This is a genomic window from Streptomyces sp. NPDC091682 (genome assembly GCF_044756625.1).
GTDB lineage: Bacteria > Actinomycetota > Actinomycetes > Streptomycetales > Streptomycetaceae > Streptomyces.
This window is the reverse complement of the sequence record NZ_JBIVTH010000010.1, coordinates 246636-300800: the sequence shown is the minus strand read 5'-3', so window position 1 is coordinate 300800 and position 54165 is coordinate 246636. Positions and strand designations below refer to the sequence as shown.

At 70.5% G+C, this 54165-nt stretch carries 61 protein-coding genes (2 of these 61 running past the window's edge); 37 read left to right on the top strand and 24 right to left on the bottom strand.

From position 1 onward, the window contains the following. Positions 1-370, top strand: partial view of a LysR family transcriptional regulator gene (locus ACIQK6_RS24460; protein ID WP_329099352.1) — the 3' portion only. It extends 572 nt beyond the left edge of the window; the window shows 370 of its 942 coding nt (coding positions 573-942); the start codon falls outside the window, past its left edge; the stop codon is at positions 368-370. Between the two features lie 187 nt (positions 371-557). On the opposite strand, the gene ACIQK6_RS24455 is transcribed toward ACIQK6_RS24460, so the two are convergent. Further along, entirely contained in the window at positions 558-743 is a 186-nt protein-coding gene (locus ACIQK6_RS24455; protein ID WP_033218332.1) for a hypothetical protein, read from the bottom strand. Between the two features lie 189 nt (positions 744-932). Between ACIQK6_RS24455 and ACIQK6_RS24450 the strand changes: the two genes are divergently transcribed. After that, positions 933-2282 (top strand): carbohydrate-binding protein, encoded by a 1350-nt coding sequence (locus ACIQK6_RS24450; RefSeq protein ID WP_329099351.1) that lies wholly within the window; start codon positions 933-935, stop codon positions 2280-2282. 81 nt (positions 2283-2363) lie between these two features. On the opposite strand, the gene ACIQK6_RS24445 is transcribed toward ACIQK6_RS24450, so the two are convergent. From ACIQK6_RS24445 to ACIQK6_RS24435, 3 genes are read right to left on the bottom strand one after another with little or no spacing between them, the layout of a single operon-like run. After that, positions 2364-3380 carry a YdcF family protein gene (locus ACIQK6_RS24445; protein ID WP_402695449.1) on the bottom strand — a complete coding sequence of 339 codons (1017 nt, stop codon included), beginning with the start codon at positions 3378-3380 and terminating at the stop codon, positions 2364-2366. 23 nt (positions 3381-3403) lie between these two features. Further along, the gene (locus tag ACIQK6_RS24440) at positions 3404-4987 is read right to left on the bottom strand and encodes an amidohydrolase family protein (protein WP_402695448.1); all 1584 of its coding nucleotides are present in this window, start codon (positions 4985-4987) and stop codon (positions 3404-3406) included. A 10-nt stretch (positions 4988-4997) separates the two neighbouring features. Continuing rightward, positions 4998-6290, bottom strand: coding sequence for an amino acid deaminase (locus ACIQK6_RS24435; protein ID WP_329099348.1), 1293 nt, complete (start codon positions 6288-6290; stop codon positions 4998-5000). 150 nt (positions 6291-6440) lie between these two features. Here ACIQK6_RS24435 and ACIQK6_RS24430 point away from each other — a divergent pair, with 150 nt between their 5' ends. Then, positions 6441-7193 carry an IclR family transcriptional regulator gene (locus ACIQK6_RS24430; protein ID WP_329099347.1) on the top strand — a complete coding sequence of 251 codons (753 nt, stop codon included), beginning with the start codon at positions 6441-6443 and terminating at the stop codon, positions 7191-7193. 11 nt (positions 7194-7204) lie between these two features. Continuing rightward, positions 7205-7615 (top strand): RidA family protein, encoded by a 411-nt coding sequence (locus tag ACIQK6_RS24425; protein ID WP_329107687.1) that lies wholly within the window; start codon positions 7205-7207, stop codon positions 7613-7615. Positions 7616-7690: 75 nt separating this feature from the next. On the opposite strand, the gene ACIQK6_RS24420 is transcribed toward ACIQK6_RS24425, so the two are convergent. Together ACIQK6_RS24420 and ACIQK6_RS24415 are read right to left on the bottom strand one after the other, a co-directional pair. Then, the gene (locus tag ACIQK6_RS24420) at positions 7691-9028 is read right to left on the bottom strand and encodes a M14 family metallopeptidase (RefSeq protein ID WP_329099346.1); all 1338 of its coding nucleotides are present in this window, start codon (positions 9026-9028) and stop codon (positions 7691-7693) included. A 125-nt stretch (positions 9029-9153) separates the two neighbouring features. Further along, the gene (locus ACIQK6_RS24415) at positions 9154-10857 is read right to left on the bottom strand and encodes a chitinase (RefSeq protein ID WP_402695447.1); all 1704 of its coding nucleotides are present in this window, start codon (positions 10855-10857) and stop codon (positions 9154-9156) included. A gap of 440 nt (positions 10858-11297) precedes the next feature. On the opposite strand from ACIQK6_RS24415, the gene ACIQK6_RS24410 reads away from it, so the two are divergent. The 13 genes from ACIQK6_RS24410 (at position 11298) to ACIQK6_RS24350 (ending at position 21109) form a co-directional block, all read left to right on the top strand. After that, positions 11298-12203, top strand: coding sequence for a hypothetical protein (locus tag ACIQK6_RS24410; RefSeq protein WP_402695446.1), 906 nt, complete (start codon positions 11298-11300; stop codon positions 12201-12203). A gap of 48 nt (positions 12204-12251) precedes the next feature. After that, on the top strand, positions 12252-12953 hold the full coding sequence (cpaB, locus tag ACIQK6_RS24405) for a Flp pilus assembly protein CpaB (RefSeq protein WP_402695445.1): 702 nt from the start codon (positions 12252-12254) through the stop codon (positions 12951-12953). A 7-nt stretch (positions 12954-12960) separates the two neighbouring features. After that, complete coding sequence (locus tag ACIQK6_RS24400; protein WP_402695444.1) at positions 12961-14241, top strand: CpaE family protein; 1281 nt, start codon at positions 12961-12963, stop codon at positions 14239-14241. Between the two features lie 3 nt (positions 14242-14244). Then, positions 14245-14613 (top strand): TadE/TadG family type IV pilus assembly protein, encoded by a 369-nt coding sequence (locus ACIQK6_RS24395; protein WP_402695443.1) that lies wholly within the window; start codon positions 14245-14247, stop codon positions 14611-14613. A gap of 1 nt (position 14614) precedes the next feature. Further along, a complete protein-coding gene (locus tag ACIQK6_RS24390; RefSeq protein ID WP_402695442.1) occupies positions 14615-14983 on the top strand; it encodes a TadE/TadG family type IV pilus assembly protein in 369 nt (122 codons plus the stop codon). Beyond that, positions 14980-16323: a CpaF family protein gene (locus ACIQK6_RS24385; protein WP_402695441.1), complete on the top strand. Its 1344-nt coding sequence runs from the start codon at positions 14980-14982 to the stop codon at positions 16321-16323. Before ACIQK6_RS24390 ends, ACIQK6_RS24385 begins: the two co-directional genes overlap by 4 nt. Further along, a complete protein-coding gene (locus tag ACIQK6_RS24380) occupies positions 16320-17258 on the top strand; it encodes a type II secretion system F family protein (RefSeq protein ID WP_402695440.1) in 939 nt (312 codons plus the stop codon). Before ACIQK6_RS24385 ends, ACIQK6_RS24380 begins: the two co-directional genes overlap by 4 nt. A gap of 19 nt (positions 17259-17277) precedes the next feature. Then, complete coding sequence (locus tag ACIQK6_RS24375; RefSeq protein ID WP_402695475.1) at positions 17278-18168, top strand: DUF5936 domain-containing protein; 891 nt, start codon at positions 17278-17280, stop codon at positions 18166-18168. Positions 18169-18171: 3 nt separating this feature from the next. Beyond that, positions 18172-18858 (top strand): response regulator, encoded by a 687-nt coding sequence (locus ACIQK6_RS24370; protein WP_402695439.1) that lies wholly within the window; start codon positions 18172-18174, stop codon positions 18856-18858. A gap of 110 nt (positions 18859-18968) precedes the next feature. Next, the gene (locus tag ACIQK6_RS24365) at positions 18969-19217 is read left to right on the top strand and encodes a hypothetical protein (protein ID WP_402695438.1); all 249 of its coding nucleotides are present in this window, start codon (positions 18969-18971) and stop codon (positions 19215-19217) included. Further along, a complete protein-coding gene (locus tag ACIQK6_RS24360) occupies positions 19214-19846 on the top strand; it encodes a pilus assembly protein TadG-related protein (protein WP_402695437.1) in 633 nt (210 codons plus the stop codon). The genes ACIQK6_RS24365 and ACIQK6_RS24360 overlap by 4 nt, the downstream gene beginning before the upstream one ends. 29 nt (positions 19847-19875) lie before the next feature. Next, on the top strand, positions 19876-20466 hold the full coding sequence (locus ACIQK6_RS24355) for a hypothetical protein (RefSeq protein WP_402695436.1): 591 nt from the start codon (positions 19876-19878) through the stop codon (positions 20464-20466). 4 nt (positions 20467-20470) lie between these two features. Then, positions 20471-21109, top strand: a complete 639-nt coding sequence (locus tag ACIQK6_RS24350; protein WP_402695435.1) for an OmpA family protein — start codon at positions 20471-20473, stop codon at positions 21107-21109. Positions 21110-21142: 33 nt separating this feature from the next. Here ACIQK6_RS24350 and ACIQK6_RS24345 read toward each other — a convergent pair whose 3' ends face one another. Both ACIQK6_RS24345 and ACIQK6_RS24340 read right to left on the bottom strand, forming a co-directional pair. Beyond that, on the bottom strand, positions 21143-21340 hold the full coding sequence (locus ACIQK6_RS24345; protein WP_402695434.1) for a hypothetical protein: 198 nt from the start codon (positions 21338-21340) through the stop codon (positions 21143-21145). Between the two features lie 10 nt (positions 21341-21350). Continuing rightward, positions 21351-22202, bottom strand: a complete 852-nt coding sequence (locus tag ACIQK6_RS24340; protein ID WP_402695433.1) for a helix-turn-helix domain-containing protein — start codon at positions 22200-22202, stop codon at positions 21351-21353. A 261-nt stretch (positions 22203-22463) separates the two neighbouring features. Between ACIQK6_RS24340 and ACIQK6_RS24335 the strand changes: the two genes are divergently transcribed. The 6 genes from ACIQK6_RS24335 (at position 22464) to ACIQK6_RS24310 (ending at position 27679) form a co-directional block, all read left to right on the top strand. Further along, positions 22464-22961: an ATP-binding protein gene (locus ACIQK6_RS24335; protein ID WP_402695432.1), complete on the top strand. Its 498-nt coding sequence runs from the start codon at positions 22464-22466 to the stop codon at positions 22959-22961. A 117-nt stretch (positions 22962-23078) separates the two neighbouring features. Next, complete coding sequence (locus ACIQK6_RS24330) at positions 23079-23486, top strand: hypothetical protein (RefSeq protein ID WP_402695431.1); 408 nt, start codon at positions 23079-23081, stop codon at positions 23484-23486. An 11-nt stretch (positions 23487-23497) separates the two neighbouring features. Continuing rightward, the gene (locus ACIQK6_RS24325) at positions 23498-25975 is read left to right on the top strand and encodes a hypothetical protein (RefSeq protein ID WP_402695430.1); all 2478 of its coding nucleotides are present in this window, start codon (positions 23498-23500) and stop codon (positions 25973-25975) included. Then, entirely contained in the window at positions 25975-26592 is a 618-nt protein-coding gene (locus ACIQK6_RS24320) for a hypothetical protein (RefSeq protein WP_402695429.1), read from the top strand. Before ACIQK6_RS24325 ends, ACIQK6_RS24320 begins: the two co-directional genes overlap by 1 nt. A gap of 29 nt (positions 26593-26621) precedes the next feature. Next, positions 26622-27041 (top strand): hypothetical protein, encoded by a 420-nt coding sequence (locus tag ACIQK6_RS24315; RefSeq protein ID WP_402695428.1) that lies wholly within the window; start codon positions 26622-26624, stop codon positions 27039-27041. Beyond that, positions 27038-27679: a hypothetical protein gene (locus tag ACIQK6_RS24310; protein WP_402695427.1), complete on the top strand. Its 642-nt coding sequence runs from the start codon at positions 27038-27040 to the stop codon at positions 27677-27679. Before ACIQK6_RS24315 ends, ACIQK6_RS24310 begins: the two co-directional genes overlap by 4 nt. On the opposite strand, the gene ACIQK6_RS24305 is transcribed toward ACIQK6_RS24310, so the two are convergent. From ACIQK6_RS24305 to ACIQK6_RS24295, 3 genes are all read right to left on the bottom strand, one after another. Continuing rightward, on the bottom strand, positions 27676-28014 hold the full coding sequence (locus tag ACIQK6_RS24305; protein WP_402695426.1) for an SCO4225 family membrane protein: 339 nt from the start codon (positions 28012-28014) through the stop codon (positions 27676-27678). The two genes, ACIQK6_RS24310 and ACIQK6_RS24305, sit on opposite strands and share 4 nt — an antisense overlap. Positions 28015-28144: 130 nt before the next feature. After that, positions 28145-28618, bottom strand: coding sequence for a carboxymuconolactone decarboxylase family protein (locus tag ACIQK6_RS24300; RefSeq protein ID WP_382511208.1), 474 nt, complete (start codon positions 28616-28618; stop codon positions 28145-28147). 94 nt (positions 28619-28712) lie between these two features. Next, on the bottom strand, positions 28713-29240 hold the full coding sequence (locus ACIQK6_RS24295; RefSeq protein ID WP_402695425.1) for a TetR/AcrR family transcriptional regulator: 528 nt from the start codon (positions 29238-29240) through the stop codon (positions 28713-28715). Between the two features lie 91 nt (positions 29241-29331). Here ACIQK6_RS24295 and ACIQK6_RS24290 point away from each other — a divergent pair, with 91 nt between their 5' ends. Beyond that, entirely contained in the window at positions 29332-29757 is a 426-nt protein-coding gene (locus ACIQK6_RS24290) for a nuclear transport factor 2 family protein (protein ID WP_402695424.1), read from the top strand. A 70-nt stretch (positions 29758-29827) separates the two neighbouring features. On the opposite strand, the gene ACIQK6_RS24285 is transcribed toward ACIQK6_RS24290, so the two are convergent. After that, positions 29828-30409, bottom strand: a complete 582-nt coding sequence (locus ACIQK6_RS24285) for a TetR/AcrR family transcriptional regulator (protein ID WP_402695423.1) — start codon at positions 30407-30409, stop codon at positions 29828-29830. 131 nt (positions 30410-30540) lie between these two features. Between ACIQK6_RS24285 and ACIQK6_RS24280 the strand changes: the two genes are divergently transcribed. Further along, positions 30541-32127 (top strand): MDR family MFS transporter, encoded by a 1587-nt coding sequence (locus tag ACIQK6_RS24280; protein WP_402695422.1) that lies wholly within the window; start codon positions 30541-30543, stop codon positions 32125-32127. 76 nt (positions 32128-32203) lie between these two features. Here the strand turns inward: ACIQK6_RS24280 and ACIQK6_RS24275 are convergent, their stop codons facing one another. After that, entirely contained in the window at positions 32204-32590 is a 387-nt protein-coding gene (locus tag ACIQK6_RS24275) for a hypothetical protein (protein ID WP_402695421.1), read from the bottom strand. Positions 32591-32853: 263 nt separating this feature from the next. Between ACIQK6_RS24275 and ACIQK6_RS24270 the strand changes: the two genes are divergently transcribed. From ACIQK6_RS24270 to ACIQK6_RS24260, 3 genes are all read left to right on the top strand, one after another. Then, positions 32854-33714, top strand: coding sequence for a polysaccharide deacetylase family protein (locus ACIQK6_RS24270; protein WP_402695420.1), 861 nt, complete (start codon positions 32854-32856; stop codon positions 33712-33714). 103 nt (positions 33715-33817) lie between these two features. Continuing rightward, positions 33818-34147 (top strand): nuclear transport factor 2 family protein, encoded by a 330-nt coding sequence (locus tag ACIQK6_RS24265; RefSeq protein ID WP_402695419.1) that lies wholly within the window; start codon positions 33818-33820, stop codon positions 34145-34147. 120 nt (positions 34148-34267) lie between these two features. Further along, complete coding sequence (locus ACIQK6_RS24260) at positions 34268-34894, top strand: hypothetical protein (RefSeq protein ID WP_402695418.1); 627 nt, start codon at positions 34268-34270, stop codon at positions 34892-34894. A gap of 148 nt (positions 34895-35042) precedes the next feature. On the opposite strand, the gene ACIQK6_RS24255 is transcribed toward ACIQK6_RS24260, so the two are convergent. From ACIQK6_RS24255 to ACIQK6_RS24245, 3 genes are all read right to left on the bottom strand, one after another. Next, a complete protein-coding gene (locus ACIQK6_RS24255; RefSeq protein WP_402695417.1) occupies positions 35043-36329 on the bottom strand; it encodes an extracellular solute-binding protein in 1287 nt (428 codons plus the stop codon). 288 nt (positions 36330-36617) lie between these two features. Then, a complete protein-coding gene (locus ACIQK6_RS24250) occupies positions 36618-37235 on the bottom strand; it encodes an SMI1/KNR4 family protein (RefSeq protein WP_402695416.1) in 618 nt (205 codons plus the stop codon). 59 nt (positions 37236-37294) lie between these two features. Then, a complete protein-coding gene (locus ACIQK6_RS24245) occupies positions 37295-37669 on the bottom strand; it encodes a DUF192 domain-containing protein (RefSeq protein ID WP_402695415.1) in 375 nt (124 codons plus the stop codon). Positions 37670-37764: 95 nt separating this feature from the next. Between ACIQK6_RS24245 and ACIQK6_RS24240 the strand changes: the two genes are divergently transcribed. Next, on the top strand, positions 37765-38538 hold the full coding sequence (locus ACIQK6_RS24240; RefSeq protein WP_402695414.1) for a prepilin peptidase: 774 nt from the start codon (positions 37765-37767) through the stop codon (positions 38536-38538). Between the two features lie 142 nt (positions 38539-38680). Here the strand turns inward: ACIQK6_RS24240 and mgrA are convergent, their stop codons facing one another. Continuing rightward, complete coding sequence (gene mgrA, locus ACIQK6_RS24235; RefSeq protein ID WP_402695413.1) at positions 38681-39718, bottom strand: L-glyceraldehyde 3-phosphate reductase; 1038 nt, start codon at positions 39716-39718, stop codon at positions 38681-38683. 129 nt (positions 39719-39847) lie between these two features. Here mgrA and ACIQK6_RS24230 point away from each other — a divergent pair, with 129 nt between their 5' ends. From ACIQK6_RS24230 to ACIQK6_RS24205, 6 genes are all read left to right on the top strand, one after another. Beyond that, a complete protein-coding gene (locus ACIQK6_RS24230; protein WP_030011184.1) occupies positions 39848-40609 on the top strand; it encodes an isoprenyl transferase in 762 nt (253 codons plus the stop codon). Between the two features lie 322 nt (positions 40610-40931). Then, positions 40932-42248, top strand: coding sequence for a PhoH family protein (locus tag ACIQK6_RS24225; protein ID WP_030011185.1), 1317 nt, complete (start codon positions 40932-40934; stop codon positions 42246-42248). 414 nt (positions 42249-42662) lie between these two features. Continuing rightward, positions 42663-43379, top strand: a complete 717-nt coding sequence (locus ACIQK6_RS24220) for a transglycosylase SLT domain-containing protein (RefSeq protein ID WP_329099315.1) — start codon at positions 42663-42665, stop codon at positions 43377-43379. Between the two features lie 134 nt (positions 43380-43513). Then, positions 43514-44899: an AI-2E family transporter gene (locus ACIQK6_RS24215; RefSeq protein WP_329099314.1), complete on the top strand. Its 1386-nt coding sequence runs from the start codon at positions 43514-43516 to the stop codon at positions 44897-44899. A 103-nt stretch (positions 44900-45002) separates the two neighbouring features. After that, positions 45003-45707, top strand: coding sequence for a hypothetical protein (locus ACIQK6_RS24210; protein ID WP_329099313.1), 705 nt, complete (start codon positions 45003-45005; stop codon positions 45705-45707). Positions 45708-45716: 9 nt separating this feature from the next. Then, complete coding sequence (locus tag ACIQK6_RS24205; RefSeq protein WP_402695412.1) at positions 45717-46418, top strand: hypothetical protein; 702 nt, start codon at positions 45717-45719, stop codon at positions 46416-46418. A 61-nt stretch (positions 46419-46479) separates the two neighbouring features. Here ACIQK6_RS24205 and ACIQK6_RS24200 read toward each other — a convergent pair whose 3' ends face one another. Next, complete coding sequence (locus tag ACIQK6_RS24200) at positions 46480-47016, bottom strand: alkyl hydroperoxide reductase (protein WP_329099310.1); 537 nt, start codon at positions 47014-47016, stop codon at positions 46480-46482. Positions 47017-47019: 3 nt separating this feature from the next. Continuing rightward, the gene (locus ACIQK6_RS24195) at positions 47020-47574 is read right to left on the bottom strand and encodes a peroxiredoxin (RefSeq protein WP_329099309.1); all 555 of its coding nucleotides are present in this window, start codon (positions 47572-47574) and stop codon (positions 47020-47022) included. Between the two features lie 136 nt (positions 47575-47710). Here ACIQK6_RS24195 and ACIQK6_RS24190 point away from each other — a divergent pair, with 136 nt between their 5' ends. Further along, the gene (locus tag ACIQK6_RS24190) at positions 47711-48658 is read left to right on the top strand and encodes a hydrogen peroxide-inducible genes activator (protein ID WP_030010672.1); all 948 of its coding nucleotides are present in this window, start codon (positions 47711-47713) and stop codon (positions 48656-48658) included. Positions 48659-48881: 223 nt separating this feature from the next. Here ACIQK6_RS24190 and ACIQK6_RS24185 read toward each other — a convergent pair whose 3' ends face one another. From ACIQK6_RS24185 to ACIQK6_RS24165, 5 genes are all read right to left on the bottom strand, one after another. Continuing rightward, a complete protein-coding gene (locus ACIQK6_RS24185) occupies positions 48882-51263 on the bottom strand; it encodes an FtsX-like permease family protein (RefSeq protein ID WP_329099307.1) in 2382 nt (793 codons plus the stop codon). Then, positions 51260-51946, bottom strand: a complete 687-nt coding sequence (locus ACIQK6_RS24180; RefSeq protein ID WP_329099306.1) for an ABC transporter ATP-binding protein — start codon at positions 51944-51946, stop codon at positions 51260-51262. Before ACIQK6_RS24180 ends, ACIQK6_RS24185 begins: the two co-directional genes overlap by 4 nt. After that, positions 51943-52467, bottom strand: a complete 525-nt coding sequence (locus ACIQK6_RS24175; RefSeq protein ID WP_030010968.1) for a PadR family transcriptional regulator — start codon at positions 52465-52467, stop codon at positions 51943-51945. Before ACIQK6_RS24175 ends, ACIQK6_RS24180 begins: the two co-directional genes overlap by 4 nt. Positions 52468-52600: 133 nt before the next feature. Next, complete coding sequence (locus ACIQK6_RS24170) at positions 52601-52834, bottom strand: hypothetical protein (RefSeq protein ID WP_329099305.1); 234 nt, start codon at positions 52832-52834, stop codon at positions 52601-52603. Then, positions 52831-53739 (bottom strand): SPFH domain-containing protein, encoded by a 909-nt coding sequence (locus ACIQK6_RS24165; protein WP_329099304.1) that lies wholly within the window; start codon positions 53737-53739, stop codon positions 52831-52833. Before ACIQK6_RS24165 ends, ACIQK6_RS24170 begins: the two co-directional genes overlap by 4 nt. Positions 53740-53971: 232 nt before the next feature. On the opposite strand from ACIQK6_RS24165, the gene ACIQK6_RS24160 reads away from it, so the two are divergent. Further along, positions 53972-54165, top strand: partial view of a transglycosylase domain-containing protein gene (locus tag ACIQK6_RS24160; protein ID WP_402695411.1) — the 5' end (the start) only. It continues 2080 nt past the right edge of the window; the window shows 194 of its 2274 coding nt (coding positions 1-194); its start codon is at positions 53972-53974; its stop codon lies off the right edge, out of view.

Genomic DNA, 54165 nt, shown 5'->3' with positions numbered 1-54165 from the left:
GCTGGCCGAGCTGGCCGCCGAGGCGTGGACGGACGTCCCCGGCGACGGGTGTTTCGGCGACTGCTTCGCCGCGGCCTGCGTGCGGGCCGGCTTTGCGCCCGCCTGCGTCTACGAGACCGACACCGCCTCCTGCGTGCACCTGGTGCAGGTGGGACGGGCGGTCGGACTGTGCCGGGCCACGTTCCCGGTGACCCCGGGGGTGGTCACGCGGCCCCTCGCCGGGACCCCGCTGATCTGGCGGCACCTGCTGGGCTGGCATCCTGCCGCGCGGGTCGCTGCGCGGGCCGCCGATGTGCTGGGGCACGTGCGGGCCGCGCATGCGGAGGCGTTGGCCAGGTCGGCCGGAGCCGGCGCCTTGCCGGCGGCTTAGCCGGGCACCGGGCGGGCGCGGCGCCGTTGCGGGGGCGCTGTCCCCGGGCCCCCGCGCCTCAATCGCCGGCGGGGCTCAAGATCAGGGCTCCGCCCCGGGCCCCCGCGCCTCAATCGCCGGCGGGGCTGGAGGACGCCCCCGGCGGGGCCGGGGGCGGTTGCGGCAGCGCTCGGGCGCCGTGCCGTGGCTACGGCAGGTAGCGCTCGATGACCTGCGGGCCCTCCTTCTCCATGAGCTTCCGGGCCTTCTCGACCCGCTCCGGAGTCGGGTCGTGGCCGGTCACCATCACGAGGTCCTCGGGGTCGTACGGCCGTTCCCCGCCCGTGAAGAGCCGGTCCGACCGCGTGGGCTGCTCGTCGGGTTCACTGACCATCGCGTACCTCCTACGGTTTACCCCTGGCCCCATCCTCCGACCGCCGCCCCATGAACGCACCTCGACCGCGCGCGGGCCGTCGTACGGCCCGGGCATAACACCGGGGCAGGGGCCAACTGGCAGCTCCCACGCAATGGTTCGGATTTCTACGGTTTCCGCAGACCCCACCGGAAACCGAGGAGATCCCCCATGCTCAAGCGACACGCCCGCGCGGCGTGTACCGCCCTGGCCGCCGCCGGGTTGCTGCTGGCCGGGACCGGCGGCGCCATCGCCGATCCCACCCCCGCGGCGCCCTCCGCGGCGGCCGCCCTGCGCACCGCCGACGCCCCGCCCGAACTGCTCGCCGCGATGCAGCGCGACCTCGGCCTGACCCCCACGCAGGCCAAGGCCCGACTCGTCCACGAGGCCGAGGCGGGGGCCACCGCCGCCCGGCTGCGCGACCGGCTCGGCGCCGCCTTCGCCGGGGCCTGGGTGGACGGGGCCGACGCGGGCACCCTCACCGTGGCCACCACCCGGGCCTCCGACACCGCCGCGATACGAGCCACGGGCGCGCGGGCGAAGCTGGTCGCCCGGACCCTGGCCGACCTGGACGCCGACCGGGCCGCCCTGGACCTGGCTGCCGGCCCCGCGACCCCGGTCCGCTACGTCGACCCGCGCTCCAACACCCTCGTCGTCGAGGAGACCGAGGCGGGGGCGGCGGCCGCGCTGCTGGCCGCCACCGGAACCGACGCGGCCGCCGTCACGGTGGTCCGTACGGCCGTGGCCCCGCGCCCGCTGCACGACCTGCGCGGCGGGGACGCGTACTACATGAACGGCAGCGGCCGCTGTTCCGTCGGCTTCCCCGTCACCAAGGGGTCCGTGAACGGTTTCGCCACCGCCGGGCACTGCGGGCGCGCCGGAACCACCACCAGCGGCTTCAACCAGGTGGCCCAGGGCTCCTTCCAGGCCTCGGTCTTCCCCGGCAACGACATGGCCTGGGTGGCCGCGAACGCCCAGTGGACCGCGACCCCCTACGTGAAGGGCAGTGGCGGCGCGAACGTCCAGGTCACCGGCTCGGTGCTACAGCCGGTCGGGGCCTCGGTGTGCCGTTCCGGATCGACCACCGGATGGCACTGCGGCACGATCCAGCAGCACGGCACCAGCGTCACCTACCCCGAGGGCACCATCTCCGGGGTGACCCGTACGACGGTCTGCGCCGAGCCGGGCGACTCGGGCGGCTCCTACATTTCCGGGAGCCAGGCCCAGGGCGTCACCTCGGGCGGCTCCGGCAACTGCTCCAGCGGCGGGACCACCTTCTTCCAGCCGCTGAACCCGATCCTGTCCGCGTACGGGCTGACCCTCAAGGTCAGCGGCAGCGACCCCGGCCCGGGCCCCGGCCCCGGCGACCCCGAACCGGGCGGCAGCTGGAAGGCGGGCACCGTCTACGCGGCCGGCGCCACCGTCACCCACGGCGGCTCGACCTACCGCTGCCTCCAGGGGCACCAGGCCCAGCCGGGCTGGGAGCCGCCGAACGTCCCGGCGCTCTGGCAGCGGGTCTGACCGACGCCCGCGAGGCCCGGAACCGGTGCCGTGACTGCCAAGGGGGGAGTCACGGCACCACCGCGTGCGCGCGGGGGCGGGTCAGACGAGGACCGCCGCCAGCGTGCCGAGCGCGCCGAGGACAGTGAGCAGGGCGCAGATCGACAGGTTCACGACCCGGTGCTCCCAGAAGACCGCGACGAACTCGCGGATGGTGGCGCTCGGCCAGTAGTACTTCGCGGTGGGCGAGCCCAGCACCTGCCCGTTGACACCGGTCTTGCGGGCCAGCATCGCCGCCCGGAACGCGTGGAAGTTGTTGGTGACCACCACGCACCGGTAGGCCGAGTCGTGCGCCGTCATGACGTCCCGGCTGAAGAGCATGTTCTCCTCGGTCGTGGTGGAGCGGTCCTCCAGTACGACGTGCTGCTCGGGCACGCCCTGCGCGATCAGCCAGTCCGCCATCGCCCGGGCCTCGGAGACCTTCTCGTCCGATCCCTTGCCGCCCGAGACCAGGAGGAACGGCGGCCGGCCGCTCCGGGCCAGCTGGGCCTCGTAGATCTGCTGCCCCTTGCGCAGGCGGGAGGCCAGTAGCGGTGGCACGCGGTCGCCGCCGACCAGGCCCGATCCCAGCATGACCACGTGGTCGACGTTGCCGCGCACCTTGATCCGGCCGTAGAGGAAGGCGTAGCCGAGGAAGCAGAAGAAGACGAAGGAGACGTAGCCGGCGACCACGGTGACCGTTCCGGCGATGCCCCCGAGGAGGGGCGAGCCGACCACGCCGACGAGGACCAGTAGCGCGATCAGCCCGAAGATCGTCAGGCCCGCGAGCATCGACAGCAGGTTGGCCGGCCGGAAGCCCTCCTTGCGGATCATGACCATGCCGTTGCGGACGAGGAAGACGCCCAAGCCCAGCGCGGCGAACACGGGTGAGGCGAAGACGAGCACGAGGACCGCGACGGCCGCCCAGGTGGGCAGCTTGACGACCTGGACGAACAGTGCGGAGAACGCGCTGAGGAAAGTCAGCCCCAGGAGCACGGCGTTGCTGAAACGGCGCCGGTCCCGCCGGACGCTGATGCAGAAGGCGAGGAAGAGCACGGCGGCAAGCGCGAAGGCGACCATGCCGCCCATCGTAGATGTCTGATTTACCGAAGATCGCGGCCGGTTCGGCGCACCGCCCGCCCGGCCAGCACGTCCGTCCGGCGCCCGTCGCGCATCACGAAACGCCCGTCGATCAGGACGTGCGGGATCCCGGTCGGCAGCACGCGCGGCCGCTCGTACGTGGACCCGGCCGCGACCGTGTCCGGGTCGAAGAGGACGAGGTCGGCGCGGTACCCCACGCGGACCAGGCCCCGGTCGGGCAGCCGCAGGCGCGCCGCGGGCCGGCCGGACAGGTGCGCGACGCACTCCTCCAGGGAGAGCAGGCCGAGTTCGCGGACGTAGCGGCCGAGGTAGTGCGGGAAGGTGCCGTACGCCCGCGGGTGCGGTTTCGCGCCCTGGAGGATGCCGTCGGAGCCGCCGGTGTGGACCCGGTGACGCATGATCGCCCGGACGTTCTCCTCGTGGCCGACGTGCTGGAGGACCGTCGGCGCGAGCCGGTCGCCGAGCAGGAGGGCACGGGCGGTCTCCCAACCGTCCAGGCGCCTGCCCACGTACGGGCCGTATGCGGGGTCGGCGGTGCCGGAGACCTCGACCGTCGACCAGTCGACGGGGACCCCGTGGCAGCCGTCGGAGCCCTCGACCTCCAGCGCACGTCGGATCCGCTCGGCCTGGGTGTCGTCGCGCAGCCGGGCCAGGACCGCCTCCGGGCCGCCCTCGTTCGCCCAACTGGGCAGGAGCGCGACCAGGGTGGTGCAGCCCGGGGTGTACGGGTAGCTGTCGAGGGTGATGTCGGCGCCCCCGTCCAGGGCCGCGTCGAGCAGGGCGAGCAGCTCGCCGGCCCGGCCCCGGTTCTCCCCGAAGTTCATGGTGGCGTGCGCGAGGTGCAGGGCGCAGCCGGCGTCCCGGGCGAGCGAGACCATCTCGGCGTAGGCGGCCAGCGCATCGCGGCCGTAACTGCGGTGGTGCGGGCAGTAGTAGCCGCCGTAGCGGGCCACGACCCGGCACAGCGCCGTCAGTTCGGCCCCGGTGGCGTACATGCCGGGGGTGTAGGTGAGGCCGGAGGACAGGCCGACGGCGCCCTGGGCGAGGCCTTCGGCGACGAGCTGGCGCATCCGGTCCAGCTCGGCCGCGGTCGCCGACCGGTCGTCCCAGCCGAGGGCGTACGCACGGACCGTGCCCTGGGGGACCAGGTAGGCGGCGTTGACGGCCACGCCACGGCCGCCGTGGGCCCGGTCCAGCCGGTCGAGGTACCCCCCGACCGTGCGCCAGTCGAAGTCGACGTCGTCGCCGGATCCGTTCCAGCCGGCGACGGCGGCCCGCACCTCGCCGAGGGTGCGGTCGTCGACGGGCGCGTACGACAGGCCGTCCTGGCCGAGGACTTCGAGCGTCACGCCCTGGGCGGCCTTCGCGCTGTGGTCCGGGTCGCGCAGCAGCGCCAGGTCGCTGTGGGCGTGCATGTCGACGAAGCCCGGGGCGAGGGCGAGACCGCGGGCGTCGAGGGTCCGGCGCCCGCCGCCCGGAAGCCTGCCGATCTCGGCGATCCGGCCCTCGTGGACGCCGACGTCGGCGGTGTACGAGGGCCCGCCCGTGCCGTCGACGACGCGGGCCCCCCGGATGACCAGGTCCACCGGCCGGAGCCTAGAAGAAGGTGCGGACGTAGTCGGTGACGGCGCCGTCGGCCTGCACGACCGGGATCAGCGGCCACTTCTCGAAGATGGTGCAGGGGTGGGCCATGCCGAGGGAGACCCAGTCGCCGACCTCCAGCGGGGTGGCGTCGGCGTCCGTCTCGACCCAGGCGTGCTGGTCGGACAGCTTGGTCACCCGGATTCCGGTCGCGGCGCGCTCGACGCCGTCGCGGGCGCTGCGCACGGCGAGCACTTCGGGCAGGCCGAGGTCGTAGGCGATGTCCCGCTTGCCGGCGTTGACGAAGGCCTGGCCGGGCGTGGGGCGGGAGACCACCTGGGTCCACAGCCGGAAGGCGGGGAGCAGGCCGCCCTCCTCGGGAACGCGGTTGAAGGGGGTCAAGCCCGAGTACCAGCCGTGGTCGTGGGAGACGTACGCACCGGAGCGCAGCAGCGGAAGGACGGGCAGCGACAGCTCCGGGACCTCGGCGAAGACCTCGGCGACGGCGTCGAACCATTCGCTGCCGCCGGCGCTGACGATGACCTCGTCCAGGCCGGTGCCGGTGAACAGGCCCTGCTTGTCGAGATCGGCGGCGAGCGCGGTGAGACGGCGCAGCCAGGCGCGGACGCTGTCGGCGTCGGCGCCGGGCATGGTGGCCTCGTAGCCGGCCACACCTGCCAGGCGCAGGGCGGGGGACGCGGCGACGGCCTCGGCGACGGCCTGGCATTCGGCGTCGGTACGGAGCCCCGTGCGCCCCTCGGCGCCGGCGCCGAGTTCGAGGACGACGTCGAGGGTGGCGCCGTGGCCGTGGAGGGCGGCGTCCATCAGCTCGACCCCGCGGACGGAGTCGACGTAGCAGACGAACCGGAAGTCGGGGTCGGCGGCGAGCTCGTCGGCGACCCATCGGAGGGCGGGAGCATCGACCAGCTCGTTGGCCAGGAAGATCGTCCGGATGCCGAAGGCGCGGCAGACGCGGGCCTGGTGGGGCATGGCGACGGTGATGCCCCACGCGCCGTGCTCCAGCTGGCGGCGGAAGAGCTGCGGGGCCATGGGGGTCTTGCCGTGCGGGGCGAAGGCCAGGTCGTGACGGGCGGCGTAGGTGCCGAGCGCGGCGAGGTTGTGCTCCAGCGCGTCCGCGTCGAGGGTCAGGACGGGGGTGGTGAAGCCGCCGGTGTACAGGTCGCGGCGCTCGGCGGCGAGCCGGCCGACGGTGAGGCCGTGCGCCTCGGCGTCCGGGGGGAGGCCCTTGAACCGGTGGTCGACCGGTTCGTCGGCGAGGTCCTTGACGGGGTCGCTGTCGCTGGCCATGCGGGGTGCCTCCCGGGGGTTGCGTGTGATGCAACGGTCGTTGCGTATACCGCTGCACGCTGTCTAACATCCCGGGTGACGACGGGTCAACGTGCGGAGCCCCGGGGCCGGCGGAGCCGGTGTTGCAGTGACCGTTTGAGAGGACGAGGGATGAGCCAGTCCGTGGAACGGGCGCTCGCGGTGCTGCCGCTGCTCGCGAAGGGCCCCGCGGGCCTCGGAGAGGTCGCGGACGAGCTCGGCGTGCACAAGAGCACCGCGCTGCGCCTGCTGCGCACCCTGAACGAACGCGGCTTCGTCTACCGCCGGCCCGACGGTCGCTACCGGCTCGGCGCGCAGCTCTTCGCGCTCGCCGCCGAGGCCATCGAGAACCTGGACGTCCGGGAGATCGCGCACCCCCACCTGGTCGAGCTGAACCGGACCACCGGGCACACCGTTCACCTCGCCCTCCACCAGGACGACGAGGTCGTGTACGTCGACAAGGTCGACAGCCGTTACCCGGTCCGCATGTACTCCCGCATCGGCAGGCCCGTGCCCCTCACGGTCGCCGCCGTGGCCAAGCTGCTCCTCGCCGACCTGCCCGAGGCCGAGCTCCGGGCCCTCGTCGGCCGGATCGAGTACCCCCGCTACACCGCCCGCTCCACCCCGGACGCGGCGGCCTTCCTGCGCGAACTGGACCTCGTGCGCCAGCAGGGCTGGGCCACCGATTTCGGTGGGCACGAGGAGTCGATCAACTGCCTCGGGGCACCCGTGCACGGGCCGGACGGACGGGTCGTCGCGGCGCTGTCGGTCTCCGCGCCCGGTGTGGTCATCCCCGCCGAGGGGCTGCTCGAACTGCTGCCGCAGGTGCTGTGCACCGCCGAAGCCATCAGTCAGGACTACTCAGGAGCACAGGAGAGCACGTGAGCGAGAAGAACGTGGACGAGAAGGTCGCCATCACGCCCGGTACCCACACCACCCCGCCCGCGAGGTTCTCGCACGGCGTGCGGAAGGGGAACATCCTCCAGGTCGCCGGTCAGGTCGGCTTCCTCCCGCACGTGGAGGGGCAGCCGCCCACGCCCGCCGGTCCGGCCCTGCGCGAGCAGACCCTCCAGACCCTGGAGAACGTTCGCTCCGTCCTGGAGGCCGGTGGTGCGGGCTGGGACGACGTGATGATGATCCGCGTCTACCTCACCGACACCGGCCACTTCGCCGAGATGAACGCCCTCTACGACGCCTACTTCGAAGAGCAGGGCCTGAAGGAGGCCCCCGCCGCCCGTACCACCGTGTACGTGGGCCTGCCGGCCGGGCTGCTCATCGAGATCGACGCCCTCGCCGTGCTGGGCTGAGTCCGGTCCGCCGCCGGACACGTGTGCGGGGCGCCCCCCTGGCGGTGGGGCGCCCCCTTTCACACGGTCAGCCGGTCACGGCGCCGCGCAGTACTGGGCTTCCTTGCCGATCGAGCGGTACATGCAGTCCGCGTTCTCCAGCAGCTGGAGCACCGCGTCCTTGTTGCGCGCGGTCTCGCGGTCGATGACCTCGTCCGGCGGGTAGAAGCCGCCGCCACCGCTCTCCGGGTACATCTCGAAGGTGTAGGAGAAGATCTTCTGGTTGCCCCACAGCCAGTCGTCGATCGTCCCGTCCGTGATGTACAGGTCGCTCGACTGCTCCGGCGTGTAGCCGTTGCTCGCCGCCATGCTCGTGCCGATCTTCTTGTAGACGGCGAGGTCGTCGGCGGTCAGGCCCGGGGCGGTGTCGTTGTAGGTGTAGCCGAAGGGCCACAGGACGAGCTCGCTGTAGGTGTGGAAGTCGATGGCGGCCTTGATCTGCTGCTTGCCGCCGATCACCCGGCTGCGGACGAAGTCCGCGACGACCTTCACCTCGGGCGCCGACTCGGCGGCGGCTCCCCGGTAGGTCTCGGAGCTCTTGCTGCTGCTGGAACCGCCGCAGCAGCCCCACTTGTAGTTCCAGTTGCGGTTCTCGTCCGTGCCGACGTAGGAGGAGCCGGAGTTCGGCTGCCGGTTCTTGCGCCAGGAGCGGTAGGAGCCGGTGGCGATGTCGTACTCGCCGCCGTCCGGGTTGAGGTCCGGGACGATCCAGATCTCGCGGCCGTTGACGGCGCCCGTGACCCGGGAGTCGCTCCCGTACTTTGAGGTGAACTCCTTGAGCAGGTACAGGGCCATCTCGACGGTCAGGTGCTCGCGCGCGTGCTGGTGGGCGGTGAAGAGCACCTCGGGCTCGGACTCGTCCGTCGCGACGTTGTCGCTGATCTTGATGGCGAACATGTCCCGGCCCTGGTACGACTTCCCGATCACCTGCTTGCTCGCGATCGCCGGGTACTGCGCGACGAGCTGGTTGATCTCCGCCGTCGCCTCGGCGTAGTTGTGGTACTTCGAGTCCGCCGAGGGGAAGTCCATCGGGCTCGCCGCGATGCCGGGCAGCGAGCGGTCCGGGGGTCCGGGCAGGGCCGTCAGCCGGTAGCCGAGCTCCTTGAGCTTCTTGGCCTGCATGGTGTCGGCGCTGACCACGACGGTGTGGTCGTCCACCTCGTCGATCGAGACGCCCGTACGGAGCAGGGCGGTTCGGTCGGCTGCGGTGGAGGGGCCGTGGATCCGGTACTGGACGATCGCCTCGTCCTGAGTGGCGGTCGAAGGGGTGGGCGGAGGTGAGGCCGTCGCGCTCATGCCGTAGGCGGGTGCGCCCAGCGCGAGCGCCAGCAGGGCCGCCGTGACGGCGGCCCTCCGGCGGGTATGGAGCCGCATGCGTTCTCCTGGGTCGGGAGTGTGGGGATAGCCGTGCGGACGCGCACAGCGTGCTCTCGTGGCATGTCCCGGTCAAGAACACCCTGCGCAGGCCGTACCGATCCGGCCACCCCCACCAGTACCGCCTACGGGAGCCCGTGGACCTTCGGACCCACCGAGTTCGACCAAGCACTACCCGCCTTGGCGTCCCAGTTGGTCGACCAGGTCATCGCGCCGCGCAGACCCGGGTAGGTCTTCGACGGCTTGAAGGAGCCGCAGTTCGTTCCCCGGGTCAAGCAGTCCAGGGCGTTGTTGACGATCGTCGGGGACACGTAGCCGCTGCCCGCGCCGCTGGGCGAGGCCGGGACGCCGATGCCCACCTGCGAGGGGTCGAGGCCGCCCTCCAGCTGGATGCAGGCGAGCGCGGTGAGGAAGTCCACCGAGCCCTGGGAGTAGACCTTGCCGTCGCAGCCGTTCATCGAGCCGCTGTTGTAGTACTGCATGTTGACGACGGTGAGGATGTCCTTGATGTTCAGCGCCGTCTTGAAGTAGCCGCCCTGCGTGGACTGCATGTCGATCGTCTGCGGGGCCATGGTGATGACGAGCGAGGAGCCGGCCTTGGACGACAACGAACGCAGGGCCTGCGTCATGTAGGTGGGGTTCAGGCCGTTCTCGAGGTCGATGTCGATGCCGGTGAACCCGTACTCCTGCATCAGGGCGTACGCGGAGTTCGCGAGGTTGTTCGCGGAGGTCGAGTCGTTGACGGTGATGGTCCCCTTCTCGCCCCCGATGGAGAGGACGACCGACTTGCCGGCCGCCTTCTTCGCGGCGATGTCGGCCTTGAACTGGGCGACGGTGTAGCCGCCGAGGCCGGCCGAGTCGAGGTTGAAGGTGATGGCGCCGGGCGTGGTGGTGGCGTCCGCGAAGGAGACGGCGATGATGTCGTACTGCGCCGACACGTCGGAGATCTTCTGGACGGTCGCGCCGTTGTTGAAGTTCTGCCAGTAGCCGGTCAGGGCGTGCTTGGGGACGGCGGGACCCGGGCCCGGACCCGGGCCGGTGCCGGTGGTGGTGCCGGTCACCGGGGCGGACTTCGGGCCTTCGCCCGCCGCGTTGTACGCGCTCACCTGGAAGGAGTACGAGGTCGAGGCCGCGAGCCCGGTGATCTGGGTGGAGGCGGCGCCGCCGGTCACGGTCTTGACGCGGACGCCGTCCTGATACACGTAGTAGCCGGTTGCCGAGCTGACCGCGTTCCACGAAAGGGTGAGGGCGTTCGCGCTCTGACCGGAAACGGCCGTTCCGGCCGGGGCCCCGGGGACCGACGGGCCGGGGTCGGTGCCGCCCCCGCCGTCCGGGCCGAAGACGCTGAACTCGTCCACGACGTAGGCCGGCTGGCCGTACCAGCCGTGCGTGTAGACGGTGACCTGGGTGGTGTTGGGACCGGTGGTGAAGGTGGTGGAGAGCTTCTGCCAGCCGGCGCCCGACCCGGGCGTCCAGGTGGAGACGTCCTGGGTGCCGGTCCCGGTCGCACCGAGGTAGACGTAGCTGCCCTGGACCTGCGTGCTCAGCGTGTACGTCGAGTTCGGCTTGACCGTGACGGTCTGGCTGCAGCGGGCGTTGTCCGATCCCGCCGGGGTGGCCTTCAAGGCCCCGGATCCGGCGTAGACGGGCGAGGAGACGGAAGTGCCGGTTCCGCCGGTGCAGGACCAGTTGGCGAGACCCGATTCGAAGCCGCCGTTGCGGGCGACGTTCACGTCGGCGGCCTGTGCGGTGCCGGCGGCGAGGGCGGACAGGGCGCCCGCGGTCAGGGTGACGGCGATGGGCAGGGCGAGGGAGCGTATGCGGTTCACGTGGGCTCCGGTGGGGGGAGGAAGCGGGGTGTGGACGGAGGCGGACCGAGTGGGGTGGGTCCGACTCAAGGCGTTGGCTGACAAGTTGGTCCAGACCAATCCCGCTGTCAAGGGTCTTCGCGATGTGGCTTGAAATGGCCCGCTATGCGATCCCTGTTGTCCGGGTTTCCGACCCCCGTGACGCGTGTTGGTTGCACGGGAATCTTCAAGGCCCTGCCCTGCCAGGGGTGACGCGGATATGGTGCTCGGGCAAGGGGGAGCGGGTCGATCGAATGCGGTCGTGCGGTGCGGACGTGGACGCCAGAAGTCCGTGTCGAATCCGCGTCAGGTCCGCGTCAGGTCCGCGTCAGGTCCGGGTCGAGTCCGTGTGGAGCGCGCGTCGGGCACGTGACGTGCCCGCGACGTACGGGCGTACGGGGTGTACGTGGGGGAACGGGGGAATGCGCGTGCCGACCGCCATCGCTGTCACCAGCGCCGATCTGGTACTTCCGGCCCCTGACCGGCACACGCCCGGAGCCGCGTTACTGCACCCGCCCGAGCAGCTCGACCTGGAGTCCGCGCTCGCCGAGACGGGCGCCCTTCTGGAGCGGCACGGCCACCTCGTGGCCCTCGTACCGCCGTGGCTCCCGCGCTCCACCGTCCAGCGCCTGCACACCGTGCGCGCCATCCTGGAAACCGACCGGATCGCGCTCCTCGGCATCGATCTGCCGCCGCTGGGAACGGCCCTGCTGGTACGTCAGCTGCGCCAGCTCAGCGTCTGCGACTTCAGCCCCGGAATCATCGCCTCCGCCGCCCGGCTGCTGTCCCACTACATCTACGCGGGCGCCCTGCTGGGCTCGGTCGCCAAACTCGACCGGGTACGGGTCCCGGTGGGGCTCGGGGCGCACGCCAGGTCCTGGTCGCCGAGCGCGCAGTTCGCCGTCCTGGCCCACCCGAAACCGCACCTCGCGAAGCTGGCCGGGGGCGGCGGATCCCAGGGCGGCGCCCACGGCCCCCGCGGCGCGACGCTGCCGGCCGGCCCCGAGTTCGCCACGCACCTCACCTTCGCCCGCGGCCAGCTCGCCTCCGACTGGGTCACGGCCGAACTGGCCCCCGCCTGGCAGGTCCAGGGCGTCCTGGAGAACCCGCTGCCCGCCGCGTCCCCCGGCTGGTGGGGTACGCCGAAGCTCGTCGAGTTCGCCGCCGGAATCCCGGACCTGACCGTGCTCTACCAGCTCGTCGCCTCGGTCCGCCGGGAGGAGTGCCGCTGGTGCGGCCTCGAACTCATCGGCGACCGCTGCGGCTTCTGCGCGGCACCGCTCACCGCACCACCGCCGCCCGCGAACACCGCCCGTTCCAGACCCTGATCACTCGAACGCACGAATGAATGAAGAACGGCGAGGTAGGTAAGGCCCATGAACTCACGCCAGCGCCGCGGCGTCATCCTGCTGCTCCTGTCGGTCCTGTGCGCGCTCGGGGCCTTCGCCGGAGTCCTCGTCGTGATCGGCGACGTCAACTCCAAGGTCGGCGCCGAGGTCGTCGCGTACCGGGCCAAGGGTGACATAGCCCCGTACAGCCCCCTGGCGGCCGGGCAGTTCGAGGAGGTCAGGATCCCCGAGCGGTGGCTCTCCGGCACCGCGGTCACCGACCTCGGCGCGCTCAAGGACAAGATCGCACTCACCACGCTCAAGAAGGGCTCGCTGCTCCAGGCGGACATGTTCGTCGACCGGCCGCAGCTGCAGCCCGGTGAGCAGGAGATCGCCATCATGATCGACGCGGCCACGGGCGTGGCCGGCAAGATCACCTCCGGCGCCAAGGTGAACATCCTCGCCACCTTCAAGGGCGCCAAGGACGGCGACCCCTCGCGCTCGGTGATCATCGTCGCCAACGCCCGGGTCCTGGGCGTCGGCAAGCTCACCGCCCTGGACAAGGACAGCGACCGCAAGGGCCCCGCCGAGGCCGTCCCGATCACCTTCGCCCTCAGCACCAAGGACACCCAGCGCGTGGCGTACGCCGAGTCCTTCGCGGAGCACGTACGCCTGGCCCTGGTGGCCCCCGGCACCGACTCGGCGCCCGCCCCGGGCGACCGCACGTACACCCTCGACGGGGACAGGTGAGGCCCGGATGACCACCCGAATCCTCCCCGCGGTCGGCGACCCGGACGCCGCACGCGCCATCGTGACCCTGCTCAGCCAGCTCCCGGCCGCCGAACCGGCCGCGCCCGTCCCCGACGCGACCACGCTCCTGGACACCCTCGCCCGCCTCGCCGCCGACTCCATCGACGAACTCCCCGAGGTCGTCCTCGTCCACGAGCGGATCGGCCCGGTGCCCGCCCTGGAGCTCATCCGGGAGGTCGCCCTGCGCTTCCCGGCGGTGGGCGTCGTCCTGGTCTCCTCGGACGCCGGCCCGGGGCTCTTCTCCGCCGCCATGGACTCGGGCGCGCGCGGCCTGATCGGCCTCCCGCTCTCCTACGAGGAACTCGCCGCCCGCGTCCAGGCCGCCGCCCAGTGGTCCGTGGGCGTACGCCGCCACCTGGGCGGGGGCGCCGCCGCCGACGTGTTCACGGGCCCGGGCGGGCGGGTCGTCACCGTCACCGGGGCCAAGGGCGGCGTGGGCGCCACCTTCACCGCCGTGCAGTTCGCGCTGGCCGCGGCCGCCTCGGGCCGGCGTACCGCACTGGTCGACCTGGACCTCCAGGCGGGCGACGTGGGCTCGTACCTCGACGTGCAGTTCCGCCGCTCCGTCGCCGACCTCGCCGGGATCCAGGACATCTCCCCCCGGGTCCTCCAGGACGCCGTCTACGACGACGCCTCGGGCCTGGCGCTGCTGCTGGCCCCGGCGGACGGGGAGCGGGGCGAGGAGGTCGACGACCGGGCCGCCCGGCACATCGTCGCGGCCCTGCGCAGCCGCTACGAACTCGTCGTCGTCGACTGCGGAACCCAGGTCACCGGGGCCAACGCGGCGGCCGTGGAGATGGCGGACGTGGCGGTGCTCGTCACCACCCCGGACGTGGTCGCGGTCCGGGCGGCCAAGCGCATGGTCCGGATGTGGGAACGGCTCCAGGTCCGCAAGGCGGAGGACACGGCGATGGTCGTCAACCGCTGGAGCAAGCACACCGAGATCCAGCCCGCCCTGATCGAGAAGATCACCAAGACCCGCGCCACCCGCACCCCGGTCCCGGCCGCCTTCAAGGAACTCCAGGCCGTGGTCGACGCGGGCCGCGTCCAGGACCTCGACAACCGCTCGACGGTCAAAACGGCCCTGTGGACCCTGGCCGGCGAACTCGGCCTCCTCTCCACCCCCGACACCGCCACGTCGTCCACGACGCCCACCACCCCGGGCGCCTCCCTGGCGGTCCGCGCGAGCGGCCCGGTGGCCCGCCTGCGCCGCGGCCGGGAGGGCTGACCCATGCCCGCCCGCAGACCGGGACGCGGGGACCGGGGCCAGGTGGCGATCGAGTTCGTGGGCACGGTGCCGCTGATCCTGCTGCTCGTGGCGGCGGTGTGGGAGTGCGTACTGATCGGGTACGCCTTCTCGCTGGCGGGCAACGCGGCGGACGAGGCGGCGCGGGCGGGGGCGGTGAAGGACGACGCGGCCTGCGTCGCGGCCGCGAAGGAGCACATCGGGGAGGCGTGGGGCCTCGAAGTGGACTGCGGGATTTCCGGGGACATCTACCGGGCGAAGGTCAGGCTCGGTGTCCCGATCCTCTTCCCCGGCCTCAGCTTCGACCGGATCGAAGGTACCGGCGGCGCGGCGATGGAGAGGGAGGTGAAGTGACGTGAAACGGCGCATGCGCTCCGACCGGGGCCAGGTGGCCATCGAGTACATCGGCTTCGTACCGATCCTGCTGTTCGTCGCCCTCTGCGGGATCCAGCTGGGCTGGGTCGCGTACATCCACGAGCAGGCGGACACCGCCGCCCGTACGGCGGCGCGCGTGGAGGCTCAGCACCCGGGACGGGGGGAGGCCGCGGGATACGCCGCCATCCGCGAGGGGCTCCCGGCGACGGTGGTCGTGCCCTCGGGAGGCGACGCGGTGACCGCGACCGTGACCATACGGATCAACTCGATCATCCCCGGGCTTCCCGTCGGCGAGGCCAGGGCAACGGCAGTCATGCCCAACGACGACCCGAAGGTGACCGGACCATGAGCCTGCGTTCCCGGGTCAACACCCCCGACGAACACCACAACTCGCGCGAGGACGGCCGCCTCGTCTCCTCCTACCGCGCCAAGCTGCTGGAGGAGATCGACCTCGCCGAGATGTCCGCGCTCGCGCCCGCCGAGCGCCGGGCGCGCCTGGAGCGCGTACTCGGCCACATCATCAGCCGCGAGGGGCCCGTCCTCTCCACGGTCGAGCGCGCCCAGCTGATCCGCCGCGTCGTCGACGAGGCCCTCGGCCTCGGCGTGCTCGAACCGCTCCTCGAAGACGCCTCGATCTCCGAGATCATGGTCAACGGCCCCGACCACATCTACGTGGAGCGCGCCGGCCGGGTCGAACAGCTCCCCATCCGCTTCGCCTCGCACGAGCAGCTGATGCAGACCATCGAGCGCATCGTCTCCACCGTCAACCGGCGGGTGGACGAGGCCAATCCGATGGTCGACGCCCGGCTCCCCAGCGGCGAGCGCGTCAACGTCATCATCCCGCCGCTCTCCCTCACCGGCGCCACCCTCACCATCCGCCGCTTCCCGCGGGCCTTCACCCTGCACGAGATGATCGCCCTCGGCTCGCTCGACGAGCAGATGCTGCTCCTGCTCTCCGGCCTGGTCGCGGCGAAGATGAACGTGATCGTCTCCGGGGCCACCGGCACCGGCAAGACCACCCTCCTCAACGCCCTCTCCGGCCTGATCCCGGAGGGCGAACGCATCATCACCATCGAGGACTCGGCCGAGCTCCAGCTCCAGCAGGCCCACGTCATCCGCCTCGAATCCCGCCCCGCGAACGTGGAGGGCAAGGGCCAGATCACCATCCGCGACCTCGTACGCAACTCCCTGCGCATGCGCCCCGACCGCATCATCGTCGGCGAGGTCCGCGGCGGCGAGACACTCGACATGCTCCAGGCGATGTCCACCGGCCACGACGGCTCCCTGGCCACCGTCCACGCCAACAGCTCCTCGGACGCCCTGATGCGCCTGCAGACCCTCGCCTCCATGTCGGAGGTCGAGATCCCCTTCGAAGCGCTGCAGGACCAGATCAACAGCGCGGTGAACGTCATCGTCCAGCTGACCCGCTTCGGCGACGGCTCGCGCCGCATCACCGAGATCTCCGTCCTCGAATCGCACGGCCGCGAGCCCTTCCGGATCACCACGGTCTGCCGCTTCGGGGCCCAGCCGATGGGCGCGGACGGGCGCGTCCACGGCTACTTCGAGTACTACCCGTTGCCCCGCCGGATCGCGGAACGCCTCTACATGAACAACCAGCCCGTCCCGCAGGCCTTCGGCGTCGCGCCGGAGGACCCTCTCACCGCCCGCATCACCCGGACCGCCCTGTGAACCCACTGATCCTCGCCACCCTCGGCGCCACGCTGCTCGCCTGCGTACTGGTCGTCGTAGGCCTCCAGGCCTACCTCGCCGGCCGCGCCCAGCGCGCCGCCCTCATCGAGCGCCTCTCGGCGAGCGGTGTCCCGGAGCCCGTCGGCCGCCGCCGCCGCTTCCCGGCGGTCGACCGGCGGCTGCGCAGGACGGGGCTCGGCCGCCGGATCGAGCAGAAGCTGGCGACCACCGGCCTGGACCTCACTCCCGGCGAGTTCTTCGTCTACATGCTGGGATCGATCGCGGGGGTCTGGCTCATCGCGTCCTCCCTCCTCGCGCCGTTCTTCGGCCCGGTGGCGGGTGCCATCGGCATCTGGGCGGCGAACGCCTTCCTCAACTGGCAGCGGGCACGGCGTACGGAACGGTTCATCAACCAGCTCCCCGACCTGGCCCGCATCCTCGCCAACGCCACCCAGGCCGGACTGGCACTGCGTACGGCCATCGGCATCGCCGCCGAGGAGCTGGAGGCACCGGCCGGCGAGGAACTGGCGCGCGTCGCCGACCGCCTCGCCGTCGGCCACTCGATCGACGAGTCCCTCGGCGAACTCACCGAGCGCCTGCCGTCCCGGGAACTGGTCGTCCTGGTCTCCACCCTCGTCCTGTCGGCCCGCGCGGGCGGCGCGATCGTGGACAGCCTGCGCAACCTCACGGTGACGTTGGAGCAGCGCAAGGAGACCCGCAGGGAGATCCGCACCCAGCTGTCCCAGGTGACGGTGACGGCGTACCTGGTCCCCGCCATCGGCCTCGGGTCCCTGCTGATGGTCGACCTGATGATGCCCGGCGCGCTCGACCGGATGACGGGCGCGTTCATCGGCCAGACGGCCGTCCTGATCGCCCTCGGCCTCTTCGCCCTGGGCTTCGTCCTCATCCGCCGCCTGTCGAAGATCGACGTGTGAGGGGGCGGACGGGACGATGATCGGACTCCTTCTCGCACTGGCCCTGGCCCTGTCGGTCCTCGGCGCGTTCCACGGCATCCGCCTCTACCGCGCGGACGTGAAGCTGCCCACGGATCTCGCGCTCGCCCTGGAGGTCGGAGCCACCCGTACGACGGCGGTCGGTTCGCTGGTGGACCGGATGGGCATCCGCTGGGCCCCGGCGGTGCTGCGGCTGATGGGGCCGACGCGGGTGGCCCGCAAGCGCCGCCAGATCGACATGGCGGGCAACCCGGCCGGTCTCACGATCGACCGCTACGCGGCTCGGCGCGCGGTGTACGGGGCCCTGGGCGCCCTCGGCGCCTTCTCGATGCTGATCAACGGCCAGCTGGTCGCAGCCCTTCTCATGGTGGCCTTCGGGATGTTCTGGATCGAGGCCGGCCTGTGGTCGGCGATCCGGGTCCGCCGCGACCACATCGAGCGGACCCTGCCGGACTTCCTGGACGTACTCGCGGTCGTCGTCAGCGCCGGGCTGGGCTTCCGGCAGGCGCTGGAACGGGTGGCGGACAAGTACGAAGGCCCCTGGGCCGACGAAATCCGCATCACGCTGCAGCAGATGAACATGGGCGTCAGCCGCCGCCAGGCCTTCGATGAACTGCGCCGCCGCAACGACAGCGAACAGGTCGCCCAGTTCGTCACGGCGCTGCAGCAGGGCGAGGAGCTCGGCTCGCCGATCGTCGAGACCCTGATCGCGATCGCCGAGGACATGCGCCGCACGGACGCCCAGAACGCCCGGCGCCGTGCGGCCCGGGCCGTCCCGAAGGCGACGTTCGCGGTGACCATGTTCATGCTCCCCGGCACGCTGATCCTGCTGGTCTGCGGCTTCGTCTACGGCGCGAACGTCGACTTCGACGCGCTGTTCGGGGGTGGCTGATCCATGGCCCGGCTGAGCGTGCTCATCGCGGACGGCAACCCGGTCATCAGGGCGGGCTTGGCGGCCATCCTGGGCACGGCCGAGGACCTCGACGTCATCGCCGAGGCGGCGGACGGGCGCGAAGCCCTGAGCCTGACCCGGCGCCACGCCCCGGACGTGATCCTGCTGGACGTCCGGATGCCGGGCGTGGACGGGATCTCCGCGCTGCCGCACCTGGTGCGGCTGGCTCCCGTACTGATGCTGACGTACAGCAGGGAAGCCGAAATCATCTGCGAGGCCCTGTCGTTGGGGGCCGGCGGCTACCTCGTGCACGGCGAGTTCACGACGGACGACCTGCTCAGGGCGGTACGCGACGCCCCGCTGGGCCGCCCCCACTTCACCCCGACGGCGGCGAGCGCCCTCCTCGCAGAGCTCCGGGCCTCTTCGCATCCGCAACGAGATGTGGCACAGTCTTCCGAGCGGATGCACAACTCTGTTGTCTTCGGGCTGAGTTCCCGGGAGGTGGAGATCATGGATCTGATCGCGTCCGGGATGAGCAACCAGCGGATCGCGGCGGCCTGCTTCATCAGCGAGAAGACCGTCAAGAACCACATCAACCGCATCTTCGCGAAGCTCCAGAGCGCCACGCGCAGCGAGGCGATAGCCCGCTGGCTGGGAACCGCCCGTCCAGGAGTGACCGGTCATGGGTAGACAGAGTGCGCAGTGGGTCCGTAATTGGGCCCCGGGACCCTTGGTGACGACTGGTGACTCGCCGTACCGTCCGCAGATCGACACCGGTACCGGCCCGGGAGGGAACCCCCATGTCACAGAACACGCTGCTGAAGGCCGCCGTGGAGGCACGGATCAGGGTGAACGGCTGGACGGACACGGCCGTGACGAGGCTCCGCAAGCGCCACGCGAACCTCGACCGCGGCCAGACCGCCTTCGAATACCTGGGCATCATCCTGGTGGTCGTGGTGATCATCGGCGCGATGGTGGGTACGGGTATCGGCACGGCCATCGTGGGCCGCATCACGACGTCGATCGCAAACCTCACCGCTGGTCGTTGAGCTCGCGGAAGCCGAACGATCGAGGCCAGGTTTTCCCGCTCTACGCGATGGTCGTGGTCGGGATGGTCTTCGCAGCGCTCGTGTTCTTCGTGTTCGGCCAGGCTGCCGTCGTCCGCAGTGATGCGCAGGGCGCGGCCGATGCGGCTGCCTTGGCGGCAGCTCGGGAAGCCCGCGACAATCTGCTCCCACGTTTGGACCTCGCCACACTCAAGCCCGAGGAATGGCGGGACGTCCTGGACGGGAAGTCCTTCGACACGGAGGGGGCTTGCGGGCAGGCTGAGCACTTCGCGCGGCTGAACGATGCGAAGGGGACCTGTAGGCGCTCGTTGCTGAGCTTCACGGTTGAGGTGACCACCGACGGCACTGTCGGAGACTCGGTCGTGCCCGGGACCCAGGATATGCAGGCCAAGGCCATGGCCGTGGCAGAGGTCGTGCCGCGATGTGAGCTGGGTCCTGTTCCCGCCCCTTCGGCCACTCCGAGCCCTGCCCCGACCCCGACAGGTCCTCCGTCACCAGGTCCGGTTGTCATCAAGTGCAAGGGAGGGAAGACCATCAGATTCGACCCTCTGAACCCGGATCCCTGGAGCAAGCTGGCGCGAAGCCTCTTCGACGTGCGGCTTGCCGGCTGACAGCGAACGAGAGACAAGGAAGCTGCTAGATGAGCGTTCGGTACACGGTGAAGGTCCGCGGGGGAGCGGCCGCTGCGATTGCGGCGGCGTTGGTCCTTACCTTGGCTGGATGCGGGGACGACGGCCAAGAGAAGGCGCCTCGAAGCACGCCAGCGGCAAAGAAGGGCTCAGATGCTGACGCCCAGGCACAGCCTTCGGCCAGTGGAAGCCAGTCTTCCGCACCGCCTCAGGTTCTGGCCACCATGAACGGAGAGTCCGGTGTGGTTCTGACCGTCAATTCAGCAGCCCGAGACGCTGGAGGGTTCCTGACGGTCAGTGGGCAGATCAAGAACACCGGGGAGAAGGCGTTTGGCAACACGGCGGCCTGGCGCGGTAACGAACTGAATGCGAGCGGCGTCTCGATCGCCGGAGTCAACCTGGTCGACAAGGCAGGCAAGAAGAGGTACTACGTGCTCCGGGACACGGAGGGGCGGTGTCTGTGCACCACAGGCGTGGTCATTATCGAAGCCGGCCAATCCGTTCCCTTCTTCGCTCAATTCCCAGCCCCTCCGGCGACTACGAGCGAGGTCGAGTTCAACTTCCCGACCTTCGCGTCGGCCAGTCTGAAGATCTCCGGGTGATCCCATGACGAAACGCCATCGCACCGTCGCCGCATCGACCGTCGTCGGTCTTGTCATTGCTGGAGGACACTTCATCGGGGCGAGCACGGCCCATGCCGATGAGGTCAAGCCGTCCGTACCCCCGGGCACCGAGCCCTCCGCGTCCGCACCCGTGCAGATCGACTCCAACGCCCCCGGGTTGAAGATCCCGCAGGGCGGGACCCTCGCCCCCGTCAAGGTGCTGGATATCGCCGAGGTCGTCGAAGACCTCGGTGGGGAGCAGCGGCGGCAGGAGACCAATCAGACCGTCATGATGGCGCTGCAGTCGGAGGTGTTGTTCCCGGAGAACAGTGCCGTGTTCAACGCGCAGGCCGCCGCCCGGATCCAAGCCATCGCCAACGAGATCAACACGCAGAAGGCCACCCGCATCCGCGTCTTCGGGTTCACCGACGACCAGGGCAGCTACGAGCACGGCAAGGAACTGTCCAAGCAGCGCGCCGACGCCGTGCAGGCCGAGCTGGCCAAGACGGTCACCAACCCCAGCGCCGTCTTCGACGTCCGCGGCTACAGCGAGGACTACCCGATCGCCGACAACAGCACCGAGGAGGGCCGCAAGAAGAACCGCCGCGTCGAGATCACCTTCCCCCGCACCTCGGGCGGCTGACGCCCACCCCGGAGAGCAGCCGCAGTCGTGACCTCAGTCGGCCAGCAGGTGGTCGGCCTTGCCGGCCTTGAGGTCCCGGATCAGTTGACGGAGCGCGTCGGCCGAGTCGGTGAGGTACGTGTCCTCCCGACCGGCGATGGCGATGTAACTATTGCCGGCCCCGTCCACCCCTATCCGGTAGCAGGCGCTTCCCTCGGCGCAGTACGGCTCTTCCCAAGTTATGTCCGGCATGACTGCTCCCTCAGAGTTCCTGCGCGATGGAGTGGATGAGGTCCCGCGTGCCTTGTGGAGACAGAGTGATCTTCTCCATCCAGTCCAGGTGCGCCCGGTACTTTGCCAACTGTGCCTCACCGTGCAGATATTCGGGCCCGTGTGTGCTGTCGACCTGGACGGTGTCCAACTGGGGCACGGGCCCCTCGGCGTAGGTCAGCGTCTGTCCAGAGCCGGGGAAGGCGCCTGCACTGAACGGGATGGCGAGGATAGCAATATTGTCCTGCTCGGACTTGCGCAGCAGGTGCTCCAGTTGCGCCTTCGCTACCTGCGTTCCACCGAACTGCATGCGCAGAGCCGCTTCGTGCACGATCCCGGTGTACCGGGCAGGGGTGGCGCCCTCAAGTACCTGCTGGCGTTCGATTCGGAATTCGAGTCGCATCGCGAGCTCGCGATCCGGTAGCTGTGGCACGGCGACGCCGAAAACGGCGAGGGCGTGATCGAAGGTCTGGAGCAGCCCAGGGATGTGGACTGCCAACGCGGTACGCAGATGTGGTGAGTGAGCCTCCAGCTCGGCGATGTCGAGCAACCCAGCAGGCAGGGAACCTCGGTAGCGGTCCCACCACCCCCGCTGGTTGGGCTCGGCCATCGCCGACAGGGCCTTGACGTACGCCTCGTCGGCGCACTCGCAGTTGCAGGCCAGGGTAAGCAGCCGGTCGATGCTGATGCCTCGGTAGCCCTGCTCCATCTGTGAGAGGCGGGACCGGTCGACGCGGAGTAACCCGGCCGCAGTCTCGGCGGACACGTCGGCAGAGAGCCGCATCCGCTTCAGTTCTGCTCCCAGTCGGCGCTGCCGCTCTGTCGGAGATGTTCTGACCCCCATGCGCCATCCTCCCTCAGGCTGTGCGTTCGCAGTCTGCCGCGCTGAGCCCCCGATGACCATCGAGCCCACACTTTCCCGACGCGGTGTAAAAATGTGCACCTGACGCTACAGTTGGTAACGCACCGCTCACGCAACGGGAGTTGAAGTGCATCGCCGCAGCATGCCTCGGGCCTCGGCGACGAGCCACGCTCCCCGGCCCCGCGTCAGCCATCCGTGCGCGTCGAACTCGCCGTAGTCACCTTCGACCTCAGGGAGTCCGCGATGTCTGTCCACCCCTTCACCGCCTGCCCGGTGTCCCCGCCCGAGCCCCCCGTCGGCGAGCCGCCCGCGCTCGACACGCTCGCGTGCAGCCTTACCGTGCCCGGGGAGCCGCTCGGTGCCCTGGTCGCGAGGGCCGGCGTACGGGCTGTCCTGCGCGCGTACCGGCTCGATCCCCTGGAGCCCGCCGCCGTGCAGGTGGCCGGGGAGCTGGTCGCCGCCGCCTGGATGTTGGACCCCGGGCGGAGTCTGTACCTGTCCGTCCGCTACCGCGACGACGTGCTCCGCCTCACCGCCTACGACGGGCACGCCCCCCACGCCCACCCGCGGCTGGCCGCCCACTGCGAGGCCCGGCGGCGGGCGGCGCTGCGGCTCATGGGCGCGGTGGTCCGGTCGTGCGGCGGGGCCTGGGGCTTCGGGGAGTCCCGCGAGCCCGGCGGCGGGACCCGGACCTGGGCGAGCCTGCCGAGGTCCGGGACCGCTGCGTACCTCGTGGACTGACCGACACGTGGCGGGCATCAAAAGGCCGTCAAGAAGACGGACGCTGACACCCATCCACCTGCGCCTTCGGCCAGAATCCGAAAGTTGTGCCAACGGGTCGGCAGGTGGGGGACGGGGATGTCGTTCGACGAGGAATGGGCTGCCGCAAAGGTGGCTATGCGGCTGAACCAGGCCCCCGCGCCGGGCGGAGGCGGCGGGAGCGCCGACCTCAGCGTCAGCCGTGACGATCTGGGCGCCATCGGCGGCGAGGCCTACCAGCTCCACGGCCGTCTGGCCAAGGACGGCCGCCACGCCGACCGGACCACGGCCGACGCGGCCACCGCCCTCGTAGGCGCCCACTTCGAGACGGGGGCGGCTCTGCGGCAGGTATGCGACACCTGGTCGCAGCAGGTCACCGCATTGCAGGCCGCCTGTGCTCAGATCTCCAACCACCTCGACTACTCCGCTGCGGCGCACCAGAAGGACGACGAAGACATCGCCGGGGCGCTGATGAGCGTCGCCGCACTCGACAAGCACTTCCGGTAGGTGTGGGGATCATGACGCTCGGATACGACGATGTACTGCATGCCCCGCTCGGCAAGCTCAAGGACGCGGCGACCGACTGGTCGCAGATGGTCGGCAAGCTGGAGGAACTCGCCACACTCGCCCGCGACGGGATGAAGGGCAAGGCGGACAAGGCGGACTGGGCGGGGGTCAACGCCTCCGTCACCCAGCCCTTCATCGGCAAGACCGCCAAGGAGTTCGACGACGCGGCCAAGGCGGCCAAGGGTGTTCAGCAGATCCTTGAGCAGGGACACACGACCTTCGAAAAGGCCAAGGCCGACCTCAAGCGCATCGTCGACGAGGAGGCGCCGGCCCGCCAGGTGACGGTCGGCGCGGACGGCTCCGTACGCGCGAGCAGCCCCATCTCGGACAGTGTCGGACGGACCGGCAGGCACGACCCGGACTACCAGGACCTGCTGCGCAAGGAGCTTTCCAACGTCAGCTACATCGCGAACCGGATCCGCGATGCCGTGGAGGACGCCAACGAAGCCGACCGGGACATCGCACGGACCCTGCGGGCCAACCTGGGCGACGATCCGCACAACTTCAGTGCCCCCAAGTACGCCAGTACGGATGCCATGAACGCCGACCGTGCCGTCACTCTCGCACGCAAGGGCGACGGGATGACCGACCAGGAACTGAAGGAGCTCCAGCAGCTCCTCCACGAACACCGCGCGTCGCCGGAGTTCACGACCGCCTTCTACGAGGGGCTGGGCGCCAAGCCGAGCCTCGCCTTCTTCGCCGACCTCACGATGAAGACCGAAGGCGACAGCAAGGTACGCACCGATTCCCTCAAGGCTCTCCAGCAGGACCTCGGCTTCTCCCTGGCCACGGCCACCGACCCGGACAATCCGACGCACCTGTCGGAGAAGTGGCAGACCGACCTGCGCAAGGCCGGCGCCGGCACGATCGACGTCTACCCGACCCGCAACGCCAGCTACAACCCGTACGGCTACCAGGTGCTCGGCAACATCCTGCGCTACGGCACGTACGACCACCGCTTCCTCACCCCGGTCGCCGAGCACGCGGCCCAGCTCCAGGCCCGCAACCCGGGCATCTGGAAGCACATGCCCCAGAACCAGCCGTACATCGGCATCAACCTGAACCCCGCCGGCACGGACGGCAGCTCCGGTTTCAACGCCATGACCGGCATCCTGGAGGCGTTGGGGCACAGCCCGGAGGCATCGAAGGACTTCTTCGACGGCACGATGACCCCGTACTCGTCGGACGGCGAGAAGATGGACCGGGCCTACTTCGACCGCGAATACAAGGGCGGCTTCAGCCACCGCCAGATGGCCGAGTTCAACCTCAGGGAAACCAGCGACGGCATCATCCTCGAAGGGCTGACGGGCCCGAAGGGGAAGACCGTCTACCCGGACTACTTCGAGATGCTCACCGACAAGGACCAGTGGTTCGACGACCGCTCGGCGACGCACCCGAAGATCGGCGACGAGGATGCCCAGGAGGCCTGGAAGAAGGCCGCCGAGAAGGCGACGGCGGCCGGCCCGGACGCACTCGGCCACGCCCTGGAGTCGGCGGTCTCGGGCCGCGCGTACGACGACGTCCGTACGGACGTGAAGCCGCTGCCTCACTCGGAGGAGCAGGCGGAGCTCATGCACCGGGTGGTGGAGAAGTTCGGCGGCCCGGGCAACGACCTCATCTCGGTCACCGGCGAGGACGACAAGAAGAAGTCCGGCGTCTTCATGCCGATGCGGGACAGCCTCGGGAACATGACGGCCGAGTACATGCGCGACTTCCAGAAGGCGATGGGGGCATCCCGCATCGAGACCTTCGGCGCGGACGCCGAACTGGGCGGCTTCGACGGTTCCACGATCCCGAACTTCCTCGGCAGCGTCGCCAAGGATCCTGATGCCTATGGCGCGATCGTCAACGCCCAGCAGGCCACGACGGCCGATCTCCTCGGAGAGGTGGCTAAGGACTACGCCGAAGGCGGCAAGCCCTACGGGGTCGCCGACGCCCGTCTGGATGTGGAAACCTTCGCCAAGCCCGGCGCCACCATCGCCGGCCTGGCCACCGAAGCCCGCGCAGAGGCCGTCTACGAGCAGAAGACCGCCGGGGATAGTGATTTCAACAAGGGCCTCCAGGACGGCACGAAGTGGACGGAGCGCGCCTTCGGCCTGGTGACCAAGCCGCTTGAGGCGTCCGTCGTGGGGGCTCCGGTTGCCTGGGTCATCGAGGACGTTAAGGAGAGCGTCATCAAGAACTACGAGCGCGACAGTGCGGCTGAGGCCGAGGCCACGGTTGATGCCTTCGTGATCGGGCAACGGGAAGCCGCCGGTAATGCGGCCAGAGAGGCGGCCGAGGTGGCAGCCAGGCAGGTGGGACTCTCCGAAGGGGACCAGAAGAAGTTCGGCGACAGTGCCTATGAGGCCGGTGTCGCCGGCTACGACGCGGGCGGACACGTCCAGCACGGCTTCCAGCCGCCGCAGAAGAAGGATGGCGGCAAGTAATGGTCAGGCAACGCAGTCGGCGCGGGCTCATCATTGCGGCCGCCGGGGCCGCAGCAGCACTGCTGGCGGGCGGGACTTGGTGGTGGGCCATCTCCGACTCCGTCCAGGTTCCGGACAGGACCTGTGGGGGTGTCTTCTCAGGGAAGACGGTCGTCGCGCTCCTTCCGTCGCAGGGCAAGGCCTACACGGAGCCCCCGAGGACCGCATTGGATCCTGGAAAGGCCACGGGCGGCATCTGGTGCTCCATGACCGCCGGAAACGGGTACGTCTCGGCTGAGTACAGTTGGGTCACTACGGAAGGGGCCGAAATTCGGGCCAGAGCAAATAATTCCATTCGCCTGGGGGACGCCAAGGGCTACGCGACACAGCGGGCCGCGAATCTCTACCTGCCCTGCCGCAGACCCTCGGACACGGAACGCTCCTGGCTGGAGGTGCGCATCGCACGCTTCCAGCCCGGACTCAAGTACGGCGACGGCCCCGAGCAGCAGCGGGAAGTCGCCTTGATGGCCGCACTCGTTGCCGAGGCCGCGCCCCACGTCACGCAGCAGCTGAAGTGCGAGGTCGCACCCCGCCTCCCTGCTGGCCCACCGGTCATCGGCGCGGACGCCAGCGGCTGACGAGTCGTCCTGCCGCTGTCGCGGACGCCGTGTACAGGGAGAGGACGGCTGGGGACAGCGAGTTCAACCAGGGCCTCCAGGACGGCGCCGAGTGGATCGATCGCGGCTTCGGCTTGGCGACCAAGCCGCTTGAGGCATCGGTCGTTGGCGCCCCGGTCGCCTGGGTGATCGAGGACGTCAAGGAGAGCGTCACCAAGCACTATGAGCGTGACAGCGCGGCGGATGCGGAGTCGAGCGTGAACGACATCCTGAGAGGGCAGCGGAAATCCACTGCCGACGCTGCCTATGAGGCGGCCGTGCTCGGGGCCAAGGAGGCCGGACTGTCCGAGGAGGAGCAGGAGAACTTCGGCGACACTGCCCGTGAGCGAGTCAAACTCGGATACGGCGATGGCCGCGACACGCAGAGCGGGTACCAGCCTCCTCAGCAGAAGAACGGGGGAAAGTCGTGACCAAGGGGCTGCGGCGGCGCGGCCGCCTCGTTGCGGCCGTCGGGGCCGCGGCGCTCCTGTTGGCGGGCGGGTCTTGGTGGTGGACGAACAGGGTTCCCGTCGTTCAGGTACCCGACCGGGTCTGTGGTGGCGTGCTCTCCGGGACGCCAGTCGCAGCGATCCTCCCGAAGAAGGGCGGGGAGTACGAAGGCACGTTCGTACAGCCCGTATACGATCCCGCGGAGCAGAAGTCGAAGACCTTGTGCTCCATGATGGCTGCGGACCGGTCCATCTCGGCCGCGTACTCGTGGACCACCTCGACACTGGCCTCGTCTGGCTACCTGGAGAGGAGGGGCGCCCCCCTGCGGTTGGGTGAGGCACCCGGATACACGGGTCCCCGAGAGGCGGCACTCCTCCTGGCCTGCTACAGCCCGTCGGATGTGCGATATCCCTGGCTTGAAGTCACCGTCACGCGTTACCGGGACCTGAACAGCGTCAAGAAGAAGGGTCAGCTCGAAGTCGACCCCCAGCGCGACCCGGTCCTGATGTCCGAACTCGCCGCCGACGCCGCGCGCTACCTCGCACGGGAGCTGAAGTGCGAGACGGCCTCCCGCTTGCCCGCCGGGCCCCCGGTCATGGGTGCGGGTGCGTCCGACTAGCTGGTCGGAGTGCGGGGAGTGCCGCGGCGGAGGCGGCCGCGGGAGGCTTCCACGATCGTGCCGAGGGCGAGGGACTGGGCCAGTACGCAGAGGATCAGCTCGGCGAGGAAGAGCCATGTCGCGGGCTGACCGTTCCCGAGGGCCGCGCCATGGATCAGCGTCACGAAGAGGAACAGCGGGAACGCGAACAGCGCGGGCAGTACCCATACGAAGCCGGGGTCCGGCGAGAACAGCGTGACGCCCGTCGCGACGGCCACGGCTGCGCCGACGAGGCCCAGGTAGATCGCCGAGGCCGGGTTCGCGAAGGTCAGGCGGACGAGCGTGCGGGCGGTCATCGGTTCCCCCAGGGTATGCGGACTCCCTCCATGGTCGGGGGCGTCCGGACTCTTGTCGTGAGTACGCCTACCCAGACCGTTGCCCCCGGGTCCGGCCCCTCCCCTGTCGGGGCCGGACCCGTGCGCGGGATCAGCCGAACTGGCCCGGCTGGTAGTCGCCCGCCGGCTGCTGGACGATCACGTTCATGCGGTTGTACGCGTTGATCAGTGCGATGAGGGTGACCAGTGCGGCCAACTGGTCCTCGTCGTAGTGCTTGGCGGCGTCGGCCCACGCCTCGTCCGTGACGCCGCCGGCCGCGTCGGCGATGCGGGTGCCCTGCTCGGTCAGTTCCAGGGCCGCCCGCTCGGCGTCGGTGAACACCTTCGCCTCGCGCCAGGCGGCGACCAGGTTCAGCCGCACCGGGTCCTCCCCGGCGTGCGAGGCGTCCTTGAAGTGCATGTCGGTGCAGAACCCGCAGCCGTTGATCTGGCTGGCCCGGAGCTTCACGAGCTCCTGCGTGGCGTGCGGCAGGGTCGAGTCCGAGATGACCTTGCCCGCGGAGTTGATGTAGCGGGCGAACTTGGTCGCGACCGCGTTGCCGTAGAAGTTGAGACGCGCTTCCATCGTGATCCCCTCGCTGTGCCGACGGTTACACAGCTCTGACGGAAAGCGCGGCCCGGATGTGACAGTCCCGCGGGGCGGGGTGACGTGACCTGTGTCACTCTCCCAGGAGGAGCTCCGCGATCTCCCGGGCCCGGTGGGCCGGCTCCGGGCCCGGGGTGAGGGCGGCCACCGTCGTCGCCCCCTCGGTCAGGATCAGGAGCCGGTCGGCGAGGGCGGGGTCGGCGGTCAGGCCGGCCAGCAGGGCGTGGAGTTCCGCCTTGTGGATGCGGACGATCTCCGGGGCCGCGGCCCCCAGCTCCCCGTACGCGTTGAGGAACGCGCAGCCCCGGAAGCCGGGCTCGGCGAACCAGTCCGCCAGCCAGTCGAAGACCGCGAGCACGCGTGCCCGCGGCTCGGCCGGGGCGAGGGCCGCGGTGCGCAGGGAGTCCAGCCAGCGCCGGTCGCGGCGTTCCAGGTAGGCCGTGACCAGCGTTTCCTTGGCCGGGAAGACCCGGTAGAGGCGCTTGAGGGGGACTCCCGACTCGGTGCGGATCCGGTCCATGCCGACGGCCTGGATGCCGTGCCGGTAGAACAGCTCCTCCGCCGTGTCCAAGAGCCGGGTGCGGGCCTCTTCGTCGTCCATGCGGGCAGCGTAGCCGAGATTCCCCTTGCGCGGAGAACGGTCGTTCTCTACTGTCGAGAACGACCGTTCTCGCAATCGAGAGGTGACCGTCATGACCGACACTCCCGCCGTACGCCCGCCCCTGCCGCCCTTCACCGAGGAGTCCGCACGTGCCAAGGTCCAGGCCGCCGAGGACGCCTGGAACAGCCGCGATCCCGAGCGCGTCGCCCTCGCGTACACGGAGGACTCGGTCTGGCGCAACCGCGACCGCTTCCTCACCGGCCGCGCCGAGATCCGTGCGTTCCTCGCCGACAAGTGGGAGCGCGAGCTCGACTACCGGCTCCGCAAGGAGCTGTGGGCCTTCACCCGCAACCGCATCTCGGTCCGCTTCGAGTACGAGTGGCACGACGCCGGCGGCCAGTGGTTCCGCAGCCATGGCAACGAGCAGTGGGAGTTCGACGGCAACGGCCTGATGAGGCGGCGCGAGGCGAGCATCAACGACGTCCCGATCACCGCCGGGGAGCGCCGCATCGCCTGAGCCGGCTCGCCGCGCGCGCCGGCGTCGCGGGTGTCGCCGGCGTCGCCGGTGGCACCGTCCCGCGGCGGGGTCAGGAGTGCTCGTGGTGGGCCTGGGTGATGAGGTCCGTGGCGACCTCCAGGGCCGCCAGGCGGGTCTCCTCCGGGTTGCCCTCGACGTGCTGGAGGAACATCATCCCGGCGTGCAGCGTGAACAGCGCGCTGACGCAGCGGACCTGGTCGGTCAGCGGGCCGTCCTGCGTGCGGAGCAGTTCCACCAGGGTGAAGAGCCGCTTCTTCACCGTCTCGCCGATGGTGAGCTCGCGCATCGTCGCCTGGTTCTCCTGCATGAAGCGGTACAGCGCGGCGCCGTCGGCCATCGCCTCGCTGTAGCGGCGCAGCACCTCGCGCTTGGTCTCCAGGGTGCGCGGCTGGCCCTCCGCCCACGTGATCAGCTCGTCGATGGGCCGCGTCAGGTCCTCGAAGATGCTGATGATGATGTCTTCCTTGGTCTTGAAGTGGTAGTACAGCGCCGCCTTCGTGACCTCCAGCCGCTCCGCGATCTCGCGCAGCGACGTCTTCTCGTACCCCTGCTCGGCGAAGAGCTCCAGTGCGACGTCCTGGATGCGCTGTCGCGTGTCGCCACGGCGCCGCTGCGGACTGCTGCTGGACATGGCTCTCCCCAATTACTTACTTGACGCCCGGCTAGTTGCGGGTCTACCGTCCCCATTGTAGTGAACTAGCCGGGCGGCAAGTAAGTTCCGGTGCGGGACGCAGTGCGAGCGGTAGGGCCAGGGGAGTGGACATGGTGGACAAAGTCAAGCCTGCGGGGACCTCGGAGGAGGTGAAGCCGCGCAGCGTGCGGGTCGTCCTCATGGCGCTCATGATCGCGATGCTCTTGGCCATGCTCGACAACATGATCATCGGTACCGCGATGCCCACGATCGTCGGCGAGCTCGGCGGTCTGGAGCACCTGTCGTGGGTGGTCACCGCCTACACGCTGGCCACCGCGGCCTCCACCCCCATCTGGGGCAAGATCGGCGACATGTACGGGCGGAAGGGCTCCTTCCTCACCTCGATCGTCATCTTCCTCATCGGCTCCGCGCTCAGCGGCATGGCCCAGGACATGGGCCAGCTGATCGGCTTCCGCGCGATCCAGGGCCTCGGCGCCGGCGGTCTGATGGTCGGCGTCATGGCGATCATCGGCGACCTGATCCCGCCCCGTGAGCGCGGCAAGTACCAGGGCATGATGGCCGGCGTGATGGCCCTCGCCGTGATCGGCGGCCCGCTGGTCGGCGGCACCATCACCGACCACATGGGCTGGCGCTGGTCCTTCTACATCAACCTGCCGCTCGGCGCGGTCGCGCTGGCCATGGTCACCGCCGTGCTGCACCTGCCGAAGAAGCGGTCGCAGGGCAGGATCGACTACCTCGGCGCCGCGCTGCTGACCGTCGCGATCACCTCCACCGTCCTCGTGACGACCTGGGGCGGCACCGAGTACGCGTGGGGCTCCGTCGAGATCCTCGCCCTCATCGTCGTCGGCGTCCTGTCGACCGCCGCGTTCCTCTACGCGGAGACCAAGGCCGCCGAGCCGGTCATGCCGCTGCACATCTTCCGCAGCCGCAACTTCACCCTCATGTCGGTGATCGGCTTCCTCGTCGGCTTCGCGATGTTCGGCGGCGTGCTCTACCTCCCGCTGTTCCAGCAGTCGGTGCAGGGCGCCTCCGCCACCAACTCGGGCCTGCTGCTCCTGCCCATGCTGCTCTCGATGATGGCCGTCTCGCTGATCGCGGGCCGCGTGACCACCAGCAGCGGCAAGTACAAGATCTTCCCGATCGCCGGCGGCGCGCTCATGGTCGTCGGGATGTTCCTGCTCGCGACCATGGACACCGGTACCACCCGCCTCGTGTCGGGCCTCTACATGGCCGTCCTCGGCGCCGGTCTCGGCTTCCTGATGCAGATCACCATGCTGGTCGCGCAGAACAGCGTCGAGATGAAGGACATGGGCGTCGCCTCCTCCTCGGCGACCCTCTTCCGCACGCTCGGCGGCTCCTTCGGCGTGGCCCTGATGGGCTCCCTCTTCACCACCCGGGTCACGGACACCATGGCCGAGCGCCTGGGCCCGGAGGCCGCCGGCGCCGCAGGCTCCGCCCAGCTGGACGCCGCGAGCCTGGCCAAGCTGCCCGAAGCGGTGCGCGACGCCTACCAGCACGCGGTGGCCGCCGGCACGCACTCCGCGTTCCTGCTCGGCGCGGCCATCGCCGTACTGGGCTTCGCCGCTGCCTGGTTCGTCAAGGAGGTCCCACTGCGTGGCGCGGGCCCGGCCGCCCCGGCCGGCTCCGCGGACGGCGGGAAGGCGGCTCCGGCCGCCCAGGAGTCGCTCGCGCACTGAACCCGAGTACGCCCCGCCGGAAGGCGGCACCACCGGGACGGCCGGGGGCGCCGCCTTCCGGCGCGTCCGGGCGCGGCTACCTGGGGTCGTCCGTCTCCCAGGGGTACGCGAAGGCGCCGGGGTGCAGGCCCCACGCGGTGAGCGCGGCGAGCAGGCCGGCCTCGTCCGCCGCCTCGGCGGACGCCACGAGCACCGCGCCGATGTCGTGGTCGAAGCCGTCGAGGCGTTCGCCGTCGTACTCCCGGTGCTCCAGGCCGAAGCGGCGGCCCGGGTCGCCGCGCACCCAGCCCTCGTCCCGCGCCCGCTGGTCGGCCGGGACCCGGGTGGGGGTCACGTCCACGAAGGCGCGGCGACCGGGGCGGGACGCCGGGACCTCCGTCACCAGTCTCCGGCCGAGGCGGAGCGCGGTCAGCTTGTCCACCGGCCAGTCGGGTCGGGCGTGCGAGGTGTCCGGTGAGTCCACGGGCGCCATTCTCGCCGAGCGTCCCGGCATTGAACCCCCGTGTGGGTGCGGCGACTTGGGATCCGGAACGGATGCTGTCGAAGACCTGTCCGTTTCGGGTGTGTTCGGGCGGGCAGGTTGCAACTCCATGCAGGACTAAAGTCCCATCGGTCCCAACAGTCCCATAACAGCGAATTTATGGGCTATTTGGCTGGAACTCCTCGGCGGTGACGAACGTCCTGATCCACAGAACGCTCACCAAGCGGATGGGGAGGGGACAGTTCATGAGTTTCCTGGCGCGCGCGAACACCAAGGGAGTCCGGACCGGTGCCGCCGTCGTGGCCTCGGCCGCCGCCGTGGCGGTCACCGTGTGGGGCGCGGCGGCCCTGTTCGGGCCGGACGGAACCGCTGCCTCCCAGCAGAACGCGGCCCGGCCGGGTGCCACCGGCGACTCCGGCCGCGGCGACGACGGCCGGCCCGGGCAGCAGCCGCAGGGGATACCCGACGGCATAGCCCATGCGTCCGAGAGCGGCGGCAACGCCGTCAACATCACCATCGACGACGGCCCCGACCCCCGCTGGACCCCGAAGGTGCTGGACGTCCTGCGGCGGCACGACGTCAAGGCGACCTTCTGCATGGTCGGGCCGCAGGCCAAGGCCCACCCCGACCTGGTGAAGAAGGTGGCCGCGGCCGGACACCGGCTCTGCGACCACACCATGAACCACGACACGGCCATGGACAAGAAGCCCGTCGCCTACCAGGAACAGCAGATCCTGGAGGCGAAGAAGCTGATCGAGGAAGCCGCGGGCGGCGGCGCGAAGGTCGAGTACTACCGGGCCCCCGGCGGCGCGTTCACCCCCGACAGCCGGCGCATCGCCGCCGCGCACGGCATGCGCCCGCTCGGCTGGAACGTCGACACCAAGGACTTCGACAAGCCGGGTACGGCCGCCATCGTGAACGCCGTCAAGCGCGAGATCGGCAACGGCCCCACCGTGCTCTTCCACGACGGCGGCGGCAACCGCGCCCAGACCGTCGATGCCCTGGACCAGGTGCTGACCTGGCTCAAGGAGCAGGGCCGGCCCACCGGCTTCCCCGTCCGCACCGCCCCCGACACCCGCGCCGCAGACGCGCCCGCCGCCCCCTGACACGCCGTCCGCCGCGCGAACGGGTGACGGTCGACGACGCGGACCCGCCCGCGTTGTTCCCTGGTCGGGCACGGACGAACGTACGCCCGACCAGGAGGATCCTGTGGCCATCGCCCCCGCCAGACTGTCCGACCCGGTGGTCGGCGCCCTCGTCGCCGCCGTCAACGCGCACGACAAGGACGCCTTCCTCGCGGTCCTGACCGCCGACGCGACCATGTCCGACGACGGCTCCGACCGCGACCTGGACGAATGGATCGACCGGGAGATCTTCGACTCCGGCGGCCACATGGACGTCCAGTCCGAGTCCGACGGCGGCCGCACCCTGCTCGTCAACTACCGCAACGACACCTGGGGCGAGATGCGCACCACCTGGCGCTTCGTGATCGCCCCCGGAGGCGGCCGGATCAGCCGCTTCGAGACCGGCCAGGCCTGAGCGGACCCTCGGGCGGACCCCTGCGAGGACCCCTGCGCAGACCCCGGGCGGGCGCTCCCGTACGGGTGAAAGCGCGCCCGGCGTCGTTCCGGCCCGCCGGAGGGTTCCGTTGGGCCGGGCATGAAGCGCACCCGCATCGCCGCTCTCGCCCTCGCCACCGCCTCCGCGGCCCTCGCGCCCCTCCTGGGCCAGGCCGCCACCGCCGCGGAGGGAACGGCGTACCTCCAGGACCCGGCCGGCGGCGAGAAGACCATGAAGTCGATGTGGACCAAGGACGAGATGCACAAGGTGGAGGCGCAGTTCCGCTTCCACCCCGGGGTCCAGTACCGGACGGTCACCCGCCCCGGCCCCGCGGCCGCGCCGGACTACCGGCACCAGGTCGGCGACCCCAAGACCCTGGCGTGGCTGCCCGGGTACGAGTTCGCCTGGTCGGTGTCGGACTCGACGGTGGTGAAGAAGGCGCTGACGGTGAAGGAGGGCGAGCACCCGATCGTCGTGCACGCCGTACTGCGCTCCGCCGACCGGGTCAAGGTCGCGGAGGTGCGCAGGGAACTGACCGGGAAGCCGGCGGCCGGGCGGGAGAAGGTCGCGGGCGGCAAGCGGATCGCGTGCGACACCGGGGAGTACACGGTGGAGTGGTCGGTCACGCGCTCGGGCTACGGAACGCTGGCCGGGACGCTGCGCTGGAACTCCAGCTGCGAGCAGTACCGGACGGCGTTCGCCGCGGACCACGGGCAGCAGCGCTGAGGGTCCGGGTGGAGGCCGGCCGCCCCGTGCACCTTGTGGGTGCTCGTCGGGCGACTGGGCCGAGGCCTTGGATCAAGTGCCGTAGGGGCCATGGTGCCGCACGGGGTGGTCTGCGGCAGGGGTCGAAGGTCCCGTGTCGGGGAAATTCTCAGTGCTTCTTGGCGGCCTGGGCGGCCTGTCCGGCGATGTCCTCCAGCACGCCCTTCGGATTGCCGGTCGGTTCCACGGCACGTCCGATGTTGCGCTTGATGGTGTCGCTGACCGTCAGCCAGGACGGATCGTTGACCGGGTAGAGCTGGGCGCCGCGCAGCGCGTTCAGGAACTGCGTGTCGTTCTTGTCCAGGCCGCCCCCGGCCGGGGTGCGCGAGGCGGTGACGGTGGACGGCAGCAGGTGGTAGCGGCCGGCGAAGTCCGACAGGTTCTTGTCCTGGTAGATGAACTCCAGGAACTTGCCGATCTCCGCGCGCTTGCCGTTCTGCTTGAAGGCCATCATCCAGTCGGCGACGCCGACGGTGGGCGGCGGCACACCGGTGCCGAGGTCGTCCGAGACGGGCATGGACGTGGTCGAGACGCTGATGCCCTTGGCGCGCGCCTCGTGGGCGAGCGAGGGATAGCCGTTGACCATGCCGACCTCCCCGCGCAGGAAGGCGGCGAAGGCGTCGGCGCGGTTCAGCTGGGACGGCGGGGTCGGGCCGGTGAACCCGGGCGCGACCATCTCCCTCTTGACCCAGTCCCAGGTCGCGATGTTCTGGTCGGAGGCCAGGCTGTAGTTGCCGCTGCTGTCGGCGTAGCCGCCGCCGTTGCTCAGCTCCCAGATCAACGCCTCGGCGTGCGCCTCCTCCGGGCCGAGCGGCAGGGCGTAGGGGTACTTCACGCCCTTGTCCTTGAGGGCCTTGGCGTCGGACTTGAGGTCGGACCAGGTCTTGGGCGGCTCCTTGATGCCGGCCTTGGCGAAGAGCGCGTCGTTGTAGAAGAGGAGACGGCTGCTCGCCACGAAGGGCAGGCCGTAGAGGGTGTTGCCGACGGAGCCGGCGTCGGCGAGCGGCTGGAGGAAATTCGCCTCGGCGGTGACCGAGAGGAGTTCGTCCGCGGGATACAGCTCCCCCTGGGCCGCGAAGTCCGAGTAGGACCCCATCAGCGCCACATCCGGCGCCTTGCCGGCCTTGACCATACGAGAGACCTCGCGGTCGATGTCGGCCCACGGCAGGAGCTTGACGTCGAGCTTGATTCCGGGGTTCGCCTCGGTGAAATCGGCCGCCATCTTCTCCCAGTAGGGCTTGGAACTGGTGGCCGGGCTGTCGCCGTATTCGGCGGCGACCAGATGCAGCGTACCGCTGTCACCTGCACTGTCTCCGGAGCCACCACATCCGGCCAGCGGTATCAGCAAACCGAGCACGGCCGTGGTGGCGGTCGTGCCGGAAATTCTTCGTCGCACGGGTGTATTCCCCTGATTTTCTTTTGGATCCAGTTATTGCTTATGAGTTGCTCCGGGCTGGGGTGTCCCTCGATGGCCCGTTGGCCGGAATTCTCTCCTGAGGGAGGGGTGGTTGATTCCATTGGGGGCGCACTTGTGGTCAATGCTCCAACTCGGGCTTTTCCCTGTGGTGTTTTCCGATATGTGATCCGAATACTGGACGCGCGTAGACATGCCGAAAAGCCCGTTTCCGGTCTCGGAACGGGCTCTACGGGTTCTTCGGGTGCGGGGTGCCGGTGTGGGCGCGGGCTAGTCGGCGAACTCGCCCGCGTACGGGTCGGGCTCGCCCGTCTCCGGGTTGCGGCCCTCCTGCCAGCGCCGCTGGGCCTTGCGCCAGTGCACGAAGCTGAGGTGGCCGCCGTCCCAGAAGGTGATGCTGACGGGGCTCACGTCGAACTCGTCGGAGCACAGCCGGTAGAGGAACTCGGCCATGCCGTACGGATACACCGCGAAGGAGTCGGCGGTGTGCCGCCCGCAGACCAGGACCGGCCACCGGTCCGGGTCGGGGTCGGAGGTGAGCCAGCACAGGATGTCCGACCCGCCGGTGACGCCCCAGGCGATGATCGACTCGGGGTCCACGTCGAAGGCGGACCGGCCGCCCTCCGCCTCCCAGGTCTGGCGGGCGTTGTCGGTCTCCTCGGCCATCCCCGCCGGGTCCCACTGGAGTCCGGGCTTGGGCAGCGGCAGCAGGATGCTGGCCTCGCCGTTGATGGAGCCCGCGCCGAAGCGGCCCATGAACGCGACGAAATCGGCCGGGAACCCGGTCCCCCAGACGGCCTCCACCGCCGGCCAGTCGATGTCCTCGTCGGCGCCGTGCGTCGCCGGCATGATCTGCTCCAGCGCCTTGATCCGCGCGTTCTCCGTCATGCCGCTCCCCTGATGCCCCAGCTCAACCGCCCCAACCTACTGCCAGCGAGGGGCCTGGCCTAGCGGGGAGTGAGACGCCCGGGTACGTCCACCTTGATGGTGGTTCCGGCCCGCAGGCCCCAGCCCGCCATGGCCCCGGCCGCCGACTCCAGGACGTGCCGGGAGCGCAGGCGCGGCAGCCCGAGCCGGCCCGGCGCCATGGTGACCACGGCGAGCACGCCGAGCTCGCGGTCCAGATAGGCCACGTCGATCGCGAACCGCATCCGGAAGGTGTGCACGCTCGCCGCGGGGGTCAGCAGCATCGCCCCGTCGATCCCGTCCCGCCCGAGCAGCCCGCGGGTCCGCGCCCCGTACGAGGCGGCGACCTCCAGCGGGATCTCCGCAGGGTCCGCGCCGACCCGCAGGGTGCCGTTGCCGTCACGCCAATTCGCCATGGCGGCCAGCCTAGACACCCCCAGGGGCGGTGTGCCGCTGCGCGGAGTTGCTCCCCGCCCCGCGCAGCCGCACCCGTCGGCGCTACCGTCGCCGCATGGGTGTCGCCCTGATCGTTCTTGCCGCCGGATACGGCGCCGCCGCGGGATCGCTGCTGCCGCGTGCCGCGTACCGGTTCTCCGTCGAGCCGGGGGAGCCCTGGCGCGACCGCTGCCCGCAGGGGCACCGGGTGCGCGGCTGGCTCGGGCCGGCCCGCTGCCGGGTTCCCGCGGAGGCCGTCCTGCGGGGCGCCGGCGGCCGGCCCCCCGAGTCTGCGGCGCCGCACGCCTACGGGAGGCGCGCCGTCCCCCTCGCCGCCCTCGTCGGGGCGCTCTGCGCCCTGCTCGCGGCCGCCGCCGGGGTGCGGCCCGAGGCGCTGGCCTTTGCGGGGCTCGCCCCGGTGGCCGTTCTGCTCTCGCTCGTGGACCGCGCCGTGCACCGGCTGCCGGACGTACTGACCCTGCCGCTCGCCGCCGCGGCCGCCGCCGGGCTCGGTGCGGCCGCCCTCCTGCCCCGCGCCGGAGGCGAATGGCGGCTCGCGCTGCTGGGCGGCGGCGCGCTCGGAGCGGCGTACCTGCTGCTCCATCTGATCAACCCCGCCGGAATGGGCTTCGGCGACGTCAAGCTGGCGCTCTCGCTGGGGGTCGCTCTTGGGTGGTACGGGTGGGGGGTATGGGCCGCCGGGGCCTTCCTCGGCCTGCTCTACGGGGCCCTGTACGGGCTGACCCTGCTGCTGCGCCGCTCCGACGAGCGGAATCAGAGCTACGCGTTCGGCCCTTTCATGGCGGCCGGAGCACTCACCGGAGTGCTGCTGGGTGGTTTCGGAGCGTAATCATCGTGCGCCAATGCACGCAGCATGCTTTACGAAGGGTTATGGTGGAACCCCCCCCTCGGGCCGGTCCGTATCCCCCCCACGGACCGGCCCGTTTTTTGTTTTCCGGCTTCTCGACCGCGCTGCGCGACAAAAGCGCAGGTCAGCCGCGCTGGGCCCAGATGTTGGTGCCGGGGGTGGACACGGCGAGGGAGTCGATCTCCTTCAACTCCTCCTCCCCGAGCGGCGCGGACGCCAGCGCGGCCACGTTCTCCTCCAGCTGCGGCACGCTCGACGCGCCGATCAGGGCCGAGGTCATGCGGTCGTCGCGCAGCACCCACTTGAGCGCCAGCTGGGCGAGGGACTGCCCGCGGCGGGCCGCGATCTCGTTCAGACCGGTCAGCCGGCGGAGCACCTCGTCCGAGAGCAGGTCCGGGTTCAGGGACTTGCCCTGAGCGGCCCGCGAGTCCGCCGGGATGCCCTTCAGGTACTTGCCGGTCAGCATCCCCTGCGCGAGCGGCGCGAAGGAGATGCATCCCATGCCGGAGTCCTCCAGGGCGTCCAGCAGCCCGTCCTCCTCCGTCCAGCGGTTGATCATGGAGTAGGAGGGCTGGTGGATGAGCGGGCGCACGCCCATTTCGCGCAGGATCCGTACGGCCTCGGTCGTCTGCTCCGCCGTGTAGGAGGAGACGCCCACGTACAGGGCCTTGCCCTGCTGGACCGCGGACGCGAGGGCGCCCATGGTCTCCTCCAGCGGGGTCTCCGGGTCGAAGCGGTGCGAGTAGAAGATGTCGACGTAGTCCACGCCCATCCGCTTGAGCGAGGCGTCGAGCGAGCTGAGCAGGTACTTGCGACTGCCCCACTCGCCGTACGGCCCGGGGTGCATCAGGTAGCCGGCCTTGGTCGACAGGATCAGCTCGTCCCGGTAGGACGCGAAGTCCTGCGAAAAGATCTTGCCGAAATTCAGCTCGGCCGAGCCGGGCGGCGGGCCGTAGTTGTTCGCCAGGTCGAAGTGGGTGATGCCGAGGTCGAAGGCCCGGCGGAGGATCGCCCGCTGGGACTCCAGGGACCTGTCGTCGCCGAAGTTGTGCCAGAGGCCGAGGGAGATGGCGGGGAGCTTGAGGCCGCTGTGGCCGGTGCGCCGGTACTCCATGGAGTCGTAGCGCGAGGGCTCTGCCCGATAGGGATTGGTATCAGTCACGTTGTCCTCCCTATCACGGAGTTGTGACAGACCGAGTTGGGTACCCGATCCCACCGCGCAGTAATGTGGCGGACTCGGGGGAGGGACCGCATTTCGCACGGGGGCAAGGCACGGAGGGGCTGGAAGATCGTGAAGTTGCGCGACCTGGTGTACAGGCTTTACGCACGCCGGGTGGAAGGCCGCCTCGACCATGACGCGGCGCCCAAGCACATCGGCGTCATCCTGGACGGGAACCGCCGTTGGGCGAAGGCGTCCGGAGGGACGACGGAGCAGGGCCACCAGGCCGGCGCCGACAAGATCTCCGAGATGCTGGGCTGGTGCACCGAGACGGACGTCGAGGTCGTCACCCTGTGGATGCTCTCCACGGACAACCTGGACCGGCCGGAGGTCGAGCTCCGCCCGCTGCTCAACATCATCGAGAACACCGTGCGGGGCCTCGCCGCGGACGGCCGCTGGCGCGTCCATCACGTCGGCAACCTCGACATCCTGCCCGCCCGGACGCAGAACGTGCTCAAGGAGGCCGAGCAGGCCACCCACGACGTCGACGGAATACTGGTCAACGTCGCCGTCGGCTACGGCGGCCGCCAGGAGATCGCCGACGCGGTGCGCTCGCTGCTGCTGGAGCACGCGCGCAAGGGCACCTCTTTCGAGGAGCTCGCCGAGATCCTCGACATCGACCACATCGCCGAGCACCTCTACACGCGCGGCCAGCCGGACCCGGACCTCGTCATCCGCACCAGCGGCGAACAGCGGCTGTCCGGATTCATGCTCTGGCAGAGCGCGCACAGCGAGTACTACTTCTGCGAAGTCTTCTGGCCGGCCTTCCGCAAGGTCGACTTCCTGCGGGCCCTGCGCGACTACGCGGCCCGTCACCGGCGCTACGGGACCTGAGTCACCGTAGGGGGTTTTTCGCCCCCCGGGTCCCGACGCCCCCTCCCCTCGAAGCCTTCACCAGGGATTCACCGAGCGTCCGTCATATGCCATGGCATGGCCTGGCTTGTTCGGGGAATATCCCTTTCAGGTCGACGCCCGATCCACGGGTGTCGAGTCTCAGCGGACGGCATGGGGTCGTCCGCCCGGGAGGCCCTTTGCACCAGGACGCACGTGCGGCTCGCACGGACGGAGTGGAGGGCCGGAAATCGGCCCTGGCATGGGTGCCGATGACCGGTCCGGTCTTCATGGCCCGACCTCTTCCGAGGGGGTACGTCCTTCCGTGGTGACCAGCACAAAGAGCCGCCTGCCCGACAGGCGGACCTACGTCCTCGACACCAGCGTCCTGCTGGCAGACCCCAATGCGATCTCCCGCTTCGACGAGCACGAGGTCGTGCTCCCGATCGTGGTGATCACCGAGCTGGAGGCAAAGAGGCACCATCCCGAACTCGGTTACTTCGCGCGCCAGGCCCTGCGCCTGCTCGACGACTTCCGGGTTCGCAACGGTCGCCTGGACGCCCCCATCCCGCTGGGCGATCTGGGCGGCACCCTGCGCGTCGAGCTCAACCACTCCGACACGAGCGTCCTGCCCGCCGGCTTCAGGTTGGGGGACAACGACTCGCGGATCCTCGCGGTCGCCCGCAACCTCCAGGCCGAGGGCTACGACGTCACGGTGGTCTCGAAGGATCTCCCACTGCGCATCAAGGCCTCCTCCGTGGGGCTGATCGCCGAGGAGTACCGCGCGGAGCTCGCGATCACCGATGCCGGCTGGACGGGCATGAGCGACCTCGCGCTCTCCGGGGAGCAGGTGGACCTCCTCTACTCGGAGGACCGTCTCTACGTGCCGGAGGCCGCGGAACTGCCCGTGCACACCGGACTGGTCCTGCAGTCCGAGCGCGGCAAGGCCCTCGGCCGGGTCACGGCGGACGGCAACGTCAGGCTCGTACGCGGCGACCGCGAGGCCTTCGGACTGCACGGCCGCAGCGCCGAGCAGCGGATCGCGCTGGACCTCCTCCTCGACCCCGAGATCGGGATCATCTCGATGGGCGGCCGGGCCGGCACCGGAAAGTCGGCGCTGGCGCTGTGCGCGGGACTGGAAGCGGTCCTGGAGCGCAGGCAGCACCAGAAGGTGATGGTCTTCCGGCCGCTGTACGCGGTGGGCGGCCAGGACCTCGGCTACCTGCCCGGGGACGCCTCCGAGAAGATGAGCCCCTGGGCGCAGGCGGTCTTCGACACCCTCTCGGCGGTCGCCGGGCGCGAGGTCATCGAGGAGGTGCTGAACCGCGGGATGCTGGAGGTCCTGCCGCTCACGCACATCCGCGGTCGTTCGCTGCACGACGCCTTCGTGATCGTGGACGAGGCGCAGTCGCTGGAGCGCAATGTCCTGCTGACCGTTCTGTCCCGGATCGGGGCCAATTCGCGGGTCGTTCTGACCCACGATGTCGCCCAGCGGGACAACCTGCGGGTCGGTCGGTACGACGGAGTGGTCGCCGTGGTCGAGAAGTTGAAGGGCCACCCGCTCTTCGCCCACATCACGCTGACGCGCTCGGAGCGCTCCCCGATCGCCGCGCTGGTGACCGAGATGCTAGAGAACCTCTGAGGGTCGTACCGGTCAAAACCCCCATAGCGGGAAGGTGAGTTGGCGCCGCCCGGCAAAGGCCCGAAAGCCTAGCCGGGCGGCGTCGTGTTGCACAGGACTTTTCTCGAATCGGCGGCGACATGCCAGGTGTGATCTTTCACACGCAGTGGAGAATTGCCTTGCGGTGTGGCGTTCCGGCAGAGTCTGGTTTCCGTCAGGCCCCGCATACGGCATACCTGTATCTCCCGTGAGGTACGCGCAGCACCACAACTCCACAGCCGTTCGCCGTATGCCGCCCGGAGCTACACGCGGCAGTCCCCGCAAGGGGGTTGCCCACGGGCCCGCGCCTCCAGTGACCGTAGAACCACGGAGGCCAGTGTCGAGGGCACTTTTGCGCCCGCGCGGTCACTGCGGACGCTGCTGGAAGGACACCGTGTGAGCCGGATCTCGGTCCGGGGGTTCGCCGTGGCTTCGGCCACCGCGGTCACCACCGTCGGCGCAGTCGTAGGCGTTGCCACCGGCGACCCCACGAACGATCTCGAGACGACCGCGTCCGGCGCGACTCTCCTTGCCGACATCCCGGTCGGCGACCAGGCAGAGGTCCAGAGCGCGTCCCTGACGCAGCAGGCCGATGCCATCGCCCACGCCGCGGATGCCGACACCAAGCGTTCCGTCGAGGAGGCCGCGCGCGTCCAGGCCGCCGAGGACGCCAAGGCCAAGAAGGCCGAGGCCGAGAAGGCCAAGGAGAAGGCCGACGCCGAGGCCGAGGCCAAGCTGAAGAAGGAACGCGAGGAGAAGGAGCAGGTCGCGAGCCGCTCCGCCGCCCGCGACGCCGGGGACTTCGCTCCCCAGAGCTCCTACACGGTCGCCCAGGTCAAGGCCATTGCCCAGCAGATGGTCCCGGCCGGGCAGTTCCAGTGCTTCTCGAACATCATCAACCAGGAATCCACCTGGAACTACAAGGCCGTCAACTCGTCCTCGGGCGCCTACGGTCTGGTCCAGGCGCTGCCCGGTTCGAAGATGGCCTCGGCCGGTGCGGACTGGCGTACCAACCCCGCCACGCAGATCAAGTGGGGCTTGAACTACATGGAAGACCGCTACGGCAGCCCCTGCAGCGCCTGGAGCTTCCACCAGGCCAACGGCTGGTACTAGGCGGCCCGCGCCACCGCGAGCGCCGCAGCACCGCACAACCCGGGGGAGCCCCGCACCGTTCTACGGTGCGGGGCTCCTCGCGTGTACGGTCTTCGAGGTGAGCCCGTAGACCGGGGGCGGGGGAAGGAAGCGACATGGCGATGAAGGAAGGCTGGCTCGGCCGGCTCGGGAACAAGCTGAACCGGATGGAGGCGCGGCTCAACGAGCGGCGCGCCGAGGTCGAAGCCGAGACCAGCGGCGACCTGCCGCATCCTGCCGGGCCCGGACGGGTACCGGCCGCCGAGGCGTCCGCCGTGCTGACCGTTCCCGCGCCGCCCACCGTCCCGCCCCGGGTTCCCGCGCCCCATGTCGCCGCCCCGGCCGTTCCCGTGCGCCCCGACCCGGCGAGCGTCGTCCCCTGGGGGATGCGCGTGGCCGCCGAGGCCAGTTGGCGGCTGCTGCTGCTCGCCGGGATGCTCTGGGTGCTGATGAAGGTGATCAGCGAAGTCCGCCTGGTCGTCCTCGCCTTCGCCGCCGCCATGCTCGTCACCGCGATGCTCCAGCCCTTCGTGGTCCGGCTGCGCAGACTGGGCCTGCCGCGCGGACTGGCCACGGCCGTCACGGCGATCCTCGGCTTCGTGGTCATCGGGCTCGTCGGCTGGTTCGTGGTCTGGCAGGTCATGGAGAACCTCGACGACCTCTCCGACCGGGTCCGCGACGGCATCAACGAGCTCAAGCTCTGGGCACTGGACAGTCCGTTCCACGTGACCGAGAAGCAGATCAACGACATCGCGAAGAACCTCAGCGAGACCATCGGCACCAATACCGAGCAGATCACCTCCGCCGGCCTGCAGGGCGTGACGGTGCTCGTCGAGGTCCTCACGGGCATCCTGCTCGCGATGTTCTCCACGCTCTTCCTGCTCTACGACGGCAAGCGCATCTGGAACTGGGCGCTGGGTCTGGTCCCCTCCGCCGCCCGGGCCGGTGTCGCCGGCGCTGGTCCGCGCGCCTGGCGCACCCTCACCGCCTACGTGCGCGGCACGGTGATCGTCGCCCTCATCGACGCCATCTTCATCGGCCTCGGCATCTACTTCCTGGACGTGCCGATGGCGGTGCCGCTGGCCGTCTTCATCTTCCTGTTCGCCTTCATCCCCCTGGTCGGCGCCGTGGTGTCGGGCGCCCTCGCGGTGGTCGTGGCGCTGGTGACCCAGGGCGTGTTCACCGCCCTGATGGTGCTGCTGGTGGTACTGGCGGTGCAGCAGATCGAGGGCCACGTGCTCCAGCCCTTCATCCTCGGCCGGGCCGTCCGGGTACACCCGCTCGCGGTGGTGCTCTCGGTCGCCGCCGGCGGCATGATCGCGGGCATCGGCGGAGCGGTCGTCGCGGTGCCGCTGGTGGCCGTCACCAACACGGTGGTGGGCTACCTGAAGGCGTACTCGCGCGAGCAGCACCACCTCGGATCCGGAATGATCGGCCCGGCCCCGCACGGTTCGACGGCCCTGAGCGTGGCTCCCGAGGGCGAGGGGCACGTCACACCCTGACCGTCCCCCGGAACCAGATGTTCCGGCGATCGGGGCTGCGATGATCGAGTTCATTCGCGTGCCGATGGCGTCGCGGAGGCAACAGCGACACGGGGGAACAGGCGTGATCACCGATCCGGAGCTCGACGAGGAATGGAAGACCGAGGCCCTGGAGCCGGCCCGGTCGGCGGAGCGAGCCCCGGCGCGCGAGCGGGCGACGGGCGGTCCGGGCCCGCGGTCGTGGCTGTGGGCGCTCGGCGGCGCCGTGGTCGCGTCCGCGGTGTGGGTCGGCGGGCTGTACGCCTTCGGGGACCGGACGGCCGAGCCGGAGATCTCCTACCGGGAACCGAAGAACCTGTGCCAGGACTTCAAGGCCCGGGCGCTGAGCGGGATCACCGGTGACATGCAGAAGAAGAAGCCGGTGAACCTCGAGAGCGACCACCCGGCCGTGTACACGGCGCGGTGCGGCCTGGAGAACGCCTGGAAGGACGAGGTGGACCCGGACTTCAACGTGATCGCCCAGGTCGCCCTGCACAAGAAGACCGATCCCTCGGCCGAGTTCGACGCGCCGGACCTGCGCACCATCGCCTACGCCGGCGGCGTGCGCACGGCAGCGGTGCCGGACCTCGGGGAGCGCGCCGTGATGAACGTGATGTCCGGCGACACCTGGCTGGTCCTCAAAGTCCTGGACGGCGGAGCGGTGTTCACCCTCGAAGCGGGCGCGAACACCTTCGCGGAGACGAACGGTCGACCGGCCACCGACGTCGACGCGGTCCAGGCGGCGATGATCGAGGACGTGCGCGAGCTGCTGGCGGCGCTGAAGAAGTAGGGGGCGGGAATGATCACGGAGCCGGAGTTAGACGGGGAGTGGGAGCCGGCCGGGCCGGCCGAGGTCGTGCAGGACGCCGTGGTGCCCGGGGCACGGGCGCCGCGCCGGCCCTGGCAGTGGGTGGCGGCGGCGGTGGTGGCCACCTCCGCGCTGTGGGCGGGCGGACTGTACGCCTTCGGGGACCGGACGGCCGAGCCGGAGATCCGCTACCGGGTCACGGACGACCTGTGCGGCCAGTTCAAGGCCACGGCCCTGGAAGGATTGCTGGGCGACCTATCGAACGCCGAACCGGGGGCGGGCATCCGGCATCCGGCGCTGGACTGGGCGTCGTGCACCCGCAACAGCGACAGGCCCGCCTCCAGCGGGAGCTTCTACACGACGGCCGGGATCGAACTGCACAAGAAGGCCGATCCGGCGGCCGAGTTCGCGCTCGACACCCCTCTCAGCCGGCTGTTCGTCCACGACGGCGCGTGGGAGTCGGTGCCAGGTCTAGGGGAGGAGGCCCTGGTCACCCCTCCCGAGAACGGTGACAGCCTCCATCTGCAGGTCCGTGACGGCGGCGCGGTGTTCACGATCGTCGTGGCTATCTACGGCGGGTCGGGCGAGTCCGCCCCCCGGGTGGATCCGCTGCCGGACCCCAGCAGGGAGGACCTGGTGGCCGCGGCCGTCGAGGACGCCCGGGCGCTGATGGCCGCTCTGCGCAAGGGCTGACGACGCAGGGCCCCGCGACCGTTTCCGGTCGCGGGGCCCTGCGTCTTCGTACGGGGTGCCGTTACTCGCCGGCGAGGGCGGCCTCGGCGTCGAGGGTGACGGCGACGGCCTGGATCACGGAGGCGATCTTGAAGGCCTCCTGGATCGTCTCGCGGTCGACGCCCGCCTTGCGCAGGACCTGCTCGTGCGAGTCCAGGCACTGGCCGCAGCCGTTGATCGCGGAGACCGCGAGCGACCACAGCTCGAAGTCGATCTTCTCCACGCCCGGGTTGCCGATGACGTTCATCCGCAGGCCCGCGCGCAGCGTGCCGTACTCCGGGTCGGAGAGCAGGTGCCGGGTGCGGTAGAAGACGTTGTTCATCCCCATGACCGCGGCGGCGGACTTGGCGGCGGTGTACGCCTCCGGCGAGAGGTTCGCCTTCGCCTCGGGCTCCAGCTCACGCAGGACGATGGCCGAGCGGGCGGCGATCGCGCAGGACAGGACGGTGCCCCACAGCTGCTGCTGCGGGAGGTCGCTGTTGCCGATGACCGAACCGAGGTTCAGCTTCAGGTCCTTGGCGAAGTCCGGTATGGCCGACTTCAGGGAGTCGAGGGACATCCGTCACTCACCGGCCAGCAGCGCGCCGGCGTCGATGGTGCTGTCACCCTTGTTCCAGTTGCACGGGCACAGCTCGTCGGTCTGCAGGGCGTCGAGGACCCGCAGGACCTCCTTGGGGTTACGGCCCACGGAACCGGCGGTCACCATCGAGAACTGGATCTCGTTGTTCGGGTCCACGATGAACACGGCGCGCATCGGGAGGCCGTCCTCGCCCAGGATGCCCAGCTCGGCCGACAGCTCGCGCTTGATGTCGGACATCATCGGGAAGGGCAGGTCACGCAGGTCGGCGTGGTCCTTGCGCCAGGCGTGGTGCACGTACTCGGAGTCGAGCGAGAAGCCGAGGACCTGCGCGTCGCGGTCGGCGAACTCATCGTTCAGCTTGCCGAAGGCGGCGATCTCGGTCGGGCACACGAAGGTGAAGTCCAGCGGCCACGCGAAGACGACCTTCCACTTGCCCTCGTAGGTCTTGTGGTCGATCTGCGTGAACTCGGCTCCGGCCTCGAGCGAGACACAGGCGGTCAGGTCGAAGGCGGGGAACTTGTCACCAACAGTGAGCACGCGCTCTCCTAATGCAGTGGAAAATAGACCCTTTTGGGGGTTTTCCGATGGGGTTGGACGTATCTCACATGCTGACACACCTGCATTGATTACAGAAATAGCTACTCTTGTGCCGGGTGATCGGAGGTACCTATCAGTGGCTGTCAGTAGTAGGGGAGCGAAGCAACCGACGCTCGCACAGCTGCGCGCCTTCGCCGCGGTCGCCGAGCACCTGCACTTCCGGGACGCCGCCGCGGCCATCGGCATGAGCCAGCCCGCGCTCTCCGGAGCCGTCTCCGCCCTCGAGGAGGCCCTCGGGGTGCAGCTGCTGGAGCGCACCACCCGCAAGGTGCTGCTCTCCCCGGCGGGCGAGCGGATCGCGGCGCGGGTCCAGGTGGTCCTGGACGCCATGGGCGGGCTGCTGGAAGAGGCCGAGGCGGTACGGGCTCCCTTCACCGGGGTGCTGCGGCTCGGGGTGATCCCCACGGTGGCGCCGTACCTGCTGCCGACCGTGCTCGGGCTGTTCCACCGGCGCTACCCGCGGATGGACCTCCAGGTGCACGAGGAGCAGACCGCCTCGCTGCTGGAGGGCCTCGGCGGCGGGCGCCTGGACCTGCTCCTGCTGGCGGTGCCGCTCGGGGTCCCGGGCGTGACCGAACTACCGGTCTTCGACGAGGACTTCGTCCTGCTCGCACCCCGGGAGCACGCGCTGGCCGGGCGCCGGGACATCCCGCTGGAGGAACTGCGCGGACTGCAGCTGTTGCTGCTCGACGAGGGGCACTGCCTGCGGGACCAGGCCCTCGACATCTGCCGGGAAGCGGGCCGCACGACCGGGGCGGACGTCACGACGACCGCCGCCGGCCTGTCCACCCTCGTACAACTGGTCGCCGGGGGACTGGGGGTGACGCTGTTGCCGCGCACCGCGCTGCGGCTGGAGACCGCCCGCAACGAGTACCTGTCCACCGGGTACTTCGCCGAGCCCGCCCCCTCCCGGCGGATCGCCTTGGCCATGCGCACCGGGACCGCCCGGCAGGAGGAGTTCAGGGCGATCGCCGCCGCGCTGCGCGAAGCCGTGCGCCCGCTCCCGGTCTGGCCCACCGACTAGGTCCTGTCGTCAAAGTAGCGCCGGTCAGGCCCGCGGCGTCCGGTGCCGTGCATCGCAAGGCGGAGGGGCGCCCGAGTACTGGACGTACTTGGGTGCCCCGACAACGCGGCGAGGTGCGGTGCCGGACGCCGCGGGCCAGGCGGGACTTTGACGACAGGACCTAGGGGGGATGGTCGGGGGCCGTCCCGGGAACGGGCGGACGGGGTTCAGGAGGGCGCCGGGATCACTCCGTGCGCAGGCCGTCCGGGCGCATCAGCCGCAGCAGCGGCGGCAGGCTCAGCAGGGTCACGACGACCACCACTCCCGCGCCGGCCGCCGTCATCCCGAGCACCGACGCCCAGTCGATCCGGACGGGCTGGGCGGCCATGCCCATCAGGACGGCGCCCAGCCCCACGCCGACCCCGGCCGCCAGCACCAGGCCGAGCACGATCGGCACGGCCGTCTGCCACAGCACCGACAGGCTCAGCGTGGAGCGCTTGGTGCCGAAGGCGACCAGGGAGGAGAGCAGCCGCCGGCGCTCGCGCAACTGCTCCAGCTGGGAGACGAGCAGGCTCCCGCCGATCAGGACCAGTACGGCGGTGGCGCCGAAGAACAGCCCCGTGCGGATCGAGGAGTAGCCGGCGGCCTGCGCGGTGTGCCGCAGCGTCATCGCGGTGACGGACGGGTCCGCCTTGAACACGGCGTTGCGCGCCCGGTCCAGGGCGTCCGGACCGGACTCGTCGACCTGGACGAAGATCCACGCGTCCGGGAAGGCGCCGATCTCCTTCGGCGCGGCCGCCGGGGTCACCAGCAGGCCGCTGCGCAGGTGACCGGCGGGGTCCTCCCGGCTGGGGACCGTACGGGCGTCCGCCGGGACCTTCCACTTCGCCGGAGCGGGTTGGGCGGGCAGCCCGGATTCGGAATCGGACCCGTACCCCCTGACGTTGCCGACGAACAGCTCGTCACCGGGCTTCGCCGCGCCCCCGTCGGAGCGCTGCCAGGCCTGCGGGGCCGGTGCCGCGGAGCCGGTCAGTACGAAGGCGTCGCCGTCCTTGCAGGAGTCCAGCGACGCGACCTCGCTGAGCGCGTCACAGGTGCCGATGGTCACCGTGACCGTCTCCTGCGTCGCGGGCACCTGGCGGGCGGCCGACACGTTGGTCAGTGGAACGGCGCGGGTGACGCCCGGCACGGCGGAGATCCGCTGCGCGAGCTCGTCCATGCGCGTTTGCGTCTCGCGGTTCACCATGACGGCGACGGCGGCCCTGCCGGGGTCCTGGCCGGTCGGCTTGGTGTAGTCGCCCTCGACGCCCGCGAAGAGCATCTGGAGGGCGATGGCGCCCGCGACGGCCACGGCGATGCCGTTGACGAGGCGGGCGGCGGCGCCGCTGTTGACCTGGAGCCGGCGCACGGCCAGCTGCCAGGAGACCGGGCCGCCGGACGCCTTCGCGACGAACCGTTCCAGCAGCCAGGGCAGCAGTACGGTGATCCCGACCAGCAGCAGCACCACACCTGCGCTGACCTGCCACTGGTTGAACCTGCCGTGGCCGTTGCCGCGGCCGCGCAGGGGCACGAGCAGGCCGAGCCCGACCAGCGGGAGCAGCAGCCGCCACCAGACGCGGCGCCGGGAGGGCCGCGCCGTCCGGACGACGCCCAGCGGCTCGATGACCACGCTGCGCAGCGCGAACAGGGTCACGGCCACCGCCGCCGTGGGCACCGCGACGGCGACCAGGGCGGCGAGCCACGGCGCCGGGTCGAGGTCGGCGGGGAAGACGCTGCGCTGCTGGAGGTCGACGCTGCCGACCAGGGAGCGGCCGACGGCGAAGAAGCCGACGCCCAGCACCAGGCCGACCAGGGAGCCGGCCAGCGCCTCGCCGGCCGCGATCCGGCGCACCATCCGGCTGTCGGCGCCGACCAGCCGCAGTGCGGCGAGCCGCCGGTCGCGCCGGTCCCCGCCGAAGCGGACGGCGGTGGCGATGAAGACGGCGACGGGCATCAGCAGGGCGACGAAGGTCAGGACGACCATCAGCATGAGCACGGGGTCCAGGCCCTCGCGGCCCGCGTCGTAGCCGAAGTCGGTGACGCGCTCGACGCGGTAGTCCTCGGGGCCGCTCTTCTCCAGGGTGTCGCTGCCCAGGTAGAAGAACAGCTCGCCGGGGCCGACCAGGCCGGGGTCGCCGATGATCTCAACTACCCGCGCGTCGAGCCGCTCGCGCAGCAGGGCGCCGTCGGGGGACTTCAGCAACGCGTCGAGCGCGGGGGAGATGGCCATCTCGCCCGGGCCCGGGATCCGCTTCAGGCCGGGCGGCAGCGGGGCTCGGGGGCCCTCGGCCCGGAGCATGTGCCCCTCGATGTCCGTGCGCCGGTACGTCTGGTTGACGGGGGCGGTCAACAGGGTGTCGGGGCCGGGGGCGTCGGCCCGCTCGGAGTTCATCGTCGACCGTGCGTCGCCGCGCTCGTACCGCGCGGCGAGGGCGCCGGGGATGGCGGTGCTGATCAGCAGCAGTGCGACGCCGAGACCGACGCCGACGCCGGTGAGCAGGGTGCGGATCCACCCTTCGCGGCCGCCGCCGAAGGCGAAGCGGGCGCCCATGCCGAGGTCGCGGGTCCAGACCTGGAGCCGGCTCATACGATCCGCTCCATGTCGCGGGATTTGCCATCGCGTACGACGATCTCGCGGTCGGAGTAGGCGGCCACGCGGGTCTCGTGCGTCACGAGCACGACGGCGGCGTTCGCGGACCGGGCGGCCTCGGTGAGCAGCTGCATGACGAGTTCGCCGTTGAGGGAGTCGAGGGCTCCGGTGGGTTCGTCGGCGAAGATCACCCGGGGGTCGGTGACGAGGGCGCGGGCGACGGCCACGCGCTGTCCCTGGCCGCCGGATATCTCGCCGGGCCGCTTGGCGCCGAGGTCCTCCACCTGGAGCTGCTCCATCCGGTGCAGGGCGGTGCGCTCGGCCTCCTTGCGCTTGACGCCGGTCAGGCGCAGCGGGAGGGCGACGTTTTCCACGCAGGTCAGCTCCGGTACGAGCTGGCCGAACTGGAAGACGAAGCCGAACTCGGTGCGGCGCAGCTCGCTGCGCTCGGCGTCGCTCATGGAGGTAAGCTCGCGGCCGGCGTAGGCGATGGAGCCGGAGTCGGGCGCGACGATGCCCGCGAGGCAGTGCAGCAGGGTCGACTTGCCCGAGCCGGAGGGGCCCATGACGGCGACGACCTCACCGGGGTGGATGGAGAACTCGGCGCCGTCGAGGGCGTGGGTGGTCCCGTACGCCTTGCGCAGGTCGGTGGCCGCGAGCAGCGAGCCGGCCGGGGTCATCGGCGTACCTCCCGGGCGAGCTGGTCGAGGCGGGCCGCGGTGAGCTCCAGCCACCGCAGGTCCGCCTCCAGGTGGAAGAGGGCGTGGTCGCAGACGAGTTGGTCGGCGATGTCCCCCTTGCGCTTGCGCTGGGTCAGGATGCGCATGAGGCGCAGGTGCTCGGCGCGCTGGGTGTCGAGCAGCTCGTCGGCGCGGCGGCCGGTGAGCAGGGCGAGGACGACCTTCGTGTAGAGGGTCGAGTGGAGGTACGGCTCGGGCTTCTCGGGCTGGGCGAGCCAGGCCTCGACGTCGGTGATGCCGGCGTCGGTGATGGCGTACCGCTTGCGGTCGGGGCCGCCGCCGCTCTCGATCCCGTCGACCTCGACGAGGCCGTTCTTCAGGAGGCGGGACATGGTCGAGTAGACCTGCCCGTACGCGAGGGGGCGGTCGTGGCCGAACTTCTCGTCGAAGGTGCGCTTGAGGTCGTAGCCGTGGCGCGGGCCGGCCTCTAGGAGGCCCAGGAGGGTGTGACCGATGGACATCCCGTGACTCTACACCGCGTGTATACGCGGAGTGTATAGAGGGCGGGGAGGGGCGGAGGGGCCGGCCGCCGCCGCGTCCCGGAACGACGTACGCCCGTGGGGGCCGGAGTACCGGCCCCCACGGGCGTACGGGTCATTCTGCGGGCTTCGGAGGGCGTCCCCGGCGCGGAATGGGGCCGGGGGACGAAGGGAGGCGGCCGGCCTCGGCGAGGGCCCGGCGGAGCAGGAACTCGATCTGCGCGTTGGCGCTGCGCAGTTCCTCGCCGGCCCAGCGGGCCAGCGCGTCGTACACCTGCGGGTCGAGCCGTAGCAGCACCTGCTTGCGCGCCTGTCGGCCCGCCGGCTTCTCCTCGCCGCCGGGGGTCACTGGTAGAGGGTTCCCGTGTTGACCACCGGCTGGGCGGCGCGGTCGCCGCACAGGACGACCATCAGGTTCGAGACCATGGCCGCCTTGCGCTCCGGATCCAGGTCCACGATGTCCTGCTCCGCCAGCCGGGTCAGTGCCAGTTCGACCATGCCCACCGCGCCCTCCACGATCTGCTTGCGGGCCGCCACGACCGCGCCCGCCTGCTGGCGCTGGAGCATCGCGGAGGCGATCTCCGGAGCGTACGCGAGGTGCGTGAAGCGGGACTCGATGATGTGCACACCGGCCGCGTCGACGCGGTCGCGTAGTTCGACCGCCAGCTTCTCGGTGATCTCCTCGGCGTTCCCGCGCAGCGACAGGCCGCCCTCGTCGTGCGCGTCGTAGGGGTACTCGATGGCTATGTGCCGGACCGCCGCCTCGGCCTGGGTCTCGACGAACTCCGTGAAGTCCTCGACTTCGAAGGTGGCCCGGGCCGTGTCCTCGACCCGCCACACCACGACCGCCGCCAGCTCGATGGGGTTGCCGTAGGCGTCGTTGACCTTCAGGACGGCCGTCTCGTGGTTGCGCACCCGGGTCGAGATCCGCTCGCGGGAGGTCAGCGGGTTGGTCCAGCGCAGCCCGTCGGTGCGGATGGTGCCCCGGTAGCGGCCGAACAGTTGGACGACCCGGGCCTCGCCCGGCGCCACCGTGTTGAGCCCGCACATCGCGAACGTGGAGAAGAGGCTCAGGAGCACGCCGAGGGTGATCAGGGCCGCCTTCGCCGCCACGGCCGTCGCCACCGAGCCGGCCACGATCAGGCCGGCACTCACCAACAGGCCCAGCAGGCCGAGCAGTAGGGCCAGGCCGCCGCCGACGCTGCGCGCGGTGAACTCCCGTACTCCGTCAGGGGTGGCGTTTTCGTTCGTCATGGTTTGCCCCGTTTCTCAGCTCACGGCCGATCGGACTGTCTAGCAAAGTGATATCACTTTTTTGCGCTTCGGCAACCCTTCGGCTTAGGTGAGCGTCGGTTCCCATGACGCGGGTGCTGATTCTCACGTCCGAAATGACCGTAATTAGTCATGGTTGGCCAACTTTTGTCACAGCCTGCGGTGTTAGCTTTCTGAGCTGACGTCGGGGGGGAAATCGAGCGGAGCGGGAGCGATGGGCCGAGCAGAAGTGCGTAAGGCGCAGCAGCAGCGCGGTGCGCGGCGTGCGCCGAGCGGACGCGCGCAGGGCACCGAGGGAAGCGGAAGTACCGGAAAACGCACCGGCATACGCCGCTTCTTCACCTGGAAGAAGATCCTGGGCACGTTCTTCGGGCTGGCCCTGTTCGGCATGGGTGCACTGGTCGCCCT

Coding starts and splice junctions, on each gene's coding strand:
- ACIQK6_RS24260 (WP_402695418.1), top strand. CDS start 34,268: ATGAAGCGCACCCGCATCGCCGCTCTCGCCCTCGCCACCGCCTCCGCG.
- ACIQK6_RS24185 (WP_329099307.1), bottom strand. CDS start 51,263: ATGAGCCGGCTCCAGGTCTGGACCCGCGACCTCGGCATGGGCGCCCGC.
- ACIQK6_RS24330 (WP_402695431.1), top strand. CDS start 23,079: ATGTCGTTCGACGAGGAATGGGCTGCCGCAAAGGTGGCTATGCGGCTG.
- cpaB (WP_402695445.1), top strand. CDS start 12,252: ATGAACTCACGCCAGCGCCGCGGCGTCATCCTGCTGCTCCTGTCGGTC.
- ACIQK6_RS24280 (WP_402695422.1), top strand. CDS start 30,541: ATGGTGGACAAAGTCAAGCCTGCGGGGACCTCGGAGGAGGTGAAGCCG.
- ACIQK6_RS24350 (WP_402695435.1), top strand. CDS start 20,471: ATGACGAAACGCCATCGCACCGTCGCCGCATCGACCGTCGTCGGTCTT.
- ACIQK6_RS24325 (WP_402695430.1), top strand. CDS start 23,498: ATGACGCTCGGATACGACGATGTACTGCATGCCCCGCTCGGCAAGCTC.
- ACIQK6_RS24340 (WP_402695433.1), bottom strand. CDS start 22,202: ATGGGGGTCAGAACATCTCCGACAGAGCGGCAGCGCCGACTGGGAGCA.
- ACIQK6_RS24285 (WP_402695423.1), bottom strand. CDS start 30,409: ATGTCCAGCAGCAGTCCGCAGCGGCGCCGTGGCGACACGCGACAGCGC.
- ACIQK6_RS24400 (WP_402695444.1), top strand. CDS start 12,961: ATGACCACCCGAATCCTCCCCGCGGTCGGCGACCCGGACGCCGCACGC.
- ACIQK6_RS24385 (WP_402695441.1), top strand. CDS start 14,980: ATGAGCCTGCGTTCCCGGGTCAACACCCCCGACGAACACCACAACTCG.
- ACIQK6_RS24430 (WP_329099347.1), top strand. CDS start 6,441: ATGAGCCAGTCCGTGGAACGGGCGCTCGCGGTGCTGCCGCTGCTCGCG.
- ACIQK6_RS24180 (WP_329099306.1), bottom strand. CDS start 51,946: ATGACCCCGGCCGGCTCGCTGCTCGCGGCCACCGACCTGCGCAAGGCG.
- ACIQK6_RS24335 (WP_402695432.1), top strand. CDS start 22,464: ATGTCTGTCCACCCCTTCACCGCCTGCCCGGTGTCCCCGCCCGAGCCC.
- ACIQK6_RS24320 (WP_402695429.1), top strand. CDS start 25,975: ATGGTCAGGCAACGCAGTCGGCGCGGGCTCATCATTGCGGCCGCCGGG.
- ACIQK6_RS24165 (WP_329099304.1), bottom strand. CDS start 53,739: ATGACGAACGAAAACGCCACCCCTGACGGAGTACGGGAGTTCACCGCG.
- ACIQK6_RS24410 (WP_402695446.1), top strand. CDS start 11,298: ATGCGCGTGCCGACCGCCATCGCTGTCACCAGCGCCGATCTGGTACTT.
- ACIQK6_RS24215 (WP_329099314.1), top strand. CDS start 43,514: ATGGCGATGAAGGAAGGCTGGCTCGGCCGGCTCGGGAACAAGCTGAAC.
- ACIQK6_RS24355 (WP_402695436.1), top strand. CDS start 19,876: ATGAGCGTTCGGTACACGGTGAAGGTCCGCGGGGGAGCGGCCGCTGCG.
- ACIQK6_RS24365 (WP_402695438.1), top strand. CDS start 18,969: ATGTCACAGAACACGCTGCTGAAGGCCGCCGTGGAGGCACGGATCAGG.
- ACIQK6_RS24250 (WP_402695416.1), bottom strand. CDS start 37,235: ATGACGGAGAACGCGCGGATCAAGGCGCTGGAGCAGATCATGCCGGCG.
- ACIQK6_RS24290 (WP_402695424.1), top strand. CDS start 29,332: ATGACCGACACTCCCGCCGTACGCCCGCCCCTGCCGCCCTTCACCGAG.
- ACIQK6_RS24305 (WP_402695426.1), bottom strand. CDS start 28,014: ATGACCGCCCGCACGCTCGTCCGCCTGACCTTCGCGAACCCGGCCTCG.
- ACIQK6_RS24395 (WP_402695443.1), top strand. CDS start 14,245: ATGCCCGCCCGCAGACCGGGACGCGGGGACCGGGGCCAGGTGGCGATC.
- ACIQK6_RS24295 (WP_402695425.1), bottom strand. CDS start 29,240: ATGGACGACGAAGAGGCCCGCACCCGGCTCTTGGACACGGCGGAGGAG.
- ACIQK6_RS24420 (WP_329099346.1), bottom strand. CDS start 9,028: ATGCGGCTCCATACCCGCCGGAGGGCCGCCGTCACGGCGGCCCTGCTG.
- ACIQK6_RS24345 (WP_402695434.1), bottom strand. CDS start 21,340: ATGCCGGACATAACTTGGGAAGAGCCGTACTGCGCCGAGGGAAGCGCC.
- ACIQK6_RS24205 (WP_402695412.1), top strand. CDS start 45,717: ATGATCACGGAGCCGGAGTTAGACGGGGAGTGGGAGCCGGCCGGGCCG.
- ACIQK6_RS24245 (WP_402695415.1), bottom strand. CDS start 37,669: ATGGCGAATTGGCGTGACGGCAACGGCACCCTGCGGGTCGGCGCGGAC.
- ACIQK6_RS24240 (WP_402695414.1), top strand. CDS start 37,765: ATGGGTGTCGCCCTGATCGTTCTTGCCGCCGGATACGGCGCCGCCGCG.
- ACIQK6_RS24200 (WP_329099310.1), bottom strand. CDS start 47,016: ATGTCCCTCGACTCCCTGAAGTCGGCCATACCGGACTTCGCCAAGGAC.
- ACIQK6_RS24300 (WP_382511208.1), bottom strand. CDS start 28,618: ATGGAAGCGCGTCTCAACTTCTACGGCAACGCGGTCGCGACCAAGTTC.
- ACIQK6_RS24175 (WP_030010968.1), bottom strand. CDS start 52,467: ATGTCCATCGGTCACACCCTCCTGGGCCTCCTAGAGGCCGGCCCGCGC.
- ACIQK6_RS24370 (WP_402695439.1), top strand. CDS start 18,172: ATGGCCCGGCTGAGCGTGCTCATCGCGGACGGCAACCCGGTCATCAGG.
- ACIQK6_RS24455 (WP_033218332.1), bottom strand. CDS start 743: ATGGTCAGTGAACCCGACGAGCAGCCCACGCGGTCGGACCGGCTCTTC.
- ACIQK6_RS24435 (WP_329099348.1), bottom strand. CDS start 6,290: ATGGCCAGCGACAGCGACCCCGTCAAGGACCTCGCCGACGAACCGGTC.
- ACIQK6_RS24450 (WP_329099351.1), top strand. CDS start 933: ATGCTCAAGCGACACGCCCGCGCGGCGTGTACCGCCCTGGCCGCCGCC.
- ACIQK6_RS24270 (WP_402695420.1), top strand. CDS start 32,854: ATGAGTTTCCTGGCGCGCGCGAACACCAAGGGAGTCCGGACCGGTGCC.
- ACIQK6_RS24445 (WP_402695449.1), bottom strand. CDS start 3,380: ATGGTCGCCTTCGCGCTTGCCGCCGTGCTCTTCCTCGCCTTCTGCATC.